Origin of the sequence: Hymenobacter convexus (assembly GCF_030580955.1) — a bacterium.
Taxonomy (GTDB): domain Bacteria; phylum Bacteroidota; class Bacteroidia; order Cytophagales; family Hymenobacteraceae; genus Hymenobacter.
The window spans coordinates 230,686-288,356 of record NZ_JAUQON010000004.1 but is presented as its reverse complement, the minus strand read 5'-3'; the positions used below and the strand labels follow the sequence as shown (position 1 = coordinate 288,356).

Genomic DNA, 57,671 nt, shown 5'->3' with positions numbered 1-57,671 from the left:
TACACCGGCGTAAGTGCGGACAGGGTGAGCAGCCCGTAGGCGCCCGCCAGGTGGGCGGACCCGCGCCTGAAGACGCGCCTGCCCTGGAAGAATTGCTCGCCAAAATAGGCCCCCAGCGCCCACACAATCCAGAGGTTGAGCACGGAAAGCCAAAGCGTGGGGGAACGGGTTTGCCCGCCAATTTCCAGCGCCATGGCCAGCCCCGCGAGAGCCGCCACGGCCAGCGTGGCCTTGCCTACGCCCCCCAGCCAGCGGCGCAGCAGCAAAAACACCGGATACAGCACGTACAGCTGCGCTTCAAGCGCCAACGACCAGAACGAGGGATTGATGGTGAAAAAGGTGCGCTCGAACAGGTTGTGGGTGAGCGTGAGGTGGGTGAGCAGGCTCCACTGCCCGCCCGTGCCGAGGGTGAGGCCAAACACGGCCACCGCCACCAGGTAAGGCGGGTAGATGCGCCAGAAGCGCTTGCTGAAAAACTCGCCGGGACGGAAAGTGGCCCCGCTTTTCAGGAAGCCCCAGTGAATGAGGAAGCCCGAAATAACCAGAAACAGCGTCACGCCCTGCGCGCCCAGGCCCGGAGGCGTCAGGCCCAGCACAATTCGCCCGGGGGCATACCGCGCAAAATCAATCCAAAGGCCGGAGGGGCTGAAATCATAGATTTCGTACTGCCCAAAGACGACAAGCAGGGAATGGTAGCCAAACACGAGCATGATGGCTGCACCGCGCAGCACGTTGACTTTTTCGAGATGCTGAGGCATGAGCAGCGGAACCGGAGGTGGCAAAAAGGACAGGTAATTAGCTAAGGCGCAGGCGCGCAGCTGCCAGCAGCAGGGTGAGCCATTGGCCCTGCCGCCGGCTCAGGGGGCGCTCTACCAGCGCGTGGGCGGCCCAGGCCAGCAGCAGCACCAGCACGCCGCCCGCTGTATGCTGTAGGTGAAATGCAAGAGCACCACGGCCAGACTGGCCAGAAAGCGCAGCAAATCCAATTCCGCATAGCGGCCGGCGGGCACCGGGGAAAGTGGTTCCATCAGGCGACAAGGGTTACGTCGTGAGCAGGCTGGCCTGGTAGCGGGCCAGCGCTTCGAGGCAAAAGCCGGTGGTCATTTCCTCTGAGCCCCAGCCCATGCGCTTTTTGGGGCCGCCGTAGTACAGCAGCCAGCGCGGCCAGTTGCCGGCGGCTTCTTGCTTTTTAAGCAGATAATTGATGGCGGCGGTCAACTCCGGTGGGTAGCTGCCGAGGTTGAGCAGGCTACACGCGGCCCAGGCGGTGTCGGCCAGGGTATCGCCCAGCCGGCCGTCGGGCCGGGCACGGGCCAGAATGCGGTCGATGATGGGCTGGCGCAGGGGCTCCAGCGCCGGCACGCCGCTGTGGTAGGCCCGGGTAAAAAAGTAGTACACGAAATGCGCGTCGCGGTACCAGAGGTCGCAGTCGGCTTCCCGCTTTTCGGCGATGATGCGCAGCAGGAAGTCTACGATGGGCTGGGTTTCGGGGCCGGGGCCGAGGTAGTACAGCGCGTTGGCATTCACCACGCCGTCCACGTCGTTGCGGCTGGCTTCCACGTTGAACCAGAACAGCAGGCTTTGCACGGGCCGCAGCAGCTCCGGTAGCGTCACGCGCCAGTAGGTGCGGTTGCGGTTCCAGCGCAGGCGCAGCAGAAACCAGGAGTAGAACAGCCCCTGCTTGTTGCGGTTGGCGAGCAGCAGCGGCACGTTGCTGGGGCGGGGGCAGGCCACCCCCCGGGCCCGCAGAATGGCCGACACGCAGGCGGTGTCGTCCACATCGAGCGGGCAGGTGTGGCGCCAGCGGTGGAGCGTCGTGAAGTGGTTCCACAAGCCGCCGTGGTTCATCTGGTGCTCAAAAAAGGTGGTGGCGCGCGTCAGGATGCCATCCACCTGCGGCGTGAGGGGCAGCCACAGCAGGCAGCCCGCCACCAGCGCCGCCGGAAACACGGCACTATCGGGCAGGCACCACCCTTGGATGGCGTCATCGGGCGCGAAGTAGCTGCAAAACTCGCCGTTGGGGTACTGGTGCTGCTCCAGGTAAGTCACGCCCCGGGCCAGGGCCTGCGCAATGGCAGTGGGGTGGGGCGGGGCAACGGCGGACGGGGTTAGTGGTTCCATTCTACTTCCAAAGTGGTGAGTTGTTGGAGCATGCGGTGGGCATTGGCCTGCAGGCTGGCCTCCGGGGTTTCGACCCGCAGCCGGGTGGGGGCGTCTTCCCAGCCCCGCATGGCCAGGGGCTGCAGGGTTGTCAGCTCGGCCACGATGGATTTTACCAGGTATTCGCCGGCCGTGAGCGGCAGGCGCGGCAGGCGGCAGGCGAGCTGATGCCGCCCGGCCGCCAGCCGCGCCGATTGGGAGTACGCCCCGGTGATGCACGTGCTGCCATCGGGCGTGTAGAAAAAGAATCCCCAGCAGGTGTTTTCCTGCGGCTGCAGGGCCTGGTACGTCAGGGCCACGGTCACCGCCTCGCCGGCCAGGACCACCGCCCCGGCGCCTGTGATGACCAACTCCTCAATGACCACGGGGCGCGCCGGGCTCAACGTCGGCACGGGCTGCGCCTGCGCCGCGCGGTCGGCGTCGGCCAGCTGCCGGAAAAAATAATAGTCCAGCGCCTCGGTGGCCGTCCCTTCAAACGCCAGCCGGCCCTTCTCCAGCACGAGGCCGCGCCGGCACACCGCCTGAATGTGGTGGGGCTGGTGCGACACCAGAATGAGCGAGCCTCCCGATGCCAAGTAGCTCATCATGTGGTGAATGCACTTGCGCTGAAAGTCGAAGTCGCCCACGGCCAGCACTTCGTCCACCAGCAGCACGTCGGGGTGCAGGTGGGCGGCCACGGCGTAGGCCAGGCGCGCCACCATGCCCGAGCTGTAGAACTGCACGGGCATCTCAATGGCCTCGCCCAGGCCCGTAAACTCGATGATGGCCGGCAGCAGCGGCAGCGCCTGCGCGCGGCCCACGCCCAGCAGCGCCGCCCGCAGAAAGATGTTCTCGCGGCCGGTCAGCACCGGGTCGAGGCCCGCGCCCAGCTCGATGAGGGCGCCCACCCGGCCCCGCAGGCGGATGCTGCCGGCATCGGGCTTGATGAGGCCGTTGAGCAGCTTGAGCAGCGTGCTTTTGCCGGCCCCGTTGGCCCCAATGATGGCCAGCGCCTCGCCCCGGCGCAGCTCAAACGACAACTCGTGCAGGCTCCAGAACTCGTCGCGGCGCAGCTGGGCCGGCGGCCGGGCGCCCGGCCAGGCCTCGGCCGCGATATCGCGCAGCCCGTACCAGAGCGAGGTGCGCAGCTGGCGGCAGTATTTTTTGGACAGGTTACGCACCGTAACCACGGCGTCCGGCGGGGTAGTGGGGGCGGCCATCAGGTGGTGGGCTGTAAGGTGAGGGGCAGGGTGGCTAGGGCCCGGAAATGCTGGGTCGGAAAGTACTCGGGCGGGGCCGAGGCGTTGGTCAGGCGCAGGGCGGGGCCGTGGGCCAGCAGCCACTCCACCACCACCCGCGCCTCCAGCCGGGCCAGGTGCGCCCCCAGGCAGGCATGCACGCCGCCGCCGAAGGAAAGGTGCCGCGCGGGGCGGCGGTGCAGGTCCAGCTCATCGGGGCGGGTGTAGCGGGCCGGGTCGCGGTTGGCCGCCACGATGCTGCACACCACGGAGGCACCGGCCGGAATTTCCTGGCCACCTAGGGTCACGGGCCGGATGACGGTGCGCCACAAAGCCCCGAGCGGCGGCTCCAGGCGCAGAATTTCCTCGATAAACGCATCGATGAGTTCGGGCTGGACACGCAGCTGGTCGGCCACCACGGGGTGGGTGAGCAGGTAGTGCACCGCGTTGCTTATCAGCATGCTGGTGGTGGTGATGCTGGCCATCCACATGGTTTGGGCCAGGCTGACGGCCACTGCCACAGTTGTCTGGTCGTCGCGGATAAGCAGTAGCAGGCGGTTCAGGAGCAGGGGCTCCTCTGTCGGCTGCTTCTGCCCGAAGTAATTGACCAGGTAATTGTTCAGCTCCGCCACGTAGCCCAGCGCGTAGGTGGGGCCGGGCAGGCTGGCTTGCAGCTGCTGGCGCTCGGCGGTGCTGAGGCCCAGCAGCCGCGCACTCACCGCCTGGGTCAGCGGAATCACCAGTTCCGTCACAAAATCGAAGGAAGGCCGGCCCTGCGCTGCCCCCGCCAGCTCAGTCACCATGCCCTCGGTGAAACCGCGCAGCGCGGCCAGCTCTTTGGGCGCGAAGAAGGACTGCAGCAGCTGCCGGTTGAGGGTGTGCAGGGGCGGGTCGGCCCCGATGAGCTCGGTATCGAAATCCGAGTTGATAGTGCTGGAAAATACCGTCGGCTCGCGCAGTACCGCATTCACCAGCTCCACGCTCAGCACCAGCCAGCCGCCTTCGCTCGGCGCAAAATGCAAGCTGCCCAACCGGTGCAGATGCGCAAAAGCGGGGTAAGGGTCGGCCGCGGAGGCCAGCGCGCGGAGCGAAAACTGACCCACGAAATCGGTGGGGCTGAGCGCCGGCCGGGCCAGCGCATTAGAGGTTAACACTTTGTAATCAGTAAGTTGCTGCCGGCAGGCGGCCAGTGTGCTCCGTTCCGGCTCATCCGGCCGCAACGCCGGTAGTACCTGAACCGCCCGGAGGACGGCGCGTTGCGCGGGCTCCGTCAGGAAAGGAAAAGGGGCGGCCCCGATGGGCAAAAACAGCGAATAGCCATCGGCCAGCGTTGCCTCTAATGCGGCGTGAGCATTCACCGGGTATTGAATAAGCGCCAGCCAATACTCAATGCCCAGCACCGTGCCAACGGGGACCCGGCCGCCCGCCCTGGCCAGGTAGCAGGGCAAGGCCAGGGGTTGGGGCTGCAAGCCGTGCAGGGGCCCGCGCAGCGCATCGAGGTGCCAAGCCAGGTGCGGCGAATGGTAGGGCCAGATGGGCCGGGTGGGCGGGGCGGTACTGGCCATGGCGTGGGCCGCCAGGTACTGCCGGGCCACTTCCACCGCTGGCTGGGGACAAAAAGCTAGGCAGCTGCCGGCGTTCAGCACCAAAACCACAAATAACTCGGTAGGGCACTCCGCCGCCAGCCGGCCCACCGTCGCCGCGTCGCCCTGCACCACCAGCAGCGCGTAGTTGCGCGTAGTTGCCTGGCTTACGGCGCAGTAGCAGAGGCACACGCGCATGGCATCCGTCAGGCTTAGCCCGCCGGCGGCATATACGGCCGCCGCTTCGCCCAAGCTAATGCCTAGGATGGCGGAGGGCTGCACCCCTTGGGCCAGCCACAGGTCCACAAGGGCCAGCTGCATCACCGCACTCGTCACCATGAGGCGGGCCTCATCGGCGAAAAAATCCGGTTCGGGCAGCCCGGTGAAGTTACCGATGATGGACGGCCCCCCCAGCACCTGCGTGCTGATGCGCTCGCATTCCTGAATGGTGGCCCGGAAAACCGGCTCGTGCGCGTACAGCTCGCGGCCCGTGCCGGGGGCGTACTCGGTGCGCCCGGCAAAGGCGAACACCAGGCGCGGGGCCGGGCCACGCGCCCGCAGCCCCTGCACCCGCCGCCAGGTGCGGCGCAGCAGCTTTTTGAAAACGGGCGGCGCGTAGCGGGCCACTAGGGCCCGGGGCAAGGAGCGGAGCATTAAAAACGGGCAATAAGGTGCGGCGTGGCAAAACGGTAGGCCAGCCAGTTGGCAAACAACGCCAGCCCCGCCAGCCCCGCCACCAGCCAGAACCCGGGCGCAGGAGCCGCCGCGCCCGCCAGCAGCCAGTTGCGAGTAGTGAGAAGCAGGGGCGTCACGGGGTTCAGGTTGAGCCACCTGGCAAAGTTGGCGGGCGGCGAGTACACCACGGGCGTCACCAGAAACCACAGGTTTAGCACCACGGGCAGGGCCTGGGCCACGTCGGCGTAAAGCAAGCCCAGCAACGCCAGCAGCCAGCCCAGGGCCAGCCCCAGCACCAGCAGCGCGCCCAGCCCCAGCGGCACCAAGGCCAGCTTGCTGGTGAAGGGCACCCCAAACCACAGCATCAGGCCTAGCAGCACCAGCAGCCGCAATAGGCTGTTGAACACCACTACGGCCATTCCGGCCGCCACAAAGGCCTCGTGCGGCACGCGCACCTTGGCCAGGGTGGCCTTGGCGTTGGAAAGCTGCTGCAAGGGGCAGTTGAGCGCCTCCACGAAGCCCTGCCACAGAAACACGCCCGCCAGCACAAACGCCGGGTAGGGCACGTTGCCCGACGCCACGTTCAGCACCCGGCTGCGTCCCAGAAAAACCCAGACCAGCCCGGTCACCAACGACGGCAATAGCAGCCAGGCGTAACCCAGCAGGCTCTGGCGCACCTGCACCTTGAGGTTGCGCACAAACAGCTGCCAGCCGATGCGGTACACCACGCCCAAATCGGCCCGCACGTCGCGCAAAAAGACGCGCGGCGCCAGCAAGGGCGACTGTGAAGTGTAAATTGTTTCCTTCATTTGGGGTAACGTTGCAACCGCGGGGCTTCAGCTCGCGCCGCTATAAGGATGATGGATAATAGGACGCCGCCCGCATCAGGGGCTGCTTATGCGTTGCTGCGGATGGCCCGCGCCAGCGAGTGGTGGGCATTCAAGTTCGCCCCGATTCTCGCCACGGCCTACGCCACCGCCGCCTTTGCGCAAGTGTCCTTGTGGCCTTTGCTGCCGCGCCTGCTGCTGTTGCTGCTGGCCCTCACGGTGGGCGCCACCTACGTGAGCGTGCTCAACGACTGGACCGACCGGGCCGACGACCACGCCGCCGACAAGCCCAACCGCCTGGCCGGGCAGTCGCCCCGCGTAGTGGTGGCCCTGCTGGCCGGCTGTGCAGCGGCGGGCCTTTTGATAGGCATTTATTTCTGGCAAGTCAGCCCGATGGCCGCCGGCCTCTACCTGGGGGCCTGGGTGGCCTACTCGCTGTACTCGCTGCCGCCGGTGCGCCTCAAGGTGCGCGGCGGCTGGGGCCTGCTGGCCGATATGGCCGGCGCCCACCTTTTTCCGCAGCTGCTCACCGCCGCGCTGGTCAGCCAGTGGGCGGGTACGCCACCCTCGGGCCTGTGGCTGGCGGCGGTGGGCGCCTGGGCCGTGGGCTGCGGGCTGCGCAACATCCTGTGGCACCAGCTGGGCGATGCCGCCAACGACACGCGGGCGGGCGTCGGCACCTTCGTGGTGCGGCGGGGCGAGCCGGCGGGCCGCCGGCTCGCCCTGGCCGCCCTGGGGCTGGAGGCCGCCGGCCTGGGGCTGCTGCTCTACCTTGGCCGCCAGCCGCTGGCCGGAGTGGCCCTGGCCCTCTACGGCGGCATCACCTACCTGCGGGCCCGCGTGTGGCAGCAGCCGGTGGTCATCGCGCAGCCCAAGGCCGGCCAGCACCTGCTGCTCAACGACTACTACGAAGTGTACTACCCCCTGGCCCTGCTGCTGGGGCAGGCCTTGCGCCACCCCGCCGACGCCGGGGTGCTGGCCCTGCACATCGGGCTGTTTGGCTTGCACAGCTGGCAGCGGCTGCGCCTGTGGGGGGCGGCCCTGGCCGTGCTCGGTGGCAAAATGCAGCGGCTGCTTCATGCCGAATGAGCGTATCGGTTGGAATAATGGGTCTTTACATAAGTGGCCACCTCCCGCACAATGCAGCAGCCGGTGGCCAAGGGCGCCAGCCGAAAGGCCGCCAGCATGTGGCGAAGCATGGCGTTTTTTTCCGAATGCTTGTAGCTGGTGTAGGCGTAATTGACGTAATGCTCGGCCTGCTGCTGCTGAAAAATGGCGATTTCCGACCGGCTCAGCTGGTCCTGGTGGCGCCGCAGGAGCAGGGGTTCGTCGTGGGCGCTTAGCTCCTGGGCCAGGGCCGTGTGGCTGCGTCCGTCGTAAATGTTGTCGCCCTGCACGCGTTTCAGCCAGTGCGGCGCCATGGTGAAGGCCGCCGCCGTGGGCCGGTGCAGCACAATGTCCAGCAACAGGCACCAGTCGTCGGCAATGCGCATCTGCTCGTTCCAGCCCCCGGGCATGGCCGAGCGCCGAATTATCAGGGCCGAGGAAGGCGCCGGGCAGATTTCCAGCACCATGCGGCGCGTTTGGGCCGCATCGAGGTGCCACCAGCTGCCGAGGGCCCGCGTGAGGTAGCGCCGCCGCACCGCCGCCCGCCGAAAAAACGATTCCAGCCCTTTGTTGCCGTTGCTGGTGCGCCAGTTCATAAACACAATGCTGCGCTCCGGCGGCAGCTGGTCGATGCCGGCGGTCAGAAAAGTCGGGTCCCAGATGTCGTCCGAGTCGAGCGAGGCCACGTACTCGCCCCGGCTGTGGCGCAGGCCGGCGTTGCGGGCCGCCGCCTGCCCCTGGTTCGCCTGGTAATGGTACTCCACCCCCGCAAAGCCTGCCACAATTCGGCGCGTCTCATCCGTCGAGCCGTCATCGACTACAATGATTTGTTTGGGGGCGTAGTCCTGGGCCAAAACGCTGCGAATGGCGTCGCCCACCAGGTGGCCCCGGTTGTAGGTCGGGATGATGACGGAAACTAAGCCGGGCTGCATGGAGGGGTAGAAGTTTGGGTATAGAAAGAACAATTATGCGGTGGCTTATAACTTCTTAGGCGGTGGCAGCTTGGTGCAAAAGGAGCTGGCTGAGCAGCCGGCCGGGCTCGGCCGGTACCTGGGCCCGGGCGTGGGCGGCGGCGCGCTGGCCCAGGGCCGGCCATTCGGCCTGGCGCGCCCAGGCCCGCTCCAGGGCTTCGTCGAGGGCAGCCACCGTGGCGGCGCCGGCTAGAAACCCCGTTTCGTTGTCGATGAGCAGTTCGGCGGTGCCGCCCGCCGCCGTGGCAACGGCGGGCCGGCCGCACAGCATGGCTTCAATCAAGGCCAGGGGCAGGCCCTCGAAGCGCGACGACAGCACCAGGGCGTGGTGGCTGGCCCACACGGCCGCAATGTCGGGCACCTGCCCGGCCCAGGTCACCCGCCCGGCCAGGCCAAGCAGCGCGGCCATGTCCTGCAGGGCGGGCCCGTCCACGCCACTGCCAAAAAAAGAAACGTGCAAGGGGCGCTGCCGCCACTTGGGCAGCGCCAGCACCTGCAGCAGCACGTCCTGTCCTTTGTCCAGCACCTCCAGCCGGGCCACGCACGCCAGCCGCACCACGGCCCCCGGCGCCGGCCAGGGCAGCTCCCCGGCGTGCGGCACGTTGAACGGGTTGGGCACCACACTGGCACGGTCCAGCGCCAGGCCCAGTTGGTACTGGGTCAGCGCCAGGTTGTGCCTCGACACGAAGTAGCAGTGCCGGGCCGCCGGGTAAGCCAGCCGGGCCGCCGCCCGCTGCTGCACCGGCGGGAAAAAAATTTCGGCCGCTTTTTGGGCAATGAGCACGAACGGGTGGTTGCCGCGTCGGCAGGCATCGGCAAACAGGATGCCGTCGAAGTTCGAGCCCTGCGCCACCACCACCAAATCGGGTTGGGCCTGCCGCAGGTGCTGCCCCACCTCCGCCACCTGGCTGTCGAGCAGCGTCCACTGCCAGCGGGCCGGCAGGGCTCTGTTGGCTACCCGCCTAGCGAATCCCGAATGTTGGTTTAAGCCCTCCACCGCGCACCCCGCGGCCCGCAACTGTCGCACCCGGGGGTGTTGCGCCTCAAAAACTGTTTTCAGAACCGAAACCTGGTGGCCGGCCTGTTGCAGGCACAGGGCTGCTTCTGCCCAAAGCTCTTCGCTGCCGCCCCAGGGATGCATGCAGGAACTGATAATAACGAAGCGCATGGGCAGCAAAAATGGAACCGCTCGTTGAGAGCTGCCGCAAAGGTCGTGTCAATTGTCCTGCCGCGCCATGACATGAACATGTCATATTTTGTAATAGAATAAACTAGCGGGGGGCTATTGTTGCGCGAAAGAGCCCAACAACTGACTATGCTTTACTATAATGAAGAACACCCAAAGTTTAAGCAGGTAAAGCTATTTGTACAACTGGTTGTCAACCAGTCCGTTTACGTAAAATTGCACGCAGGCGCGCAATTCGTTGCCGTACTTCTGCACCAAGGCGGGGTTGGGGTTGGCAACCGGCTTGGTGGGCATGAAATGAGTTTGATAGGGGTAAAGCCGAACGTCGTTTTTGTTGGTCAGTTCGGTCACAAAATCCGAATGCACCAAATAATACGAGTCGCCGTCGCGGAACAGGGCGCGGCCCGGGCTGCCCGCGTCAAACACCGAGGAGCCGAAGGGAAGCAGCTGCTTTTGCTCCTGGGGCAGCCCCAGCACGTCGAGCACCGTGGCCGGCACGTCGGCCTGCTGGGTGATGCGGTGCGGGTTTGCGGCCGGCAGCGGCTGGCCGGGCCGATAGAAAAGCAACGGCGTCTTGTGGTTGCCCAGCGGGCTTTGGTAGCCGGGCTGGTCGGTCTGTGACGTGTGGTCGGCCGTCAGCACGAACAGCGTATTCGCAAACCACGGCTCCCGGCTGGCCGCCTGGAAAAAGCGCCGCAACGCCAAATCCGTGTAGGCAATAGTGGGGTGAATGGGCAGTGTGCCCGCCGGGAACTGCCCCTTGTACTGCGCCGGGATGGTGAAGGGGTCGTGGGCGCTCAGGGTGAAGAGCGTGGCAAAAAACGGCTGTTTGGTAGCCGTCAGCTGCCGGTTGAAATACTGCAGGTAGGGCTCATCAAAAATGCCCCAGTGGCCGTCGTAGTCAAGGCTTTTGGCGCCGCCGGGGTATTCGTTGAGGCCGTAGTAGCGCTGCATGCCCGCCATGCCGCTGAACATATCGAAGCCCATGGTGCCGTTGGTGCCGGCGTGGTACATGGCCGTGGCGTAGCCGTGGCGGCGCAGGATTTCGCCCAGCCCGTGCACCTCGGCCGTCTGGAAGCTGGAGGTGATAAAGGGCTCGTCCATCAGCGAGGGCAGGCCCGAGAGCACGGCCGGCAGCGCCTCAATGGAGCGGCGGCCATTGGCGTAGTTGTCGCGCATGAGCAGTGCGCCCGGCGCCGTGGCCAGGGAGTCAAAAAACGGCGTGTAGCCGCCGCGTCCGCCGTTTTCCACGCCCGTGTATTCCGAACCAAAGCTTTCGATGAGCAGCAGCACCACGTTGTTGGCTACCGGCCCGGAGGCCCGGGTGGGCACCGGCGCGGCCGCCAGGGCCGGCCGCAGCGCGGCCGTATTGGCGAAATAGTGCACGCGCTCCACCGGCGTTTCGTCGAAGGATTTCAGCACCGTGAAGGTGCTGTTCAGGGCCAGGTGGCCCAGCACGGCGGGCTGCTGCTCGAAGGCGGTGCCCGTGCGCAGGGGCTTTAGCTGCCAGCCACCGCGCAGGCCCAGCACCACCAGGCCCACCACCACGGCAAATTCCAGCGCCCGGCCCAGCCACTGCCGGCCGTGGGGCGGCGGCACCGCTAGCTCGGCCCGGGTGGGCATGGGGCACAGGCGCCACAGCAGGTACCCCAGCCCCAGCAGCGGAATGGCCAGGTACCAGTAGTGCAGCCCAATCTGGCCGGCCTGCCGGGCCAGGTCGTCGCCGATGGTGTGCCATTCGTTGCTCAGCCGCCGCCCGATGAACTTGAAATACTGCCAGTCGATGACGTTCAGCAAAAAGCCCAGCAGATTCACCAGCACAAACAGCCCCCGCAGCCACTGCTGCCCCGCCCGGCTGCGCACCGGCACCAGCAGCGAAAACAGCACCAGCGGCAAATTCAGCCACAGCAAAGCCGCCACATCAAAGCGCAGCCCGTGCACAAATGCCAGCAGTACCGAGCCTGTATCGATGTCCCGAAACGTGGCAAAGTTGAACGCGTAAAAGCCCAGCCGCAGCAGCGTGTACACGCCCATCAGCAAAGCAAGGCGGCGCAGCAGCAGGCGAATGGCAGGGAAAGGAATCAACGTCAATTAAAAATTAAGAATTAAGAATTAAAAATTAGCGGAGAGAAAACATCAAAATGCCTCCCCGACAACAAAGCGGGAAGGCATTTTTAATTTTTAATTCTCAATTTTTAATTTAAACCGTCGCGCCTTCCAGCACCGACTCGACGCTGGCCAGGGGCAAGCCCCAGGCTTCGGCCACGCCTTTGTACACTACCTCGCCGTGCACCACGTTCAGGCCGAGGCGCAGGGCCTCGTCGCGGCGGCAGGCTTCCTGCCAGCCCTGGTTGGCCAGTTTCACGGCGTAGGGCAGGGTGGCGTTGGTCAGGGCCAGGGTGCTGGTGTAGGGCACCGCGCCGGGCATGTTGGCCACGCAGTAGTGCACCACGTCGTCGATGATGAAGGTGGGGTTTTCGTGCGTAGTGGGGTGGCAGGTTTCGATGCAGCCGCCTTGGTCCACGGCCACGTCCACCACCACGGTGCCGGGACGCATGGTCTTGAGCATGTCGCGGGTGATGAGGTGCGGGGCCTTGGCACCGGGAATCAGCACGGCGCCCACAATCAGGTCGGCGGTCTTGATGGCTTCGCGGATGTTGTACTCGTTCGAGTACTGCGTCACCACGTTTTTGGGCATGAAGTCGTCCAGCTCGCGCAGGCGGTTCAGGTTGATGTCCATCACCGTCACCTGCGCGCCGAGGCCGGCGGCTACCTTGGCGGCCTGCGTGCCCACGATGCCGGCGCCCAGCACCAGCACGTGCGCGGGCTTCACGCCGGGCACGCCGCCGAGCAGAATGCCGCGGCCTTTGAGGGGTTTCTCCAGGTACTTGGCGCCTTCCTGCGGGGCCATGCGGCCGGCCACTTCGCTCATCGGGATGAGCAGGGGCAGGGCGCGGTTGCTGAGTTCTACCGTCTCGTAGGCGAGGCAGATGGCCTTGCGCTCAATCATGGCGTGGGTCAGCTCCTCGCCGCTGGCGAAGTGGAAGTAGGTGAACAGCAACTGGTTCTCCTTAATAAGCGGATATTCTTCCGCAATCGGCTCCTTCACTTTGATAATCATCTCGGCCTGCTCGTACACATCGGCGATGGTGGCGAGCAGCGTGGCGCCGGCCGTCTGGTACTCCTCGTCCGAGAAGCCCGAGCCTTCGCCGGCGCTGCTTTGCACCAGCAGGGTGTGGCCGTGCTTGCGCAGTTCGGCTACGCCAGCGGGGGTGAGGCCGACGCGGTTTTCGTTGTTTTTAATTTCCTTAGGAACGCCGATTATCATGAGCGAAGTGGTGGGAGGTGAAGGTTAAACCGAGAGGTGAAAAATTCGAGACGCAAAGATAGGGCGGCGCGTTCCCTTCGGCCGCGCAGGATTTCGGCCTTATTGCGGCGCTTCGGCCAGCAGCGCGTTCAAATCAAGGGCGCGGGTGTACATCTGGATTTCGCCCGAAGCCGTCCGCGGCCACTCTTCGCGGGGCCGGTCCCAGTACAGCTCCACGCCGTTGCCGTCGGGGTCGTCGAGGTAAATGGCTTCCGACACGCCGTGGTCGGCCGAGCCGGTGATGGGGTACTTCGCCAGGGCCAGCTGCCGCAGCGCGCCCGCCAGCTCCGCCCGGGTGGCATACAGAATGGCCGTGTGGTAAAGTCCGGCGCCGTGCTTGCGGGCCGGCGGGCCACCCAGGCTATTCCAAGTATTCAGGCCAATGTGGTGGTGGTAGCCACCCGCCGAAACAAACGCCACCTGATTGCCAAACCGCTGCACCACCTGAAAACCCAGTATGTCGCGATAAAAGCCCAAGGCTTTGTCGATGTCGCTGACCTGCAAATGAATGTGGCCAATGCGCGTCTGCGCCGGCACAACGTAGGCACCGCCGTTAGCCTGAGTGCCGCTAGGGATTGAATTTTCCATACAACAAAGATACGTACATTTAATGTATGTACATGTATTGAATGTATATGGTTCAAAAAATAAAGCCCCGCCATAACGGCAGGGCTTTCAAGTCATCAGCAAGCGGCATACAAAAGGGCGCCTTTCGAATCTGCGTAATCCGTCAAATCCGTTAAAATCTGCGGTTCAGACTACTTAAACGGGACGGCCGTGCCGCTTTCCTTCACCATGCTGTTGCCGCTGAGGTCGCGCACGATGTTGGCCTTGAGGGTGATTTTGGCGTCGCCGCTCACGTCGTTCGAGGCAATGGTCACCACATCGCTCACCTGGCCAAGCTGGCGCTGGCTATAAATCAGGTCCACTACGGCGCTCTGGCCGGGGGCAATTGGCTTGGGCGTGGATTTGTAGCCCACGCAGTAGCAGCCGGAACTGAGGGCGCCGAGTACCAACTCGGTCTTGCCGGTGTTTTTAATCGTGAAGCGGGCCGTGGGCTGCTGGCCGGCCTCGAACTTGCCAAAATCGTGGCTGGTCTGGTCCACTACCAAGTGGGGCGAAGCGGCCAGCTGGGCCGGCGTGAGCGTGGGCTTCATTTGCTCCTTAGTAAGCACGGAGCCTTTGATGCTGAGAACCTTGCTGGGTTCGGTGGCATTGCTGGTCACGGTCACCGTTTTGTTGAACACGCCGGGGCGGCCGGCGCTGCTGTACATGGCCTTGATGATGCCGACTTTGCCGGGCATGACCGGCGTTTTGGTCCAGTCGGGGGTGGTGCAGCCGCAGCTGGCCTGCACGTTGGCGATAACCACGGGCTGGTTGCCGGTGTTCTTGAACTTGAACTCGTAAGTTGCCATCGTGCCTTCGGGCACGTTGCCGAAGTCGTGGTTGTCGGTTTCAAACTTCATCACGCCCTGGGCGTGGGCCGAGAGGCCGAGGGCCAGCAGGCAGAGGGTAAGTAGACGTTTCATAAGTGAAATTGAAAGTCAGTGAAAATCGAAAAAAAGCACGTCATGTCGAGCTCATCGAGACATCTCGCGTGCTGAACTAATGCAATCAAAAGAAAGGCCTTGTGCACATGAGATGTCTCGGCAAGCTCGACCCAACGTTCCTACCCCAAATATACGGCCAAAGCCACCGCACCACCTAGCCGGCCCCGATTCCGTATTTTTGCGTCCCGGCTCCGGCCGGCCGCTCTCCTCCAACTCAGAATTCCCACTTTCCCGTTCCCCGTTATTATATGTCTGCTGCCGAAACTGCCCAGCCCGCGCTAAGCGCGCCCCTCACCAAGGCCGATTTTCTGACTGATTACCGCCTGGCCTGGGAAAGTCGGCACGCCTCGCTGGCGGGCCGCAAGGAAGTATTCATGGGCAAGGCCAAATTTGGCATCTTCGGCGATGGCAAGGAAGTGCCGCAGCTGGCCATGGCCCGCGCCTTCCAGAACGGCGACTACCGCGCCGGCTACTACCGCGACCAGACCTTTATGGTGGCCATCGGCCAGCTCACCTGGGAGCAGTACTTCGCCCAGCTCTACGCCAACCCCGACGTGGAGGCCGAGCCCGCCACCGCTGGCCGCGCCATGAACGGCCACTTCGCCACCCGCATGCTGGACGACGACGGCAACCTAACGGCCCTGGCGCACAGCAAAAACTCCTCGGCTGACATCTCGCCCACCGCCGGCCAGATGCCGCGCCTGCTGGGGCTGGCCTACGCCTCCAAGCTGTTCCGCCAAAACCCTGAGCTTCATCACTTCACCGACCTTTCCACCAACGGCAACGAGGTGGCCTTTGGCACCATCGGCAACGCCAGCACCTCGGAAGGCATGTTTTTCGAGGCGTTGAATGCGGCCGGTGTGCTGCAGGTGCCCATGCTGGTGAGCGTTTGGGACGACCATTACGGCATCTCGGTGCCTGCCGAGTACCAGACCACCAAGCAGAGCATTTCGGACATCATGATGGGCCTGCAGCGTGAGGGCGAAGGCCAGTCGGGCTTCGAAATCTTCGTGGTGCGCGGCTGGGACTATGCGGGTTTGGTGGATACCTACCAGCGCGCCGCCGCGGTGTGCCGCGAGCAGCACGTGCCCGTTCTCATTCACGTCACGGAGCTCACGCAGCCGCAGGGCCACAGCACCAGCGGCTCGCACGAGCGCTACAAGAGCAAGGACCGCCTGACCTGGGAGGAAGACCACGACTGCCTGCACAAGCTGCGCGAGTGGCTGCTGGCCGAAGGCCACGCCACCGAGCTGGAGCTCGACGAAATCGAAAAAACTGCCGCTGCTGTCATCAAAACGGCCCGCACGGCCGCCTGGGCCGCTTTCTTCGACCCCATTAAGGCCGAGCGGGATGAGGCCGTGGGTATGCTCGAAAAGTTGGTGACCGATACCGGCACCGAAAACACGCTGCACGAAATGGTGGAGCAATTGAAAACAAATCCGACGCCCATCCGGGCCGACATTGTGCGGACCATGCGCCGGGTGTTGCGCGCCGTGCGCAACGAGAAGCGCAGCTTTGGCCGCCGCGTGGTGCAGCGCCACCTGGAGCAGCTGCTGGCCGAAAACGCCGACCGCTACAACTCCAATCTGTTCAGCCAAAGTGAGTACGCGGTGGGCAACATTGAGGAAGTGGCTGCCACCTTCGCGCCCAATGCGACGCAGGTAGATGGCCGCGAGGTGCTGCAGGCCTGCTTCGAGGCCAACTTCCAGCGCGACCCCAGCATCTTCGCCATCGGCGAAGACGTGGGCAAGATTGGTGATGTGAACCAGGCCTTTGCCGGTTTGCAGGACAAGTTTGGCGAGCTGCGCGTGACCGATACCGGCATCCGCGAGTGCACCATTATCGGGCAGGGCATTGGCGCGGCGCTGCGCGGACTGCGGCCCATCACCGAAATTCAGTACCTGGACTACCTGCTCTACGCCATCCAGATTTTGAGCGACGACCTCGCCTGCCTGCAGTACCGCACCAAAGGCGGCCAGAAGGCGCCGCTCATCATCCGCACCCGCGGGCACCGGCTGGAAGGCATCTGGCACTCCGGCTCGCCCATGCAGATGATTCTGGGCAGCATCCGGGGCATTCATGTGTGCGTGCCGCGCAACATGACGCAGGCCGCCGGTTTCTACAACACGCTGCTGCGCAGCGACGAGCCCGCGCTCGTAATTGAGTGCCTGAACGGTTATCGTCTGAAAGAAACCATCCCGGCCAACGTGGGCGAATTTACGCTACCGCTGGGCCGCCCCGAAGTGTTGCAAAAAGGCACCGACGTAACGGTGGTGACCTACGGCTCGATGTGCCGCATCGTGATGGAGGCCGCAAAGCAACTGGCAGAAGTGGGCATTTCGGTGGAAGTAATCGATGTGCAGACGCTCTTGCCTTTCGACACCGACCATCTCATTGCCGACAGCCTGCAGAAAACCAACCGCGTGGTGTTTGCCGATGAGGACGTGCCCGGCGGCGCCACGGCCTTCATGATGCAGCACGTGCTGGACGAGCAGGGCGCCTACCGCTTTCTGGACGCGCAGCCGCGCTGCCTGGCCGCTCAGCCCCACCGCCCGGCCTACAGCTCCGATGGCGACTACTTCAGCAAACCCAACGCCGAAGACGTGTTCGACACCGTGTACGAGCTGATGAGCGAGGCCGAGCCGGCGCGTTTCCCCGAAATTTATTAAGCCAAAAAAAACGCTGGCCTTAGCGGGCCAGCGTTACATCGGTAGTCGTGACGGTGTTGCTCTTGTTCAACGCCCGGTCCATGATGGTGATTTCGAACCGAAACGTGTCGCCGGGGAAGAACGGGGCGCCGTCGACGCTGATGGGCAGCTTGTAGCGGAGGGTGCCTTTGAGCGGCGCGGGGCGCGAACCTTCCTTTTCGAGGTGAAGAAAACGGCCGTCGTATTCGCCGGCTACGCCGCCGACGTTGATAAACTTGGTGTAGGTATTCCCAACCTTTTTATAGGGTTGAATAGAGTAGTTGTACTGAAGGGAACGGTTGTTGAAGCCCCCAGTGGTTGAATTGTAGGGCGCTACTTTAATATCGTCATCGGACAAGCCCAGGTCGCCGTCGCCGTCGCGGAAATCAACCGAAAACGTGAGCGTATCGATTTCGGTTAGCGTCCCGGTTTTCACGCGCGTCATTTCCACCGACTTGAAATCAATGGCCGGCACCACTGGGTAATCGGGGGCACTGAGGCAGCCGCTGAGGCTCAGGCCACCCAGGCAAATCGAGGAGGCCGCAAGGGTACGAAACAGATTCATAGGTAGCAGAAAATGACGAGACAGCAATATAACGACGAACGTAGCGCCAAAGTACGTTTTTCTCAACGAATGGCGCCGCCGGTTGGTTCGGTTTGCGTTGCTAACCATAAGCATTGGTCATGAGTTTCCGAGATGATTTTTTACGCCGCCTACCGGCGTTAAATGAGGACGATTTTGAGGCGGCAGCGCTGGCGCTGTTCCGGTATCAGGCCGCGCACTGCCCGCCCTATGCTCAATACCTGGCGCAACTGGGCCGAAACCCCGCCGAAGTGACCCGGCTGACGGACATTCCATTTCTGCCCATCGAGTTTTTCAAAACCCACGAAGTCCGCACTGAGCGTGGGGCGTGGGAGTCGCAGGAGTTGTTTCTGAGCAGCGGAACCACGCTGCAACAGCGCAGCCGCCACCTCGTGCGCGACCCGGCACTGTACCGCGAAAACGCCGCCCGCATCTTCGAGCAGTATTACGGGCCGCTCACGAGCTGGACGTTTCTGGCGCTGCTGCCGTCGTATCTGGAGCAGGGCAATTCCTCGCTGGTGGCTATGGTGGACTATTTCGCCCAGCAATCCGGCCAGACGCAACCGGCCTTTTTCCTACACGACCACGCCGCCCTGCGCGCCGCCTTGGCCGAGGCCGAGCAAGCGCCCGGCCGCCAGGTCATGCTCATTGGCGTGAGCTATGCCCTGCTGGATTTCGCCGCCGAAGCCGGCCCCGCACCGGAGCTGCAAGGCCTCACCGTGCTCGAAACCGGCGGCATGAAAGGCCGCCGCCGCGAAATGATTCGCGAAGAGCTGCACGCCGAACTGCAACAGGCGTTTGGCCCGGCCGGCATTCATTCCGAGTACGGTATGACCGAATTGCTCAGCCAAGCCTATTCGCTGGGCAACGGCCGTTTCCACTGCCCCGCGCCGCTGCGGGTGCTGCTGCGCGACCCGTCGGACCCGTTCTCCATTGGCGGTAGGAGGGACGGGGCCATCAATGTGATTGACTTGGCCAACATTGATTCGTGCGCCTTCATCGAAACCAAGGATTTGGCGCGGATGCACGAGGACGGCGGCTTTGAGGTGCTGGGCCGGATGGATAACTCGGATGTGCGGGGATGCAATCAGCTAGTGTAGCTTTAGGTGCTTACACTATAATTGAAATGTATTCACAGCGAACCTGGTTTGGCTCTCACGACTGGTGTAGCACACCGTAGAGTAAATTGAAGCATTGTTTCTACAGATTCGCAAGCCTCAAAATTCGAAAATGACAAAACTTTGCTGGCTTTTACTTATTGCTTTAATATTTACTTCCTGCTCGGCAAATACATCTGCTGACGACAACTCCGGTGACACGGTTAAACGGACAGATAATAAGCAGCGGAAAAAAGTATTGGCCAACGCCCTGACTGACACGTTAAAAGTGAAGCAGTGGCTAATTAATGTTATTGAAACCTACGCGAACGGCAATGACAGCGGCGAACACATGCGCGCCGCTTATAAAGGCTTACGACGCGCACTTACAGATAATTATTATACATACAAGCTGGACGCAATGTATTTAGACTCCGACAGAGAGCCGCCTATGAGTAAAGAAGAGTTTAAAAAGAAATGGGAAGGCAAATACAACACGAAATACGCCGGCTTTGGCGGCTTTATTATTTCTACCCAAGACAATGGCAAAATCAAAGTAACTAGTTGTAACGTGCTAAGTGGCACAGAGCAAAATGCCTCTGTTTATAGGGTAGTCATTGAGGACTTGGACTATAAAACCAAGTTCACCAGGGATATTAAAGTCATAGCTCAAAATGGCAGTCTGTTTATCGACGACATCATGGAGTATAATTAGTATGAGTTGTGAGTAGAAATAAAAAAGCAGCGCCCGAATCAATTGATTCGAGCGCTGCTTTTTTAGCTGCAATCGGGCCGTTTACTTACCCGCAAATGCTTTCGCGTCATCTGCCGAAATCGTGTCGTCGCTCATAATGACCAACCGTTCTACCACGTTGCGCAACTCGCGGATGTTGCCGCGCCAGTCGAGGCCTTTCAAGTACTCCAAAGCCGAGGCGTCTATTTTCTTAGGCTTATTGCCGTAGTCGGCGGCGATGTCGTTGAGGAACTTCTGAATCAGCTCGGGGATGTCTTCGCGGCGGTCGTTGAGGGCGGGGACCTGGATGAGGATGACCGAGAGGCGGTGGTAAAGGTCTTCGCGAAAGTTGCGGTCGGCGATTTCCTGAAGTAGGTTTTTGTTGGTGGCGGCGAGAACGCGCACGTTCACCGAAATTTCCTTTTCGCCGCCTACGCGGGTGATTTTATTTTCCTGCAGGGCGCGCAGCACCTTGGCCTGGGCCGAGAGGCTCATGTCGCCAATTTCGTCGAGGAAGAGCGTGCCGCCGTCGGCCTGCTCAAACTTGCCGATGCGCTGCTTCACGGCCGAGGTGAAGGAGCCTTTTTCGTGGCCAAACAGCTCGCTTTCGATGAGCTCCGACGGGATGGCGGCGCAGTTTACTTCCACCAGCGGGCCCTGGGCGCGGCTGCTGAGCTCGTGCAGCTGGCGGGCCACCATCTCTTTGCCGGCGCCGTTGGGGCCAGTGATGAGCACGCGGGCGTCGGTGGGCGCGACCTTTTCGATGGCTTTGCGCACGGCGCCGAGGGCGGCCGAGGAGCCCACCATTTCCGAGCCTTTCGTGACGGAAAGCTTCTTTTTCAGCGTCTTGGTTTCGCTCACCAGCTTGGTGCGGTCGAGGGCGTTGCGGACGGTGACGAGCAGGCGGTTGAGGTCGGGCGGCTTGGGCAGGAAGTCGTAGGCGCCTTTTTTGGTGGCTTCCACGGCCGTGTCGATGCTGCCGTGGGCCGATACCATGATGAAGGCGGCGTCGGTGCCCATGGCCTGGGCGCGGGTGAGGACTTCGAGGCCATCCATCTTGGGCATGCGGATGTCGCAGAGCACCACGTCGTACTTCTGCTGAATCAGCAAATCGAGGCCGGCGGGCCCGTCTTCGGCCTGGTCGACGGTGTAGTTTTCAAATTCCAGAATCTCCTTCAGCGTGTTGCGGATGGCTTTTTCGTCGTCGATAATAAGAATGCGGGGCATGGGGACGTGAACAGGATTTGGTGCAAATGGAGCGGCGCGAAGGTAACGAAAAGCGGCGTTGGGAGTTTAAGGCAGGAAACCCGGCGCTTCGTTCCGGCGGTCGCCTCACCCCCTGACCCCCTCTCCTTAGGGAGAGGGGAACCAGTCTTGCGCCTAACGTCCTGTTCGGAACTGGCTATCCTCTCTTTTGGAGAGGGGCCGGGGGTGAGGTTTCCCGCGTCAGGCTTTCTTTACACTTCATACAGCTAATCCACCGCATGAAAAACCACCTCACTCGTCCGCTGCTACTCGCGGCGGCCGTAGCCAGCAGCTTCGGCCTCTACTCCCTCACCAGCCGGCCCACCGTGGCCCCCGACGCCGACAACGCTGGCCTGAAGCTGCCGGCTGGCTTCGGCGCGCTGGTGGTGGCCGAAACCGGGGCCCGCGCCCGGCACATTGCCGTCACGCCCCAGGGCACCATCTACGTGAAGCTGAACCGGGCCAAAGACGGCAAAGGCATTCTGGAGCTCAAGCCCACGGCCGGCGGCAAAGCCACCGTGGCGGGCGGCTTCGGCAGCTACGGCGGAACGGGCATTTATGCCAAGGGCGGCTACTTGTATGCTTCTTCGGACGAGGACGTGTACCGCTACAAGCTCGACGCGAAAGGGGAGGTGACCAACCCCGCGCAGCCCGAAAAAATCGTGAGCGGCCTGCTGAACCGGGGCGAGCACGAAAGCAAATCCATCGTGCTCGACAACGCTGGCAACCTTTACGTGAACGTGGGTGCCTACTCCAACTCCTGCCAGGAGAAGGACCGGGAGAAAGGCTCGATGGGCCGACCGGGCTGCCCGATTCTGGATTCGGCGGGCGGTATCTGGCAATTTCGGGCTGATAAGCTGGGGCAGACCTACGGCACGGGCACGCGCTTCGCCACGGGCCTGCGCAACGTGGTGGGCCTGGATTGGAACGCGCAGAACAACCAGCTCTTCGTGATGCAGCACGGGCGCGACCAGCTGCACGACATTTTCCCGGCCATGTACGACACCAAACAATCAGCCGAACTGCCCGCCGAATGCCTCTACGCCCTCACCAAGGGCGCCAACGCTGGCTGGCCCTACCTGTACTACGACCCGGTGAAGAAGCAGAAAATCCTGGCCCCGGAGTACGGCGGCGACGGCAAGAAGCTGGCCGATGCAAAATACCTGGACCCCGCCGCCGCCTACCCCGCCCACACGGCCCCCGACGGCCTGCTGTTCTACACTGGCACTATGTTTCCGGCTAAGTACCGCAACGGCGCCTTCATCGCCTTCCACGGCTCCTGGAACCGCGCGCCTGAGCCCCAGAAAGGTTATTACGTGGTGTTTCAGCCCTTCCAGAATGGTAAGCCCAGCGGCCCGTGGGAAGTATTTGCCGATAATTTCGCCGGCTCCGCGGAGAAGGTAGCCTCGGGCCGCGCCGACCACAAGCCCTGCGGCCTGGCCCAAGGCCCCGATGGTTCGCTCTACGTGAGCGACGACAAGGCCGGCACCATCTACCGCATTGTTTACAATCAGAAATAACCTCGTTCGTGAAGAAGCTTCCTGTCATCTTGTCCCTGTTGCTGCTGAGTAGCGGGGCCGCTTTTGCCCAGAAAAAGCCGGCTGCCAAGGCCCCGGCCAAAAAGCCCACGGCCGGCGTTTCGCCCGCCCTGCTGGCTGCTGGCAAGGCTGTTTACACCCAAAACTGCCTTAGTTGCCACCAGGCCGACGGTGGCGGCGTGGACGGCATGAACCCGCCCCTGACCAAAACCGACTACGTGCTGGGCGACAAACCCCGTCTAATAGGCGTGCTGCTCAACGGCCTGAAAGGCTTGGAAATCAACGGCGAGGAATACCGTAGCGTAATGCCTGCCCAAACCCACCTGACCGAGCAGCAAATGGCCGACGTGCTCACCTACGTGCGCAACAGCTTTGGCAACAAGGCCAGCGCCGTGACCGTGGGCGAGGTGAAGGCCGCGCGGGCGGCGAAGAAGTAGGAATGGAATAGACCGTCGTGTCGAGCGCAGCCGAGACATGACGGTTCTGGTTCTTCGATTATTCATCAATCAAAAAGGCCACTCCCGCGCGGGAGTGGCCTTTTTTGATGTGAGGTGATGGGTCTGTAAGCCGGGTTTTGTCCGTGGCCGAAGCCACTGCCCCACCATTTATCTAGGCCAGTCCTCGCGGAAAGGCTCCATCAACCTACCCGCTGGCGCCGGACGAGCCGCCCGGTGCCGAAGCGGCCGAAGCCGCGCCGGCGTACCAGCTTATTTGGTCTTTCAACCCCTGAGGTTTACCCAGCCGGGACGGTTGCCCGCCCGCTGGTGCGCTCTTACCGCACCTTTTCACCCTTACCGGCACCGGCCGAAGCTGGTACGTAGGCGGTATTTTCTGTGGCACTGGCTGTCCTGGTTTGCATTATACGCGCCAGTCCTTCCCGTTAGGAAGCAGGGTGCTCTGCGTTGCCCGGACTTTCCTCGTCGCCCGTCTTGCGTTGGGCGCCGCGGTGGGGCGACCCATCACTGCGTGCAAAGGTACAACGGCGGGGATGGCGGGCCGTCCGGGCGTAAAAAAAAACCAGCCGGCCCGGCCGACTGGTTTTTGTTGGGCGCAGCGGCTTGGCCGCTGCGCTTAGAAGCCCACGTTGCTGAACGTGCCAGTGGTGATGGTGCGCGTCCCGCTTGCGCCGCCGCTCCGGGGCTGAGCCACGGCGCTGAACGTGCCCGAAGCCCGCCGCGGGTTCGTGCTTACCGACGTGATGGTGACGGTGCCCGTGCCCCCCGAGACTGTGGTGTTCCATTCGGCCAGGCCGGCGCCCGCGGCCTCTACCACGCTGATTTCCGAGGTGCTGCCTGCCCCGCCAAACGTGTAGGTGCGGGGACTGGTCGGCACTTGGTCCAGGCTGAGCGTCACGCCCCGGCTGCCCACGCTGCTGCTGCTCTGAATAAGCAAAGAACCGAACAGCACGTTGCCCGTGACCAAGTTGGCCGTAATGGCAGTGCCGTTGATGGTATAAGCAAAAGCGCCGCTGCCGCTGCCTGTGCTGGTCGTCGTCACTGTCACGGCCGAGGCCGTGGCCGTGCCGCCCGCCGTCACGGTGACGGTTTGCGTGGCCGGTGTCGCGTAGCCCGTGGCCGGCGTGAAGCTCAGCGTGTAAGTACCAGCGGCCAGGTTGGAAAAGGTGTAGGCCCCGCTGGCGTTGGGGGTGGCCGTGGCGGTGGTGGCCGGGGTGGCAGAGCTGGTGGCCGTCACGGTCGTTACGGCGTTGGCGGGAGTAATCTGCCCGTTCACCGTGCCGGTGGTGGGGGTGGGGTCTGTCTTCTTGTCATCGCCGCACGAGGACAGCACAAGGGTAGTGGCGGCGAAGAAAGCCAAAAAGAGAAATTGGAAAAGGTGTTTCATGAAGGGGTTTGAGGTGGTAAAAAAATGTGATGTTGAAAAAAACAAATGAAAGTAAGCCGGAAATGCCGCTGAGTTGTGGACGCGCAGAAGCTGCTCCATTTAAATGAAAGCCATCGGCCGAAATGCCCGCGCACGCCGGCCGGCACTCAAGTAGTTCGGGAAGGATGCCCCGGAATGCTGGCGCGCCCGCGTTGGCCTGGCCTGCTTCGCTTGCTATGGACGGCAGACTACTTCCCCTCCCACACATTGTCCTTCGGGAAGCTGTCGGGCACGAGGGTGCTGCCCAGCGTCACGCGCTTCAGGAACTGCTTGGTGGCGAGGGGGATGCTCACAGACGGCGCGCCCGATTCCCAGACGGCGATGCTGCGGTGGATTTTCTGGGTCGTGTTGTCGGCGAAGGTGAGGGTGAGGTCCACGGGGACGGGCTTGCGGCCGTGGGCGGCCACCGTGAGGTCGTAGCCGGTGGCGGTTTTGGTCACGGCCGAGAGGGCAAGGTCCGGGTAGCCGCCGTCAAAGAACCAGCGCTGCCAGAACCAGTTGAGGTTGCGGCCGGAGCCGGTGTTCATCGAGTTGAAGAAGTCGTAGGGCAGGGGGTGCTTGCCGTTCCAGGTGCGGATGTAGGTGTGCAGGGCCTTCGTGAACAGCTCATCACCGAGCAAATCCTTCACGTAGAGGTAGCCCAGGGCGGGCTTGGGATAGGAATTTAGGAAGAAGGCTCCGCCGTTTTGCTGGGTGCTGGGCGTGATGATGGGCAGGTCGCCCTCCGCGCCGGCATTGGTGGCGTAGGGCTTGATGCCGTAGTCGTCGTCGAGCTTGGGGTCAATCATGGGCGAAATCAGCCACTCGCCGATGGTGGCCCAGCCCTCGTCCATCCAGCCGTACTTCGTTTCGTTGATGCCCATGTAGAAGGGGAACATCGTGTGGAAGATTTCGTGGTCGGTGAGGGTGATGGCGTCCTCGCGGGTGGCGGTGGGGTTGTCGTTCACCATCATGGGGTACTCCATCTGGTCGAGGCCGTCGAACACCGTTTCGTGGGCGTAGGGGAAGGGCCACTTCGGGAACTGGTAGCTCATGGACTCCACCGTGCGGCGGCTGAAATCGATGACTTCCTCGTAGTCCTTGTGCTTGGGATTGTACACGGCGTCGACGCGGGTGCGGCGCTTGGTGGCGGGGTCCACCACCAGGCTAGTGCTTTGCCACACGTAATGGTCGGCGGTGGCAAACACGAAATCCGTCACGTTCTTCGCCTCAAAGCGCCAGGTGTTCTGGTCGGCCTGTGGGGTGATGTCCTTGCGGGCCAAGTCTTCGGCGCTGATGATGGTGCTGATGGCGTCCTTCTGCTCGGCCTCGCGCAGGCGCTGGGCGTACTTGGGGCTGAGCACCTGGGCGGCGTTGGTGAGGTCGCCGGTGGCCCACACCACGAAGTTGCGGGGCACGGTGATGGCCGCCCGGAAATTGCCGAAGTCGTTGTAGAACTCCTGGTCGCCGGTGTAGGGCACCTTGTTCCAGCCGTCGAGGTCGTCGTACACGGCGATGCGCGGGAAGAAGTAGGCCACGAAATCAGCCCCCGGCTCAATCTCGCCGGTGCGCTGGTGCGAGCCCTTGTTCAGAATGTAGGAGTAGGTGGCGCGCACCGTGGCCACCTGGTGCGGCCCCAGCGCCCGGCGCAGCGCCACGGGCATATTGGTAGCGTTAATAGCCAGCTTGTTGACGTCGAAGTTTTCCCCGTTAATGGTCAGGTTGAGTATTTTGACGCCGTCGCCAATGTCCTCGGGCGCGAAGGCCTTGCTGCGCGGCGCGCCTTTCTGGTAAATGTTGGGGTAGAGCTTGAACCAGAGCTGCCGGAGCGAGTCGGGGCTGTTGTTGAGGTACTGGATGGCCACGGTGCCGGCCATGCGGCGGCTCACCGGGTCGAAGCTCACGGCCAGGTCGTAGTCGGCCGAGTTTTGCCAGTACCGGGGGCCGGGCAGGCCGGTGGTGGCGCGGGTGCCTTTGGCATACAGGGGTTCGAAGTTGCGGGGCAGGGGCAGCGGGGACTGCCCCAGGGCGGGCACGGCCAGCAACAGGGCAAACGGAAGGAAACGCATGGGCAGGGGTAGCAAAAGGAGCGGCAGTAGGGCCGCCAAAGCCCAAAGGAACGGCAGAAGGAGCAAACGGCGGACGCGGGGCAGCCCGCACGTAGCGCGGACTTTGGAGTCCGCGTTTCGCACCGGCCAACCCGCATCACTGTTAGTGCTGCGTAACCGGCGTGAAGGCCCGGACCACAAAGGCCGCGCTACTGAGCACCCGCCACGCGCACCAGCCCGGCGGGCGTGAGCACCTGCTCGCCGTGCCAGCGGTAGCCTACCAGCTCGCCGCCCCGGGCCACGCTGTAGTCGAGGCATACGGAGTGGGGCGTGAGCAGCCGGGGCTCGCCGCGCAGCCAGTAGTGGCCGAAGAACACGGGCGTTTCGTCTTGGTAGTAGCTGGCGTTGGGCAAGGCGGCTACATCGACGGACTGGTCGGCCAGCGCTTCGATGGGCTCCAGGAAGTAGTTGTGGTAGGTGGAAGCGGCCGGGTCGCGCCACCACGCGGTGCGCACTTTGGTGCGGCGGTGGCCGTCTTTGTCGAAGAAGTGGTGGTCGCCGGGCAGGTCGGTTTCGTGGCCTTTGAGCGTGACTTCGATGGCCTTGAATTCCGCTGACCCCACGCGGCTGGCCCGCAGCAGGAACTCGGGCGTCAGGCGGTCGTCGGGTAGCCACGCGCGCAACTGGGCAATGTAGCGGGCGTCCCAGCAGGCGTGCACGACGCGCAGGCCGGGCAGCTCCAGAAACAGCGGCAGCCGCATGAACCACGCCAGATAATCCTGCCATTCGGCAAACAGCTCCTTGCTGCTGAACGCCCGAATGGTTTCGAAATGCTGCATAATGTGGTTGGGCCAGTGGGGGCGCAGGTGCCCGCCCGTGGGGTCGAAGGCCCAAAAGGCGAGGGCGTTGTACTCGTGGTTGCCCATCACGGCCAGGGCCGCGCCGCCGTCCACCATACCGCGCACAATTTGCAGCGTTTCCCGAATGGCCGGCCCGCGGTCAACAAAATCACCCACGAAGATGACCTGCCGGCCGCCGGCGTGGCGGTACACGCCCCGGGCGTCAGGAGCATAATCGAGCTGCTTCAGCAGCAGCTGCAACTCGGCGGCGTGGCCGTGGATATCGCCGATGAGGTCGTACATGAGGAGAGGGGAAAAGTAGAGACAGGGAAGAAAGAGGAAAAACAAAAGAACGTCATGCCGCGCGCAGTCGAAACATCTCGCGTGCAGCATCCAATCCTGAAGATTGAGTTACCCTCGCAAGCGAGATGCTTCGCTGCGCTCTGCATGACGTTCTTTTCCCGACATGCGCCACCTCAGTCTGCCTACGCCGGCAGGCAAGCCACCACGCCAAAGCCCGTGGCCTCGGCCACAAAGTGCAGGGCGCCACCCACGGCCTCGGCGCGCTGGCGCATGTTGGCCAGGCCGTGGCCGCCGGCGCGTGCGGTAGGGGCCGGACCGGGGGCGTCATCGCGCACCGAAAGACAGAGCTGGCTGCCTTCCTGGCTGAGCCGCACCGTAACCCGGGTGGCCGTGTGCGCGTGCTTCACCACGTTGTGCAGCGCCTCCTTGTAAATCAGGTACAGGCTTTGGCACACGGCCACGCCGGGCTGCAGGGTGGCGGCGGCGGGGCTCACGGCGAAGTCCACGGTCAGGTGGGTGTTGGCCAGCACTTCGTGGGCGTGGTCGCGCATGTGGGCCAGCACCTCGGGCAGCTGTTCCGACGAGGTGTGCAGGCCCCACACCACGTCGGCCATCTGGCGGGCGGCGCGGCGGCTGGTGTCGCTCAGGCGGTTGAGGCGGGCCAGGGTGATTTCGGGGGCAGCGGGGGCTTCGCGCAGCAGGTCGCTTTGCAGGCTGATTTGGGTGAGGAGCGCGCCCACGTCGTCGTGCAGGTCGGCGGCCAGGCGCTGGCGCAGGGCCGCGTCGCGGCTGGCCAAGCGCTGCTGCTGCCGGCGGCGGTAGCGCCAAAATAACCCGCCTGCCAGCAGCACCACCCCCAGCACCAGCGCCCCGATGCCCACCAGCTGGCGCTGGGTGCGCAGGTGCTCCAGCTCCTGCCGCTGGCGGAGCAGGCGCTCGCGCTGGCGCACCACGTTCAGCTCCATCTGGGTGCGCGAGCGCGCGGCCCGGGCCAGCACGGCCGCCAACCGGCGGCCGTTGTCTTCGCCGCCGATGCTGTCGGCGTAGGCTCCGGCCAGGGCCTGATACCGGTAGGCGGCGTGGCCCTGCCCGAGGCGGTCGGTGGCCCGGGCCAGTAGCTGGGCCGCATCGCGGGCCTGCACGCGCAGGTGGTGCGGGCGAGCCGTGGCCAAGGCCTGTTCCGCGTAGTGGCGGGCGCTGTCGGGGTGGGTGGGCAGCCAGGCGCGGGCCAGCAGCAGAGCGGCCTGGGCCACCTGCTCGGGCCGGGCGGCGGCTCTGGACTGGCGCAACCCGGCCCGGCCGGCGCGGCGGGCGGCCGAGTAGTTGCCGAGCCGCTCGTCCATCTCACCAATTCGAAGCTGCATTTCGACCAGACCCGGCTTGTTCAGCACCACGGCGTAGCTGGCCAGCGCCTGGCTGTAGTGGGCACGGGCGGCGCGCCACTGGCCCTGCTGGCGGCTGAGGTCGCCGGCTACCTGAGAGAGGTAGGCGGTGGAAAGCAGGTCGTGCGCCGGTCCGGCCAGGGGGCGGGCCTCGTTCATGTAGGCCCGGGCGCTGGCGTACTCGCCCAGGGCCAGCTCGATGCGCGCTGCCATCACCAGCTGGAACAGCAGCACCCGGGCATTGCCCATGGCCCGGGCCAGGGCCAGCCCGTCGAGGCTGGGGCCCAGGGCGGCGGCGTAGTTGCCCTGTTCCTGGTAAATGCGGGCCAGGTTGTAGTACACCCGCGTCTGGGTGTAGCGGTTGCCGGTGCGGGCGGCCAGGGGCAGCGCCAGCCGGGCGTAGTAAACGGCCGAGTCGTACTGGCTGTGCGCGCGCTGGTAGTAGCTCAGGTTGAAGAGGGCTTCGAGCAGTCCGTGCTCAAAGCGCAGCTGCTGGGCCAGTCGCAGCGCCTGCCGCGTGAGCCGCCGCGATTCCTCGGCTTCGTTCATGCGCAGGGCAAAGGCGAGGGTATTGAGGCGGCTCACGCGCTGGGTATCGGGGCGCTGGTCGCGGGCCAGCAGGCGGGTCAGGCTGTCGCGCACCACGGCCAGGCGGGCCAGCGGCAGGGGCGGGCCCTGCGCCCGTACCATGCCAGGGCCCGCCAGCAAACCCAGCAGCAACAGGCCTCGCAGCAACAGGCGCCCCGGGGCGCGGTGAAAAAAAGTGCGCGCCGGATTTTTGGGTAGAGAAAATAGCATGGGTATCGGACAAGGGCAGCCGCAGCAGGGCATGGTCGTTTTCTGCGGGCCTGCGCGCAAAATTAGGGGCGCGGGCTACTGGCAGGCGAATAAGCTGGTCCGCGCGCTACGGTTAAGCTAACTAACCTTGCCTAACGGGCAACCGGCCCGTGCAGATGCCGGATGGGCGGGCGATGGAAGCAAAAGCTGGGCGAATGACCCGTTTCGGCCGGCCAATGGTTCGGCCGGCCCGGCCCAGGCGGGGGCCCGTGGAAGCGGTTGTCGTAGTGGAACAAGTGCGTGGCGGTGACGTCCCGATGGAGCGGGAGCAATACCGGGCCAACACGTTACAGCCGTTTTTGCGGCCGGTATGGGACGGAAGCCCGCCCTTCAGCGCCCCTTTAATCAAGGAGGCCTCGGTAGCCATGCTCTCAGGGGCCTGGCGGCTACCATGCCGCCGCGCTCGAAGCCAGGCCGCTTGGGCTGCGCTCCACCGCAAAAGTCCGGCTATGCTTTTCCGAGGCCGTGGTCCAGGCCAGGCCCCTGGCTGCCGGCCCAGCCAGCGCGGCCGCCAAAACGGCCCACCCCACGCGGCGGTATTGCACAAGCAAGCGGAATGCGCGCCCAGCCTAGCCGCGCTGGCGCTTCAGTTGCCGGGCCATCAGCTCGGCTTTGGAGTTGACCTGGAGCTTGCGGTACACGTTGCGAATGTGGCTGCGCACGGTATCGAGGCTGATGAAGTGGCGGTCGGCGATGAGCTGGTAGCTCAGGCCGTCCTCAATGCCGCGCACCACCTCCAGCTCACGGGCCGTGAGGGGCTCCGGCAGCAGGGTTTCAAGCGGAAAAGCCGCCGGGGCCACCGGCTGGTGCCGAAACGCCTGCACCACGAAGCGGGCCACACCCGGGCTCATGGGCGAGCCGCCGGCCGCCACCTGCAACAGGTTTTCCTTGAGCTGGGCCAGGGGGGTGTTCTTGAGCAGGTAGCCCACCGCCCCGGCCCGCAAGGCCTCAAATACCCGCTCGGCATCGGCATACACGCTCAGGATGAGTACCTGAGCGCCGGGAAGCTGCGCCTGAATCAGGGGAATGCCCTCGATGCCGGTGAGGCCGGGCAGGCCAATGTCGGAGAGAATGAGCTGGGGCGGCACGGCGGCCGTGGGCAGGTCCCGCAAGAACGCCTCCACCGATTCCGCCATCAGCACGCAACGAAACTCGGGTTGGGCGCACAAGTACTCGTGCAGCGTGTCGCGGATGGCGGCCTGGTCTTCGATGATGGCCAGGGCAAGGGGGGAAATCATGGCACAAAGGTCCGGCCCAAACCCATGCGGCGGTATGACATGAATATGTTGTTTTTCGGCGCGGAGCGGGGGGCTGAACACAAAAACGTCCGTCATCCCGAGCACAGCGAAGGATGACGGACGTTTTTGTGAACTTTCGGCCGGCCCAGGCCGCTATTTCAGCCGCACCAGCGTGGCCCCGAAGCCGAACTTCTCCTTGCGGGCGTCCTCGAAGAACTTGATGTCCTTGTTGCGGCTCAGCTGGCGGTGAATTTCCTTGCGCAGCACCCCGTTGCCCATGCCGTGAATGAACACGATTTCGTGCATGTTGGTGGCCAGGGCGCGGCTCAGCGCATCCTCAAACGCATCCAATTGCAGGCGCAAAATGGCCGTGTTGCTGAGTTCCTCCTTGCTGTCGGGCCGTAGCGCTTCGAGGTGCAAATCGACCTCGTGCGGCGGGGCCACCACGGGCGCGGCCGGAGCCGGCGCGGCAGCCGCCACCACGGCCGCCGGCTTGGCCGGCGCATCGCCCGACAACTGAGCTTTGAGGGCGGCGGCATCCACGCCCGCCGGTTTGGCCGGGGCGGTGGGAGCAGGGGCCGAAGCTTCCTGGGCCAGTACTTCGGGGGCAATGGCGGCGGCGGCTTTCTCATCCAGCTGAAAAAGGTAGGCATCCTTGCCAATCACCGGCGCGGGCTTCTGGCTACCGTAGAAGGTGCTGGCCTTGAACGCCTGGCGCTTGGTGAGCAGCTCGTAGGCCGCGTCGCCATTCAGCCGGGTAGGCAGCAGCTGAAACACTACGGCCGGCCAAGTTTCAAAATCCTTCAGATGCAGGAAGGAGAGCGGCTTGGTGCTGGCCTTGGGGCCTAGCTTGTCGGCGGCCAGGGCGCGGTAGGGGCGGGCGCTGGTTTCTTCGCCGTAGGTGAACAGCACATCAGCCTCGGTATTGTTGATGAGCGTGACGCCCAGTAACTCAGGCGACTGGTGCACCAGGGCCAGAAACAGGCCCTTGGCCGCGGCGGGCTGTTTGGCGCCCCCGGTGGCCGCGCCGGGCACGATGCCGGCCGGCTTGGCCATACCGGCGCCGCTGGAAGCAGCCGCGGCCAGCGCTTCCTGCAGCGACGGTTGGGCGGGACGAGGCGGGCCGGCGGGCGACTGGCCCGGGCGCTTGGTTTTGTCTTTCTTGCTGGCGTTGGCGTTGCGGCCAGGCGCTTGGCCGGGGCCCAAATCGGGGGCGGCGCGGTCGAAGTTCTTGCCTTCTTCGTGGGCTACCACCACCACCTCGCGCCGGAGCACGGGAATGGTGAAATCGTTGTCGATGGCCACTTCCACCAGCTCGCTGTCGAGCAGGCGGGTGACAATGCCTTCTTCGGTGCCGGTCAATAGCCGGACTCTGTCTCCTACGTTCATAATGCTACAGGTTTGCGCCGGGCGGCGCGGTTCTCAGGGAAATACGAAACTGCGGCCCTGCCCGGACGGATTCGTCAAAAGTAAGCCCATCAGGCGGCCCGTAGCGCGACCTATTCGTTTGCGCTACATATAGAGCCCGTGGAAGCCAAAACCGTTGCGCGGGTTGTACTCCAGGGCCGGGGCGGGCAGGTGGAAGATGCTGAGCGTGTAAAACACCTTTTTCAGCACCGAACTGCGGGTCGGGATGCGGCGCAGGTCGATGTCGACCGACAGGTAGAACTGGCGGTAGGGGCGCAGGCCGGCCGCCGCGTTGGTGCCGTCGTCGTTGTACACCATGTCTTGGCCGCCGTAGCCGAGGGCCGGCTGCAGCCAGCGCGGCCAGCGGTTGCCGGCTTTCAGAAACGCGCCCACGTCGGTGCAGAGCCAGTAGGTTTGGCCGTTGTAGTCCTTCAGCCAGCGCTCCACCACGGTTTTGCCCAGCACGTTGGGCCGCTGCGGGGCGTAGCTGGTGAGGTGAAACGACCATTTGGGCATGATGCGGATGTCGTGCCAGGCCAGCTGCTGGGCCAGCAGCGCCGACGACCCCAGGAAGTTGGCCGCCAAATCGGTGGCCGAGGCGCCGTAGGCCGGGTCGAAGCCGTCGAGAAGCTCGATGGGGCTTTGCACTACAAACCCCACGAAGGAGCCGTACCAGATGGCTTTTTTCTCGCTCAGGCCGGCCCAGCGCAGCATGTCGACAGCGCCGCGGCTTTCCTGGAAGGCACCCCAGAAGTGCCCGCACTTGTCGAGCTGCTGCCACTCGGGCAGGTCGTTGAACCAGTGCAGCGGCACCCGCTCACCGGTGTACCAGGCGGTGGTGAGGCCCGTGTAGAGCACGCCGTAGCTCAGGGCCGAGCCGCCCACCACCAGCCGCAGGCGGCGCCGGCGCCGGGCTGCCGAATCGAGCGGGTAGGCTGAAAGTGAAGCTGTGGGAGCCACCTGCGAAACACTGTCGGGCCGCTGGGCCACCTGAGCTTCGGCCCCGGCCCCGGCGGCGACGAAAAGGCCGGCCAGAAAAACGGCTGGGCACCAGCGCCGCAAGGGAACAAAAAAGCGGCCAACAAACTTCATAGCGACACTTATAGTCCGCAAAGGTAGGCCGGCCGCCGCGCTCACTCCGCGGCCGGTGCGTATCTTGCGCTATCGTTTGCGCAAGCAGGCGTCGGTCCTTCATCCATCCCACCAAAAATTCCCAATGCAAACATTTACCCGAATTACCACCCTGCTGCTGAGCCTGCTGGCCTGGACGGTGCAGGCCCAGGTGGTTACCACCTCGCCGGTCTTCTTCACCGACACCACCCCGGTCACCATCACCTTCGACGCCTCCCAGGGCAACGGCGCGCTCAACAACTTTACCGGCAACGTCTACATCTGGACTGGCACCGTCACCAACCTGAGCTCCAGCAACACCAACTGGCGCAACGTGCACAGCCCCAGCTTCGGCGCGGCCGACCCCACGGCCCTGATGACGCGCGACGCCACCAACCCCAACCTCTACCGCATCACCATCACGCCCCGGACGTATTATCCCATCCCGGCGGCCGAAACGCTGCTGCGTCTGGGCATGATATTCAAGAATGCCGACGGCTCCCTCGTGGGCCGCGCCACCGGCGGCGGCGACATTTTCGTCGATGCCGCTCAGGCGGCGCTTTCGGCGCGCATCACCAGCCCGTCGCCCGGGGCCAATGGCAACCCGTTGTTTGTGAGCCTCAATACGCAGGTGAGCGTGACCGGCGCGGCCTCGGCGTCGGCCAGCCTGGCCTTTAGCCTCAACGGCACGCAGGTCGCCACGCAGGCCAGCGCCACTACGCTGACCAGCAACATCACCATCGGCCAGACGGGCCGCAACGTGGTGCGCTTCACGGCCACCAGCGGCACCTCGACGGCGGTCGACTCCATCATTTTCGTGGTGCGCCCGACGGTGACGGTGGCGGCGCTGCCGGCCGGTGCCAAGGATGGCATCACCTATCTGAACGGCGGGACTTCGGTAATTCTGAACCTGACGGCGCCCAACAAGCAGTTCGTGTACGCCATCGGCGAGTTCAATAACTGGCAGACGCTCAACTCGGCCTTCATGAACCAGACGCCCGACGGCAACCGCTGGTGGGTGCAAATCAACGGCCTGACGCCGGGCCGCGAATACGCCTACCAGTACCTGGTGGACGGCACGTTGCGCGTGGCCGACCCGTACTGCGAGAAAATCCTCGACCCGAACGACGACCGGTTCATTCCGGCTTTGACTTACCCCGGCCTGAAAGCGTACCCCACGGGCTCGACCACGGGCATCGTGTCGGTGCTGCAAACCAACCAGACGCCCTACGTGTGGGGCACGCCCACCTTCCAGCGCCCCAGCCGCGCCGATTTGGTGATTTACGAGCTGCACCTGCGCGACTTCCTCTCGACCAGCCACGACTTCCAGCGCCTGCGCGACACGCTGACCTACATCTCGCGTCTCGGCGTCAACGCCATTGAGCTGATGCCCATCAACGAGTTCGACGGCAACGACAACTGGGGCTACAGCCCCGATTTCTACTTCGCGCCCGACAAATACTACGGCACCAAAACCGCGCTCAAGCAGCTCATCGACGAGTGCCACCGTCGCGGCATTGCCGTGATTCTGGACGTGGTGCTGAACCACTCCACCGGCCAAAGCCCGATGGTGCAGCTCTATGCCGATGCCAACGGCAACCCGTCGGCCAGCAACCCCTGGTTCAACCAGTCGGCCCCGCACCCCTACAGCGTGTACAACGACCTGAACCACGAAAGCGCCTTCACCAAGTACTTCTCAAAGCAGGTGATGACGTTCTGGCTGCAGGAATACAAGGTGGACGGCTACCGCTTCGACCTAGCCGGCGGCTTTACGCAGCGCGTCAGCACCACCAGCACCTACGGTAACTACGACCAGTCGCGCATCAATATCTGGCTCGATTACTACCAGCACATGATTGGCGTTGACGCCACGATGTATCCCATCCTGGAGCACTTCCCCGAAAACAGCGAAGCCCTAGCCCTGGCCAACAGCGGCTTCATGATTTGGGGCAATGCCGTGAACAACTACAACGAGGCCACCATGGGCTACCTGTCGGGCTCCAACTTCAGCTACGGTTACTATGGCAGCACCGCCCAGGGTGGCCGCGGCTGGAACAGCCCCAATCTGGTGACTTACATGGAAAGCCACGACGAGGAGCGCCTGATGTACAAAAACCTCACCTTTGGCAACTCTTCGGGCTCCTACAGCACCCGCGACCTCAATACCGCCCTGGCCCGTATCGAGCTGGCATCGGCCTTCTTCTTCACCGTGCCCGGCCCCAAAATGGTGTGGCAGTTCGGTGAGCTGGGCTACGACAAGTCCATCTTCATGTGCTCCAACGGCACCGTGCCCACGCCCTACCCCAACGACCAGTGCAAACTGAGCGCCAAGCCCGACGTGTGGCCCTACTACCAGAACGCCAACCGCCGCCAGCTCTTCGAGGTGCAGCGCGCCCTCATCAACCTCAAGAAGAAGGAGCCTGTGTTTGAGAACCCCACCAGCTACACGCAGTCGCTGGCCGGGGCCGGCAAAACCATCCACCTGAGCGACGCCAACACCAAGGTGACCATCGTGGGCAACTTCGACGTGGTTTCGACCACCGTGGACCCCGCCTTCCAGAGCACCGGCAAGTGGTACAACTACCTCACCGGCGACAGCATCACCGTCAGCAATGTGAACGCGTTGCTTACCCTGCAGCCCGGTGCCTACGCCGTGTACACCTCGCGCCGCATCCGCCGGGCCACGCTGCTGGCCACCCGCGCCCAGGCCACCACGGCCCTGCAACTCAGTGCCGCGCCCAACCCCGCCACCAGCACCACGCTGGTGAACTACGAGCTGCCCACGCCCGCCGCCGTCACCCTCACCGTGCAAAACGTGCTGGGCGCCACCGTGCGCACCCTAGCCACGGGCGTGCCGCAGTCGGCCGGCCCGCACAGCCTGAGCCTGCCCATCAATGGTCTGGCCGCGGGCGTGTACCTCGTACGCCTGCAAACCGGCCAGTTCACCCAAACCATCCGGTTGGTGGTGCAGCACTAACTAAATTCAAGTCAAATAAAAAGGCCGCTTCTGCAAAGAAGCGGCCTTTTTATTTGGGGTAACAAGCAAAGCTGGACTACCGGTTTTCCTCGTGGTAGCTCACCAAATCATCAATGGGGGAGCGGATGATTTTGCCCACTTCCATGCCGTGGCTTTTGGCAACCTGCGTCAGCACGTCGCGGAAGTTGTAGCCCACCGAGCCGATGCAGTTGAAGGTGTACTCCTGGTAGCGCGGGTAATGCAGCACCAGATTCTGGAAGAACGCCTCGAAGCCTTCGTGCACGATTTCGCGGCAGTAGGGCACGTTGTTGTGGTCGTAGGCAAACTTGGCGAAGCTGGCCAGGAAGCGGTTGGGCAGCGGCTGGTTGTAGAGCCGGTCGAGAATCTCGTTGCGCGTGCCGAGGTGGTATTCCTCCTTCAGCGCCTCCTGCAGGCCGTCGGGCAGCAGGCCGCGCAGGTAGTCGCGCAGCAGCCGCTTGCCGAAGAACGAGCCCGAGCCCTCATCGCCCAGGAAATAGCCCAGCGAATCGACGTTGTAGGTGATTTTATCGCCATCGTACAGACACGAGTTAGTGCCCGTGCCCAGAATGGCGGCAAAGCCCGGCTTGCGGCCCAGCAGGGCGCGGGCAGCGGCCAGCAGGTCCTCCGTCACGTGCGCTTTGGCGTTGGGAAACAGCTGGCGCAACGCCCCAGCAATCACCTCCGCCTTCTGGGCCGACGATACCCCCGCGCCGTAGAAATAAACGTCGCTCACCTGTTCGCGCGGCAGCGTGTCGGGCAGGTTCTTCTCCAGCGAAGCTACGATGCCGGCCGTATCAATAAAATCGGGGTTATACCCTTCGGTGTTAAAGTAAACGCGGTTATTGGCGTCGTCGAGCTGGCACCAGCTGCACTTGGTGGAGCCGCCATCGGCAATTAGAATCATAAAAAAACGGAATGTGTTGGGAGGGACAACGAAAGTAGTAAGGAGTTCGGTAACGCCGGGGTGGAATGGCCGGTCAGAACATATAAAAAAGGGGCCGCTAGCAACCTAGCGGCCCCTTTTCACCAGTGCTGAAACGGCTTGCCGTTCCGGCCCGGTGCAAAACAAATGGATTAGGGCGTAACCGTCACCGTGCCGCCGGTAACGCCGGTGCCCACGCCATTTACGCCATTCACCGTCAGCTTCACGGTGTACGTGCCCGCGGTGGCAATGGTGAGATTGGCACCATTGAGCGACAGGGGCACCCCCTGGGTTAAGTTACCGGCCCCGCCAAGGTTAACAGACCAAGCCTTGTCCAGACGGAACTTAAAGTCGCCCGCGTTAAGGTTTGTGCGTGCCGTGTAGGCTTGCAGGGCACAGTTCCAAGTCATCGGAATGCCGTCTTCGGTGGCGCCCCCGCTGGGCCAGCCCAGGCCGGCGGGGCCCACCAGGGCCCAGGTGTCTTTGTTGGGGGCCACGCAGGCCGGATAAGCTGTGGCCGTAAGGGCTACCGGAGCCGAAGCAAACGTGTGGGTATCGGTGCCCACCACGGCTACCACCCGCGCGTACACCACTACGGGCGTCTGGGTAGCAATGCCAATGGCGTTGAGGCCGTTGTTCAGGTCGTACACCGTGATGGTTTTCGTCATGTTGGCGCCGGCATCGAACACCGCCGGGTAGCCAAAACCGTCGGCGGATTTAGCAATCTGTACCTGATAGGTAACGGCCGGGGCCTTAGTGTACTCGGTGCCGCTCAGCGAGAAGTTCACCGCGTTCCAGTTGTAGGTAATGGCGTTGTTGGCGTCGTTGAGCTGCGTCAGCACCACCGTATTGGTCGAGGCCGTCAGCGACAGGGTGCCCGAGGGAGCCACGGTCACCTTGTTCTCGTCTTTGGTGCACGAAGCCAGGCTCGTCAGGGCAAAGGCGACGGCCAGGGCTTGAGTAAGCAAATTTTTCATGTGAACAATATCATATTAGAATGAAAGCGAAAACTGGCTGCCTAACAGGGACGGGCCAGCAAAAGTGTCGGCGGCGGGAAATAATTCTCGGCCGCTCAAACCTGGCTTAACCAGGGCGATACGTTGCGTACCGCCCTGGATATTGCTTTAGTAGCCGGGGTTCTGCCGCAGGTTGGGATTAGCCGTCAGGTCCGACGCCGGCAGCGGAAACAGGCGGTACTTGGGGTCTACGCCCTGGCCGGCAGCCACGCCGCCTTTCCAGGGCCACACATAAGTAGCATCCGTAAACTTGCCGTAGCGGATAAGGTCCGTGCGGCGGGTGCCTTCCCAGTGCAACTCGCGTGCGCGCTCATCCAGGATGAAGTCGGTGGTCATCTGGGTATCGGTGATGTCGGCCACGGCGCTGGGCGTGGCAATGGGCAACCCGAAAGCACGGCGACGAATCTGGTTCACATAGTTCAACGCGATGGTGCGGTCGCCGCTGCCACGGGTGGCGGCTTCGGCATACACCAGCATCATGTCGGCGAGGCGCAGCATGGGGAAGTCCACGCTGGCGAAGTTCAGCGAAGCGCCCTGGGCGGCCCCGGCCGAGTTGACGTTGCGGTACTTAAGCACGCCCAGGCCTTGCTTGAACTGGCTCAGGTCGTTGATGGCCAGGGTCTGGCCGCGGGTATAGAAACGGCCCCGGCGGTCCTTGGCGGTGTCGCCTCCAGCCAGGAAGAATTTATCGAAAAGGGCGCTGGTGGTGCGAATGCCGCCCCAGCCGGTGGTCTGGCCCACCAGGCGCTGCCACACGGCATCGGCGCCATCGGTAGCCCCGTTCACGAGGAACGTGGTGCCGCCGTAGCTCTGCACGTTGTTTACATCAAAAATGACGGGCCACACAATCTCGTTTTTAGCAGGGGTCACGTTGTTGTCGGCCAAAAACAGCCGGCCGTAAGCCGACGCTACCGGCAAGGCTGCGGTGGTGCTCAGCGTGTAGCCGGCATCCACTACGGCTTTGGCCTCCGTGGCGGCTTTGGCGTACTGCGGGGTGCCGGTGTACACAGCGGCGTTGAGGTAGAGACGGGCCAGGAAGCCGTGGGCGGCAGCCTGGTCGACGCGGCCGTACTCGTTGCTACGGGCCGGCGCCAGGTCGGTGGTCAGGGCCGTCAGCTCGCTTTCCACAAAGCTGTAGAGCTGCTGGCGGGTGTTGTACACCGGCAGCGGGCCGCCTACGGGGTCACGCTCCGTCACGAACGGTCCGTTGCCAAACAGGTCGATGACGTGGTAGTAAGCCACGGCGCGCAGGAAGCGGGCTTCGGCGCGGAAAAGCTTGGCCTGTTCCACTTCGCCGCTGGTCAGGCGGCTGTTGAGCTTGTCGTCGGTGGCTTCGCGCAGGAACTCGTTGCAGATGGCAATTTCGTAGTACAGGCGGCTGTAGAAGCCCCGGGTCAGCGGGTCGCTGGCATCCCAGTTCAGGCGGTGCCATTCCTGCACGCCCGGGTCGTTCCAGGCAATCACGGCCTCGTCGGTGGTCAGTTCCTGGGCGCTCCACCACTGGCGGATGTAGTCCGAAGTACCGGCGTCGATGCCCGAAATGTCGCCCGAGCCGGGGCCCGAAGGACCGGTGAGCGCGAAGCCGCCGTAGAGCTTGGCGAGCACCTGCTTGTAGCCGGCCAGGCCCACATACACCTTGTCGGGCGTGAGCTCGAACTTCGGCGTCTGGTCCAGGTCCTTGGTGCACGAGGTGCTGAGGCTAACCAGGGCCGTGCTCAGCGTGAGGGCCGTCAGCCCCCGGAATAATACTTGTTTCATGAGTGGTGGGAATTAGATGCCGAGCGCGAGGCCGAGGGTGAAGGTGCGGGCACGCGGGTAAAAATTGGTGTCGATACCACCGAATACTTCCGGGTCAACCCCTTTGTATTTGGTCACAAGGAAGGCGTTCTGCACGTTGGCCGTGATGCGGAGCGACGAAGCGCCGAGCACTTTGCCCACGTTGTAGCCCAGCGAGATGTTCTCGCAGCGCAGGAACGAAGCGTTCTGCACGTAGTAGTCCGAGAACAGCTGCTGGCGGTTGAAGCCCGTGTTCAGCACGTCGGGGCTCAGGTTACTTACGAAAAGAGTCGAGCCTTGGGCGTTGGCGTAGGTGCCAAAGTTTGCGGCATTGGCGTTATACACGTAGTTGCCTAGGTTGCTGCGCATTGTGAACGCGAAAACCAACTTTTTGTAGGTTAAGTTCGAGCTGAAACCCAGGGTTACGAGCGGCGCGGGCTGCTTGTAGAAGTTGTAGTCGGCATCGTTGATAACGCCGTTGCCGTCCTTGTCCACGTACACGCCTTCTACCGGGCGGCCATCGGCGCCGTACACCTGCTGGGCGGTGAAGAACGAGTTGATGGGCTGGCCCACGGCCTGAATCTGGATGGTGTTGCCGGTACCGCCGCCAATGCCACCCACTTTGTAGCCTTTAAAGCCTTCCTGCTGCTGGCCCAGGTCCGTGATTTTGTTCACGTTGTACGCGCCGTTCAGGTTCACGTCCCAGGTCAGGCCTTCGTTGCGCAGGATGCCGTAGTTGATGCCCACTTCAATGCCGCGGTTGCGCATCGAGCCAATGTTGGCGTTGAGCTGGTTGGTTAGGTTAGAACCGGCCGAGAAGTTTACCAGGGCCAGCAGGTTGCTGGCGCGGCGCTCATACACGTCTACCGTTGCGGTGAGGCGGTTGTCCATAAAGCCCAGGTCCAAACCGGCGTTGTAGGTGTTGGTGGTTTCCCAGGTCAGAATGGCGTTGTAGCCTTGCGGGCTGTAAGTGGGCACCACCGTGCTCACGCCGCCCAACGGATAAGTAGTAGTCGAGCCGCTCACCACGTAGCGCGGCTGCGTGTCGTAGGCACCGCCGATGTCCTGCTGGCCCGTGCGGCCGTAGCCGGCGCGCAGCTTCAGCTCCGAGAACAGGTTGTTGTCTTTCAGGAAATCTTCGTTTTTGATGCGCCAGGCCAAGCCCAAGGCCGGGAACCAGCCGCTGCGGTAGCCCGGGCGGAAGCGCGAAGTCTGGTCATTGCGCAGGGTCGCGGTGAGCAGGTACTTGTCTTTTACGTTGGCGGTAGCACGGCCAAAGTAGGAGATGAGCACATTGCGGTTGTAGTAGCCCGGTACGGTCAGCACATCCTTCCGGTTCACCAGCGTATCGAGGTTGAGGCGGTAGGTCAGGAACAGGGGGCCCTGGTTGGTGAACGACTGGTAGGCGTGGCCCACCTGCACGTCGAACTTGGTGCCGCCCACCTGCTTGCCGTAAGCCAGGTAGGCTTCGAGCAGCTTCATGTCCTTGTCCTGCGAGTACTGGCTGTACGAACCGTTGCGGCCCGGGTCGGCCGACAGGCTGTTGTAGGTGCCGAAATCGGTTGCGGCAATGGTGTTGCTGCCGCGTCCGCGCGACACGTCCAGGCCCAAGTTCAAGTTGGCGCGCAGGCCTTCAATGCCGTGCACTTTGTAGTCGAACTGCACGTTGCCAATCAGGCGCTTCACGCGGCTGGTGTTGTTCGAGTTGTTCAGGGCGGCTACCGGGTTGCCGGGGGCGTTGCCCAGCGGCTGGCCCACCGAGTTGGTGAACTGGTAGTAGCCACCGTAGCGCGCCAGGCGCGACTCGGTAGAGAACACCGGCTGCGTGGGGTCGTACAGGGCCGCGTTGGCCACCGTGCCGTAATCCACGAAGCGGTTATCCACCATCGTACCCTTCGCGTTGATGTCGATGCGCAGGTGGTTGTCGAGCAGGGTAGGCGTCAGGCTCACCGAACCCGAGTTACGCTTCAGGTTGTTGGTGATGACAATACCTTCCTGATACAGGTTGCCATACGACACGCGGAAAGGCACCTTGGCCACGCTGCCGATGATGCTCACCGTGTTGTCGTAGGTGCCGGCCGTGCGGAAAATCTCGTTCTGCCAGTTGGTGCTGGCCTGGCCCAGGGTGGCGGCCTGCGAGCGCGAGCCGTTGGCCTGAATCAGGCTGCGGAACTGGTCGGTGCTCAGCGTCTCGTAGCGGCGCGCCACGGTCGAAACGCCCACCTGCGAGTTCAACTCCACGCGCAGCTTTTCGCCTTGCAGGCCCCGCTTGGTGGTGATGAGGATAACGCCCCCCGAAGCGCGGTTGCCATAAATGGCCGTAGCAGAGGCATCCTTCAGTACCGTAAACGTCTCAATGTCATTGGGGTTGATTAGCGAGAGCGGGTTGGAAGCACCGCTGATACCGTCTTTGTCTACCGGCACACCGTCAATCACATACAACGGGTCGCTATTGGCGTTGAGCGACGAGTTGCCGCGAATGCGAATGGTGGTACCCGTGCCCGGCGCACCGCCGGCCGTGGTGATGGCCACACCTGCCACTTTGCCCTGGATGAGCTGCTCGGGGTTCGTCACCTGGCCCTGCACAAACTGCTTGGAGTCGACCGTTGCCACGGCCCCGGTCACGTCCTGGCGGCGCTGCGTGCCATAACCAACCACCACAGCTTCGGACAGTTGCGTGGCGTTTTCGGTGAGGCCGGCGGATGCTTCCGTATTTTGCCCACTGGTCACTGTGATGGGGCGGCGCACCGAGTTGTAGCCCACAAACGAGATAACCAGGGTGTGCGGACCAGCTGGCACATTCTGGATGCTGTAAGTACCGTCGATGTTGGACGAGCCCCCAAGCGTAGTGCCATCGATGAGGACCGTGGCACCGGGGATGCCTTCGTTTTTGCTATCGGTGACCCGGCCGCTGACGGAGCCGGTTTGGGCTTGGGCTCCTGAGGGGAATCCGAAGGCGGCGAACAGTAGCAAAAACAGTAGTTTCGCTAGATAGGGGTGTTTCATGGGAAACGATTGTTGGTGGGAAAAAATGTGTGGTGGGAGTGTAGGGTTTGGGTAGAGGTAAGCGCGTGTTGGAGAAAGGGGCGGCAAGTTACCCACAAAAGGGCATTAACGCCTATGTATGACAGCTTTCGGGCCCAAATGTTACCGTAAAAGTGTTATGCACGACTACAATTTATTTCAGCCAGAAAAATGGGCTTTTTACTTATTATTTAATTGATAAACAAATAGATGTACTGTAAATGCGCCGAAATGGTCGTTTGGCCAAATTTTTCGCTAAAATAGTCAGCTGCAAACGTTTGCGCAATGGTTTGAAAAAAGAAATTGTCGGCGTGATTTTTCGTGTCCCTGTTTGCTGTCGGTGGTGGGTTTCCTGCTTGCGTATCCGGCACCGCCATTTTGCTGCTAACGCTCTTTGCCGGTGCGCTATGCGATGACGCCGGCCACCGGAAATTGGTTCAGCGCGCAAACCTCCCCGGTGCAAGCTGCATTTTTGATGAAGTAACCGCCGCCTTCCGCGATTGCGGGCGCCGCGCTAACTTGGCCGTCCGGCTACCGCTGGTGCCGGCGCGGGCTGGGCTGCAGATGGTACTTCCGTGAGGCAGGCCTTTCGCCCAGCGCGTTGCAGAACGAATTGCTGGTCCTTACTTTTGGCTTTTCCGTAGAAAATGAAAAAGCACCTACTGCTCGTTGTCTTGCTCGCGGCAACTGCTGCTTTGGACGCGGCCGCCCAATCCCGCCCGGGCACCCGCAAGCCCGTGCCCAAGGGCAAAAGCAAGCAGGCCCCCGGCTCCAAAGGCGCCCCGAAGCCGCCGCCCGTGTACTCGGCCATTCAGTCGGGCCGCGCCGATGAGGACGCGCCGCCGCCCATGGTAGTCAGCAAGGTCAAAATCAAAAAGCCCGTGCTGGTGTACTACGAAGAGCCCGCGCCCGGCAAATCGGTGCAGCAGCTCATCATGTCCGAAGAAAACCTGGGCCTGCTCAAAACCCTCGACCTGGAACATCTCATGAGCCGCCGCGAGGTGTTTGTGGACGGCCTAGGCAACCTGGCCGCGCCCGGTGCCGACGTGAACAAGTACCGCCTGCTGGGCACCAGCGCCGTGGCCGAAGACACCCGCCGCCCCGCCGGCGACGGCCGCTGCTTCTATTCGCGCCTGAAAGTGCCGTCGTCGGGCTTCCTGTACGTGGTGCGCGAGTCGGCCGAAGAATACCGCCACTTCATCAAAGGTCCGCAGAAAAAGGGCTCGCTCCTCGACTTCCAGGCCAATGGCCTGCCGGGCGTCGACTCCGTTCGCGCCGTTTACACGTTGCGCAAAATGGATGCCTCCGAGCGCGGCGCCGGCTCCGGCGAAACCATCCGCTAACCCATGAGCCCCCACTTACTGCTGAAACGCGCGGCGCTGTTCGTCGGCACCATTGGCGTGGCGTGCAGCACCGCCTGCGCCCAGACCACGCTCCGGCTAACCCGGGTGCCGGCCGCTACCCCTGCCACGGATACCCTGTTCGTGGCGGGCTCATTCAATAACTGGAACGCCCACAGCGCCCGCTATGCCTTGCAGAAGCAAGCCGACGGTACTTACCAAATCAGCCTGCCCTCGAACTTGGGCAGCATCGAATACAAGTTCACGCGGGGCAGCTGGCCGACGGTGGAAGTGGACGACAAGAACCAGCAAATCGCCAACCGCAAAGCCGACCTGACGGCGACCCGCGAAATCGCCAACCGGGTGCTGGCCTGGGACGACCAGAGCGGCACCCCCGCCGTTCCGAAAAAGCACACCGCCACGCCGCAGGTCCGCCTGTTGTCGGCTTCGTTTGCCATGCCGCAGCTGGGGCGGCAGCGGCGCATCTGGCTATACCTGCCCGCCGACTACGCGGCCAACCCAACCCGGCGCTACCCCGTGCTCTACCTGCACGATGGCCAGAATGTGTTCGACGACGCCACCAGCTTCGACGGCGAATGGGGCGTAGACGAAACGCTTGACCACCTACGCAAGGCCGGGCAGGATGCCACCGGCAGCATTGTGGTGGCTATTGACAATGGCGACCAGTTCCGCTCCGACGAGTACATCCCATGGGTTAGCACCGAGGCCGAGCTGAAGGACCAGCCCCACCGGGGCGGCCAGGGCCGTCAGTACGTCGATTTTTTGGCCCTCACCCTCAAGCCCTACGTGGATGCGCACTACCGCACCCGGCCCGATGCGGCTCATACCGGTATCGCTGGGTCCAGCCTGGGCGGGCTGATTTCGGTGTATGCCGCCCTGAAATACCCGCGCGTGTTTGGGCAGGTGGGAGCTTTCTCGCCAGCCTTCTGGGTGTGTAATGATTCTCTGCTGGTCTTTGCCAAAACCCACCCGGCGTCCCGCTCGGCCCGTTTTTATTTCGTGAGCGGCACCAAAGAATCGAAGACCATGCTGCCGCTGATGACGGCCTGGCGCGACGAGTTGCGGAAGGAAGGCGTGCCCGCCGCGAATATTTCCTTTCACGCCCCGGCCGATGGGCAGCACCGCGAGTGGTTTTGGCGGCGCGAGTTTCCGGCGGCGTACCGGTTTCTGTTCGGGCTCAAAGAGTTGCCGAAGGCATCTGCCGCTCCTCCCAAATAAGCGGGACAGTCGGATGAGCGGTGCCGTACTTGTAAAATAGCCAGTCTTCGAACCAAAAACGTGTTATTGTCGTATCAGGAATCGAAATAACTTGCTGTTATTTCAACAAAGCTCTTTTATCTTTGCAACGCGTTTAAGAAAAGCGCATCCTTTCTCATGAATTTTCAGCGTACTTCTCAGGCTTGGTGGTGGCAGTTCCGAAACTTCGGACCGGCCTGTCTGTGCGCTTAGTGAAATCCTTCGATTTCGCCTTTAACCACGAAAGCCCGGCCACTCGCCGGGCTTTTTGCTTTTGTTTCCAATCGAGCCGCTGCTTTGGCTCAGCCTTTTACTACCTGCATCCGTGCCTTACCAACTCATCACCCGCCACCGCCGCCTGCTGGCCGACACCGTGACCCCGGTGGGCCTGTACCTGCGCCTGCGCGACCAATATTCCAACTGCCTGCTGCTGGAAAGCGCCGACTACCACGGCCAGCAAAACGCCTTCAGCTACCTGGTGTGTGAGCCGCTGGGTACGTTTGAGCTGCGGCGCGGGGGCGAGCTGCGGCGGGCGCTGCCGGGCCAGCCGCTCAGCAGCATGGCTATGCAGGAGCCCCGCCAGGCCCTAACCGAGCTGCGGCGCTTCGCCGCCGCTTTCGAACCCGATGCGGCGGGGGCCAAAATGCCTTTTATCAGCACCGGGCTGTTTGGCTACATGGGCTACGAGGCGGTGCAGAGCTTTGAGGACGTGACGTTTAACACAACCAAGTTGCCGGCCGGCGACGTGCCGCTGATTCGCTACGGCGTATACCGCTACGTCATCGCCTTCAACCACTTCCGGCAGGAGTTGTTTCTATTTGAGCACCGTGTGGCGGGCGAAGAATACGCGGAAGCCGATGGCCTCGACCGCCTCGAAAACCTGGTGCGCAACCCCAGCGTGCCGGCCTTCGACTTTGCCACGGTGGGAGAGGAGCAGAGCAACCAGACCGATGCGGAGTTTCTGGCGCGCCTCACGCAGGGCCAGCAGCACTGCCTACGCGGCGACGTGTTTCAGATAGTGCTGTCGCGCCGGTTCCAGCAGGGTTTTTCGGGCGATGAGTTCAGCGTGTACCGGGCGCTGCGGTCTATCAATCCCTCGCCCTACCTGTTTTACTTCGATTACGGCGACTACAAAATCTTCGGCTCCTCGCCCGAGGCGCAGGTGCTGGTGCAGGGCCGCGAGGCCAGCCTGTACCCCATTGCGGGCACCTACCGCCGCACTGGCGACGACGCCGCCGATGCCGCCGCCGCCCAGCGCCTGGCCGCCGACCCCAAGGAAAACGCCGAGCACGTGATGCTGGTGGACCTGGCCCGCAACGACCTGGCCCGCCACGGCACCCAGGTGCAGGTGCGCACGCTGCGCGAAATCCAATTCTATTCGCACGTCATTCACCTCGTCAGCCACGTCACGGCTCAGCTCGACGAGGGCACCGACACGCTGCAAGTAGTGGCCGACACCTTCCCGGCCGGCACCCTATCAGGTGCGCCCAAACACCGCGCTCTGCAACTGATTGATGGGCTGGAGCCCACAGCGCGGGGGTACTACGGCGGCTGCATTGGCCACCTCGGCTTCGACGGCAATTTCAACCACGCCATCATGATTCGCTCTTTTTTGAGCACCGGTAACCAACTGTATTTCCAGGCCGGGGCCGGCGTAGTGGCGGCATCCAGTGTGCAGTCGGAGCTGGAAGAGGTGCACCACAAGCTGGGGGCCTTGCGCGCGGCGCTGCGGGCAGCAGGTGAAGTTCGATAAAAATGAAAAGCATGAAAATCCTCGTTCTCGATAACTACGACTCCTTCACCTACAACTTGGTGCATCTGCTGCGCGACCTCGGTCACGGCTCCAACCTGACCGTAACGCGCAACGACCAGCTGACGCTGGAATCGGTGGCGCCCTTCGATGCCATCATGCTGTCGCCCGGGCCTGGCGTGCCGGCCGATGCGGGTTTGATGCCCGACATTATTAAAACCTACGCGCCCACTAAACGCATTCTGGGGGTGTGTCTGGGCCACCAGGGGCTGGCCGAGAGCTTTGGCGCATCGCTCTACAACATGCCCGCCGTGCTGCACGGCGTGGCCAACGAAGCCGAGGTAACTGTACCCGACGAGCGGCTGTTTGCCGGCCTGCCGCCGCGCTTCCAGGTGGGGCGCTACCACTCCTGGGCCGTGCGCCCCGAAACCATGCCCGCCGAGCTGGAAACCACCGCCCGCGACGCCCGCGGTGAAGTACTGGCCTTTCGGCACCGCCAGTTCGACGTGCGCGGCGTGCAGTTCCACCCTGAAAGCATCCTGACCGAACACGGCGCCAAAATGTTGGAAAACTGGCTGAGCTAAGTGGCCACTGTAGAATTAAAAGGTTGTCATGCTGAGCGCAGTCGAAGCATCTCTACCGTGTAAGTAATCAATGCTTTTGCAGCGAAGCGGTAGAGATGCTTCGACTGCGCTCAGCATGACGTTCAAAGGCGCTTCGCCAAAATCAAGTTTTGAAACAGATTCTCAACAAGCTTTTCGACCACCAGCCCCTGACCCATGCCGAGGCCCATGCCGCCATGCGCCAGCTGGGCGAAGGCGGCGCCAACCCGGCTGAAACTGCCGCCTTCCTAGCCGTGTACCGCATGCGGCCCATTACGGTGGCCGAACTGGCCGGTTTCCGACAGGCCCTGCTCGATTTGAGCCGCGACCCCGAGCTGGGCACCCGCGAAGTGCTCGACATTGTGGGCACGGGCGGCGACGGCAAAAACACCATCAACATCTCCACGCTGGCGTGCTTTGTGGTGGCCGGCACGGGCGTGCGGGTGGCCAAGCACGGCAACTTCGGCGTGTCGTCGGTGTCGGGGGCTTCCAATGTACTGGCGCATTTCGGCTACGATTTTGAGGCCAGCTCCGACCAGTTGCGGCGGCAGCTGGAGCGCGCCAACATCTGCTTTCTGCATGCGCCGGCTTTCCATCCGGCCATGCGGCACGCGGGGCCCGTGCGGCGCGAGCTGGGGCTGCGCACCTTTTTCAACATCCTGGGGCCGCTGGTGAATCCGGCCCGGCCCGCGGCCCAGCTGCTCGGTGTGTTCAGCCTCGAATTGCAGCGCGTGTACCACTACCTGATGCAGGCTACTGGCACCCGCTACGCCGTAGTGCACGCCCTCGATGGCTACGACGAGCTGGCCCTGACCGGGCCGGCCAAGGTGGTTTCCTCGTTTGAGGGCGAGCGCCTGCTCACGGCCGAAGACCTGGCCCTGGCCACCTGCACGGCCGAAGAACTGGCCGGCGGCGCCACGGTAGCCGCCGCCGCCGAGCTGTTCAAGCAAGTGCTGGACGGCGCCGGCACCGCCGCCCAGCGCAACGTGGTGACGGCCAACGCCGGCCTGGCCCTGCGTTGCGTCCGCCCCGGCCTGAGCTGGGACGATGCCCTGGCGCTAAGCCGCGAATCGTTGGATTCGGGCGCCGCAAAAAGGGCTTTCGAAACTATGCTGGCCACTCAATAAATTTCTACATGGCGCGACGCAAATCCCGCGCGCCGCTGTTTTACAAGTTATGTCCCAAGCCACCATTCTTGACACCATCGTTGCGCACAAGCGCAAGGAAGTAGCCAGCCGCCGCGAGCTGGTGCCCGTGAAGCTGCTCGAAAGCAGTCTGTATTTCCACTCGCAGCCGCTGTCGCTGCGCCAGTACCTGCTGCGCGAAAACGGCAGCGGCCTCATCGCCGAGTTCAAGCGCAAGTCGCCCTCCAAGGGCTGGATAAACCAATACGCGCCCGTGGAGCGCACCACGCTGGGCTACATGCAGGCCGGCGCGGCGGCGCTGTCCATCCTCACCGACGCCGAGTTTTTTGGCGGTAAGAACGAGGACCTGACCACGGCCCGCCGCTTCAATTTCTGCCCCATTCTGCGCAAGGATTTCGTAGTCGACGAGTACCAGATTCTCGAAGCCAAAAGCATCGGCGCCGATGCCGTGCTGCTGATTGCGGCCGTGCTCACGCCCGCCGAAATTGCCTCGCTGGGCCGCCTGGCCCGCTCGCTGGGCCTCGAAGTGCTGCTCGAAGTGCACGACGCCGACGAGCTGGCCCGCTCAGCCAACGCCGATGCCGTGAACCTGATTGGCGTGAACAACCGCAACCTGCACGACTTCAGCCTGAGCCTTGATACTTCGCTGGAACTGGCCGCCGCCATTCCCAATGAGTTTGTGAAAGTATCGGAAAGCGGCATCTCCAGCGCCGCCGCCATCGGGCGGCTGCGCGAAGCCGGCTACCGCGGCTTTCTGCTCGGGGAGGCTTTCATGCGCCACGCCCGGCCCGAGCGGGCCTGTGCAGCCCTGGTCCAGGAAATCGCAGCCCTGCCCAAAGCCGAATCCGCCATTGCCTAGCTGCCGGAAATGAAAACGCCCCGCCCCAACCTGTCTGCTTTGGCACTCGCCACCGGCGTGCCCGGCGCGGTAGTGCCGCCAGTGGCCGCCGCCGCGCCGCCGCGGTTGCTGGTGAAAGTGTGCGGCATGCGCGATGCCGCGGCGCTGCCCGACGTGGCCAAGCTGGGACCGGATTTTCTGGGTTTCATTTTCGCCCCGAAGTCACCTCGCTTTGTGGGGGAGGCGCTCGCCCCTGAACTGGTGCGCGCCCTGCCGCCAGCTATTTGGAAAGTGGGCGTGTTCGTGAACGAGTCCACCGAAAACATCCTCGCCACGGCCCACCGCTTCGGCCTCGCTGCCGTGCAGCTGCACGGCCAGGAACCCCCCGCGCAGTGCGAGGAATTGAACGAGGCCGGCCTGCTGGTGATGAAGGCGTTTGCAGTGGGGGAGAAGGTCGATTTCGATGCCCTTCTGCCTTACGTGCCGTATTGCGACTATTTTCTCTTCGATACCAAAGGCGCGGCGCCCGGTGGCAACGGGGCCACTTTCAACTGGAATTTGTTGTCGACTTACAACCTGCCCGTGCCTTACTTTTTGGCCGGTGGGCTGGGTTTGGAACATGCCGCCGAACTGGGGGCCCTAAACCTGCCCGGGCTGGCCGGCGTGGACTTGAACAGTGGTTTTGAAACCGCGCCCGGCGTGAAAGACGCGCGCCGCCTGGCGCAAATGCTCACTCAACTGCGCCCCGGCGCACTATTTATATGACTCCCACAACCACTTCCTATCAGCAACCCAGTGCCCGGGGCTACTACGGCGAGTTCGGCGGCGCTTTCATTCCCGAAATGCTCTACCCCAACGTGGAGGAGCTGCGCACCCGCTACCTCGACATCCTGGCCGACCCCGGTTTCCAGGCCGAACTGCAGTTGCTGCTGCGCGACTACGTGGGCCGGCCCACGCCGCTGTTTGAGGCCAAGCGCCTCTCCGCTCGCTACGGCACCCGCATTTTCCTGAAGCGCGAAGACCTGTGCCACACCGGCGCCCACAAAATCAACAACACCGTGGGGCAGATTCTGCTGGCCCAGCGGCTGGGCAAGAAGCGCATCATTGCCGAAACCGGCGCGGGGCAGCACGGCGTGGCCACGGCCACGGTGTGCGCCCTCATGGGCCTGCCCTGCGTGGTGTATATGGGCGCCGTGGACATGGAGCGGCAGGCGCCCAACGTGGCCCGCATGCGCCTGCTCGGGGCCGAGGTGCGGCGCGCCGAAAGCGGTAGCCAAACCCTGAAAGACGCGACCAACGAAGCCATACGCGACTGGATTGCTAACCCCGTCGACACCCACTACATCATCGGCTCCGTGGTGGGCCCGCACCCGTACCCCGATTTGGTGGCCCGCCTGCAGGCCGTCATCAGCGAAGAAATGCGGGCCCAGCTGCTGGAAAAAACCGGCACCGAACTGCCCGATTACGTGGTGGCCTGCGTGGGTGGCGGCTCCAACGCCGCCGGCGCGTTCTACCATTTTCTGGACGAGCCGTCGGTGCGCCTCATTGCCGTGGAAGCGGCCGGGCACGGCGTCGATTCCGGGCACTCGGCGGCCACGTCGGTGCTGGGCACACCGGGCATCATCCACGGCAGCCGCACGTTGCTGATGCAGGACGAGCACGGCCAGATTACCGAGCCCTACTCGCTGAGCGCGGGGCTGGATTACCCCGGCATCGGGCCGCTGCACGCGCATCTGGGTGCCTCGGGCCGGGCCGAATTCATTGCCATTACCGATGACGAAGCCCTGGCCGCCGTGTCGGAGCTGAGCCGCCTCGAAGGCATCATTCCGGCCCTGGAAACGGCGCACGCCCTGGCCGCCCTGGGCCAGCTCGGCGCTGGCCCCGACGACGTAGTGGTAGTAAACCTCTCCGGCCGCGGCGATAAGGACCTGGAAACCTACCTCAAGAACATGGACAAGCTCCTGTAGCCTCCGCCCGCCTAGTGATTATGAACAACCGCCTTCACCAAGCTTTCGCGAGCAAGCAAAACCTGCTCAACATGTACTTCACCGCCGGCTATCCCAGCCTGCACGATACCTTGCCGCTCGCCAAATCCCTGGTCGAGGCTGGCGCCGACATCCTCGAAATCGGCATGCCGTTTTCCGACCCGCTGGCCGATGGACCCGTCATTCAGCACAGCAGCGCCGTGGCGCTGGCCAACGGCATGAACCTGCCGGTGCTGTTTGAACAGCTCCGGGAGCTGCGCGCCGCCGTGCCCGAAACGCCGGTGCTGCTCATGGGCTACCTCAACCCGGTGCTGCAGTTTGGGATGGAAAAATTCCTGCAAAAAGCCGCCGAAGTAGGCGTCGATGGCCTGATTCTGCCGGACTTGCCGCTCGATGAGTATGATGAGCAATACCACGCCCTGTTTCAGCAATACGGCCTGAAAGCGGTATTTCTCATCACGCCCCAAACCTCGGAAGAGCGAATCCGCCGCCTCGATGCCTTGTCGGATGCCTTTCTCTACCTCGTATCCGGCCCCGGCACCACCGGCGGCACCACGCTGCCCGACCTCCAGGCGCAGGAACAGTACTTTGGGCGCATTGCCGGCATGAACCTCAAAACCCCGCGCCTCATCGGCTTCGGCATCGCCGATAAGGCCGGGTTCGACCGCGCCTGCAGCCACGCCGAGGGCGCCATCATCGGCTCCGCTCTCATCCGCGCCCTGGAGGATGCCGAGGATGCGCCGGCCACGGCCGGGCGCTTTGTGCGGGGCATTAAATCTTAATTATTAACAAGTAAGCAGAACGTCATGCTGAGCGCAGCCGAAGCATCTCTACCGCTTCGTTGCATCGATTGATTTGCTATTGCAGTAGAGATGCTTCGACTGCGGCTGCGCCTCCGCTCAGCATGGCGTTCAATTTTCCTGACCTTAATCCGTGATAATCCAACTCGAAAAAACCGCTTCCGTGCCCGCCATTGCCGAGCACCTGAAGCAGCAGGGCTATAAAACCACCGAAGTCACGACCCAGCACGCGAGCTACCTGGTGGCCATTGGCAAAAAAGATATCGACATCCGCACCATCGGCCAGCTGCCCGGCGTGCGCGACGTGCACCGCGTGAGCGACGACTACAAGCTGGTGAGCCGCAAGTGGCGCGTGAGGCCCACCGTGCTCGACCTCGGCGACGGCGTGACCATTGGCGAGGGCACCCTGGCCCTGTGCGCCGGCCCGTGCAGCATCGAGAGCGAAGCGCAGATGGAAAAGGTGATGGCGCACCTCGTTGAGAACGGCGTGCAGCTCATGCGTGGCGGCGTGTTCAAGCCCCGCTCGTCGCCCTACGCCTTCCGCGGGCTGGGCATGGACGGCCTGAAGGACTTCCACCGCATGGCCCGGGCACACGGCATTAAAATCGTGACCGAGGTGATGCAGGTATCGCAGGTAGAGGAGATGCACGATTACGTGGACGTGTTCCAGGTGGGCGCTCGCAACACCCAGAATTTCAACCTGCTCGATGCCCTGGGCGGCGTCGATAAGCCGGTGATGATTAAGCGCGGCATCTCGGGCACGATTGAAGAGTTGTTGTCGTCGGCCGAGTATGTGTTTTCGGGCGGCAATGAGAAACTGATTTTGTGCGAGCGCGGCATTCGGACCTTCGAAACGGCCAGCCGTAATACGTTGGATTTGAACGCGGTGCCCATTCTGAAAGCCAAAAGCCACCTGCCTGTCATTGTGGACCCCTCGCACGGCATTGGCATTCGCGAATACGTGCCCACCATGGCGCTGGCCGGCGTGATGGCCGGCGCCGACGGCATCGTGTACGAAACCCACGAAACGCCCGAAACCGCCGCCTCGGACGGCGCCCAGACGCTGGATTTCGACGAATCGGCCCGGCTCATTCGCAACCTACGGCGCGTATATAAGCTGCGCGGTGAGCTGGAGTAATGAAAAATTAATAAGTTCGAATGCTTGCTTTTTGAAAAGTCGTTCTTAAATTCGTTTCAATCATGCGCCACCAACACGTCAATATTAGCTTTCTAATGACTTGCCCCAAACAGGGCCAGCTCGGGCTACTATTGGCAGAATGGAAGAATAAGGCGTAATGCTCCTCCTTCACTAGAAACCAGTAAAAGCCCGAATCCGTCAGGATATCGGGCTTTTTTTTTGCTGCCTCGCTATGTTCACCAACCGCCCCCTCGCCACCGCCACCAGCCAGGACCAACTGATTTGGAAAATTCTGTTTGACCGCCAGACGGCGCTGCTGCACAAGCGCGCGGCGCCCGCGTTCAACCGAGGGATGGCCCAACTGGGCATGCGCCGGGAGGCCATACCGGACATTGCCGAGCTCAGCGCTACCGTGCGGGCGCACACGGGCTGGCAGCTGGCCCCGGTGGGCCGGCCTTTCGAGCCGGCGGCTTTTTTTGAGCTGCTGGCCGAGCGCCAGTTTCCGATTGTGACGCGCATCCGGCCCATGCACGCCTTCGATTTCAGCCCGCAGCCGGACCTTTTTCACGACTTGTTCGGGCACGTGCCCATGCTGCTAGACGAAGGCCTGGCCGATTTCCTGCACGTGCTGGGGCAGGCTTACCGCCGCCAGCCGGTGGGCTCGCCGGCCCGCGAGCAGCTGTGGGCGCTTTATTTTTTCACGGCCGAGTTTGGCCTGGTGCAGCACGAGGGCCAGCCGTTGCTCTACGGGGCGGGCCTGCTGTCGTCGGCCGGCGAAATCCACCACTGCGTGAACGAAAACACGCCCCGGCCGGTGTTCGACCTCGCCACCGTGCTGCGCACGCCCGTGACCGGCGCCCGCTACCAGAACCAGTACTTCGTGCTGCCGTCCTGGGAGCAGCTGAGCGAGTGCGTGGGCGAACTGGCGGGCATGTTGGCCACGGCGTAGCTGGTTGGAGTGCTTCAGCGCAAGGCAGTTGGCGGCAGTGCGTAGCTTCGCGCTGTGTTCTTCCAGTTCAATGCGCACAGCGCGCTGCTTTTGCCGTTTGTGGTGCCGGGCGCGGTGCTGGCCGTCCACTTGCTGGGCCGAGCCGTGCGCCACGGCACCCTCACCGACGGCCTGCTGGCCGCCCTGCTGCTGCTGAATGTGTTGCCCGTGACGCAGTGGATGCTGGGCTTCGCGGGCTGGTACGACAGCCACGACGGGCACTCTACGCTGATGTTTTATGTGCCCTGGCAGTTGTGGCTGGCCTGGGGCCCGGTGTTCTACCTCTATTTCCGCAGCCTCACCAACCAGGAATTTGAGTTGCGCAAGCACTGGCTGCACCTGGCGCCGGGGGGGCTGTACGCGGGAGCAGCGCTCTACGATTTGGTTTGGAGCCGCGCGCTGCACGGCCGGGCGCTGCCGTTCCACTTCGGTACCAAGGGCGTGGCCGCCAACTGGCTGGACTGGCTGAGCGCGCCCGCTGGCTGGCTCGGCTATGCGCTGATGCTGGGCTACGGCCTGGCCACACTGCGGCTTTTCCGCCGCTACCGCCGCTACCTCGACGACAACTTTTCCGATACGGCGCGGCTGCGGTTTCGGGGGCTGCGCGATTTGCTGGTGGCCGCGCTGCTGGGCTTGGCATTGTGGCTGAGCTTTGAGGTAATTAACCGGGCATTTGGTCCGCTGGGCTACGGCGACTATTGGTACGCCTACTTCGCCAACGGCGCCCTGATTTATTACCTGAGCATTGTGGGCCTGCAAGCCAATTTCGCCGCCGTCACGCCACTGCGCTTCGAACCGGAAGCAGCTGGAATAGCGCCGCTCCCGTCAGTGTCGGAAGCCGGTGTGGCGGCAATGCCCGAAGCCATAGCCGCAGCTACCGAGGCACCTGCCGTAGCGGAAGCCCCACGGCCAAGTGTGGCGCCGCCCATCAGGGAGCCAGCCGCTGCCCTGGCGCCCGAATTGCATCCGTGGCGGGAGAAGCTCCTGGCCCTGATGGTCAACGAGCAACCTTGGCTGGAGTCCGAATTAACCCTGGCCGAGCTGGCCCACCGGCTGCACACCAATACTTCACTGCTCTCGCACGTCATCAACACCGGCTGCGGTCAGAACTTCAACGACTTCGTGAACAGCTACCGCGTGGCCGAGGCCGAACGTAAGCTGCAAGACCCTCGTATGGCGCATTACTCGCTGGTAGGCATTGCGTTAGAGTCGGGCTTTAATTCAAAATCCACCTTTAATCGGGTCTTCAAAAAGCTCACGGGCCGGACGCCGGGAGAAGTAAGTCGGCCCAAATCATAAGCCGGGATGGCCCAAGCCATAAATTGAAGCGCGGGCCCTCGTCAGAAGGAGGAATTTTGGGGCATCATTTCAACCAATAACCCCCAAGCTCCATGAAAAACCTGTTTCAATTGCCAAAGGGCCAACGCATCCGGCTGGTGGGCCTTGTGCTGTCCGTGTCGTTGCCGCTGCTCAGCCTGGCAGGCACCATTCATTCGCACCTGCTCATTGAGGCGGGCAAGCAGTTCATTCTGGGCGGTGGGCAGCCGGGGGCTTTCCGGGTGGTGGCGCACAATGTGGGGCCGGTGCCTGTCGAGATTCGGGAGCGGCCCCGGGGCGGCGGTATTTTTGGCAAAACCACACTGGCACCGGGGCAGCGCGGCGTGCTTCGGTTTGCCGAAGGCTCCACGGCCGTGCTGCTCAACCCCAGCCCCAAACAAGCGGAACTCGACCTCACCGTGTCCGGCGATACCAAGCAACTGGCCATGACCTACGAGCCGGTGTCGGCTTCCGGCGCGGCGGTGAAGTAGCAGCCGTCGGCGGGCACTATCAGCCCGATTGTTTAGCGCGGCTAATAGCCCCAACCCAGCCGGCGGTACACAAAGTGCAGCAGCCACAGCGGCCCAATCAGCAAAAACTGCAGGTCTTTCAGGAAGCTGGGCTTTTTGCCTTCCACCTTGTGCCCCCAGAACTGCCCCACCCAGGCCATTGCGAAAACGATGAGGCAGACGGCCCACAAGGGCAAGGCTGAGTAATCAACCACCAAGCTCAATACCACTGCCATAGCGGCCCACACGAACACCATGCCCAGCGCCAGCCGCGGGCTCAGGCGCACGTAGTACACCAGCGCCAGCAGCATCACCAAGTTGCCCCAGTTGAATAGATAGCTGATGCCCCGCACGGGTATGGGCACCGGAATTGACCACAGCAGGCCAATCAGCGAAAACATAATCAGCGGCACGCACACCCAATGGACCAGCTTGTTGGTGGGGTTCTGGTGGCTTTCGCCATATTCAGCGAGCAAGGCAGAAAGGGTAGCCATGGCAATGGTGGGAATTGGAGTGGGAGAGAAGTTAGGACCAACAAATTAGCAACGAAAAAAGCCTTCCCGGACGGGGAAGGCTTTTTAAAAACGCAACGGAAACAGGACCTAGGCTTTCACTTTAAACCGGCCGCGCAGGTAAGCTAGCGCGTGGGCATGGGCCTTGGCAGCGTCGTCCTTCTTGTATTTGGGGTTGGACGGGTTGGCAAAGGCGTGGTCGGC

47 protein-coding genes and 1 other RNA gene (2 of these 48 only partly in view) are annotated in these 57,671 nt (G+C 63.2%); 20 read left to right on the top strand and 28 right to left on the bottom strand.

Annotated features, from left to right (window positions below; genetic code table 11):
- The 6 genes from Q4S41_RS10440 to Q4S41_RS10415 all read right to left on the bottom strand — a co-directional run.
- Positions 1-758, bottom strand: the 5' portion of a protein-coding gene (locus tag Q4S41_RS10440; protein WP_305031052.1) for an acyltransferase family protein. It extends 370 nt beyond the left edge of the window; 758 of the gene's 1,128 nt are visible here — the first part of the coding sequence; it begins with the start codon at positions 756-758; its stop codon lies off the left edge, out of view.
- Positions 759-869: 111 nt separating this feature from the next.
- Entirely contained in the window at positions 870-1,028 is a 159-nt protein-coding gene (locus tag Q4S41_RS10435) for a hypothetical protein (RefSeq protein WP_305031051.1), read from the bottom strand.
- A gap of 13 nt (positions 1,029-1,041) precedes the next feature.
- The gene (locus Q4S41_RS10430; RefSeq protein ID WP_305031050.1) at positions 1,042-2,121 is read right to left on the bottom strand and encodes a hypothetical protein; all 1,080 of its coding nucleotides are present in this window, start codon (positions 2,119-2,121) and stop codon (positions 1,042-1,044) included.
- A complete protein-coding gene (locus Q4S41_RS10425; protein ID WP_305031049.1) occupies positions 2,109-3,359 on the bottom strand; it encodes an ABC transporter ATP-binding protein in 1,251 nt (416 codons plus the stop codon). Before Q4S41_RS10425 ends, Q4S41_RS10430 begins: the two co-directional genes overlap by 13 nt.
- Positions 3,359-5,614: a cytochrome P450 gene (locus Q4S41_RS10420; protein WP_305031048.1), complete on the bottom strand. Its 2,256-nt coding sequence runs from the start codon at positions 5,612-5,614 to the stop codon at positions 3,359-3,361. Before Q4S41_RS10420 ends, Q4S41_RS10425 begins: the two co-directional genes overlap by 1 nt.
- Positions 5,614-6,444: an ABC transporter permease gene (locus Q4S41_RS10415; protein WP_305031047.1), complete on the bottom strand. Its 831-nt coding sequence runs from the start codon at positions 6,442-6,444 to the stop codon at positions 5,614-5,616. The genes Q4S41_RS10420 and Q4S41_RS10415 overlap by 1 nt, the downstream gene beginning before the upstream one ends.
- A gap of 48 nt (positions 6,445-6,492) precedes the next feature.
- On the opposite strand from Q4S41_RS10415, the gene Q4S41_RS10410 reads away from it, so the two are divergent.
- On the top strand, positions 6,493-7,551 hold the full coding sequence (locus tag Q4S41_RS10410; protein WP_305031046.1) for a UbiA family prenyltransferase: 1,059 nt from the start codon (positions 6,493-6,495) through the stop codon (positions 7,549-7,551).
- On the opposite strand, the gene Q4S41_RS10405 is transcribed toward Q4S41_RS10410, so the two are convergent.
- The 6 genes from Q4S41_RS10405 to Q4S41_RS10380 all read right to left on the bottom strand — a co-directional run bounded on the left by Q4S41_RS10405 (position 7,539) and on the right by Q4S41_RS10380 (position 14,622).
- Positions 7,539-8,501 carry a glycosyltransferase family 2 protein gene (locus tag Q4S41_RS10405; protein WP_305031045.1) on the bottom strand — a complete coding sequence of 321 codons (963 nt, stop codon included), beginning with the start codon at positions 8,499-8,501 and terminating at the stop codon, positions 7,539-7,541. The genes Q4S41_RS10410 and Q4S41_RS10405 overlap by 13 nt on opposite strands.
- Before the next feature lie 55 nt (positions 8,502-8,556).
- On the bottom strand, positions 8,557-9,708 hold the full coding sequence (locus Q4S41_RS10400; protein ID WP_305031044.1) for a glycosyltransferase family 4 protein: 1,152 nt from the start codon (positions 9,706-9,708) through the stop codon (positions 8,557-8,559).
- Between the two features lie 192 nt (positions 9,709-9,900).
- Complete coding sequence (locus tag Q4S41_RS10395) at positions 9,901-11,811, bottom strand: LTA synthase family protein (protein ID WP_305031043.1); 1,911 nt, start codon at positions 11,809-11,811, stop codon at positions 9,901-9,903.
- Positions 11,812-11,926: 115 nt separating this feature from the next.
- Positions 11,927-13,054 (bottom strand): alanine dehydrogenase, encoded by a 1,128-nt coding sequence (ald, locus tag Q4S41_RS10390; protein ID WP_305031042.1) that lies wholly within the window; start codon positions 13,052-13,054, stop codon positions 11,927-11,929.
- 99 nt (positions 13,055-13,153) lie between these two features.
- Positions 13,154-13,681: a VOC family protein gene (locus Q4S41_RS10385; RefSeq protein ID WP_305031041.1), complete on the bottom strand. Its 528-nt coding sequence runs from the start codon at positions 13,679-13,681 to the stop codon at positions 13,154-13,156.
- A gap of 170 nt (positions 13,682-13,851) precedes the next feature.
- Entirely contained in the window at positions 13,852-14,622 is a 771-nt protein-coding gene (locus Q4S41_RS10380; protein WP_305031040.1) for a DUF1573 domain-containing protein, read from the bottom strand.
- Between the two features lie 269 nt (positions 14,623-14,891).
- Here Q4S41_RS10380 and Q4S41_RS10375 point away from each other — a divergent pair, with 269 nt between their 5' ends.
- Complete coding sequence (locus Q4S41_RS10375; RefSeq protein ID WP_305031039.1) at positions 14,892-17,312, top strand: alpha-ketoacid dehydrogenase subunit alpha/beta; 2,421 nt, start codon at positions 14,892-14,894, stop codon at positions 17,310-17,312.
- 19 nt (positions 17,313-17,331) lie between these two features.
- On the opposite strand, the gene Q4S41_RS10370 is transcribed toward Q4S41_RS10375, so the two are convergent.
- Positions 17,332-17,895, bottom strand: a complete 564-nt coding sequence (locus Q4S41_RS10370; protein WP_305031038.1) for a hypothetical protein — start codon at positions 17,893-17,895, stop codon at positions 17,332-17,334.
- Between the two features lie 119 nt (positions 17,896-18,014).
- Between Q4S41_RS10370 and Q4S41_RS10365 the strand changes: the two genes are divergently transcribed.
- Together Q4S41_RS10365 and Q4S41_RS10360 are read left to right on the top strand one after the other, a co-directional pair.
- Positions 18,015-19,013, top strand: a complete 999-nt coding sequence (locus tag Q4S41_RS10365) for an acyl transferase (protein WP_305031037.1) — start codon at positions 18,015-18,017, stop codon at positions 19,011-19,013.
- A gap of 130 nt (positions 19,014-19,143) precedes the next feature.
- A complete protein-coding gene (locus Q4S41_RS10360; protein WP_305031036.1) occupies positions 19,144-19,725 on the top strand; it encodes a hypothetical protein in 582 nt (193 codons plus the stop codon).
- Positions 19,726-19,806: 81 nt separating this feature from the next.
- On the opposite strand, the gene Q4S41_RS10355 is transcribed toward Q4S41_RS10360, so the two are convergent.
- Complete coding sequence (locus Q4S41_RS10355) at positions 19,807-20,970, bottom strand: sigma-54-dependent transcriptional regulator (protein WP_305031035.1); 1,164 nt, start codon at positions 20,968-20,970, stop codon at positions 19,807-19,809.
- Positions 20,971-21,227: 257 nt separating this feature from the next.
- On the opposite strand from Q4S41_RS10355, the gene Q4S41_RS10350 reads away from it, so the two are divergent.
- Positions 21,228-22,508 carry a PQQ-dependent sugar dehydrogenase gene (locus Q4S41_RS10350; protein WP_305031034.1) on the top strand — a complete coding sequence of 427 codons (1,281 nt, stop codon included), beginning with the start codon at positions 21,228-21,230 and terminating at the stop codon, positions 22,506-22,508.
- An 8-nt stretch (positions 22,509-22,516) separates the two neighbouring features.
- Positions 22,517-22,963 carry a c-type cytochrome gene (locus Q4S41_RS10345; protein ID WP_305031033.1) on the top strand — a complete coding sequence of 149 codons (447 nt, stop codon included), beginning with the start codon at positions 22,517-22,519 and terminating at the stop codon, positions 22,961-22,963.
- Positions 22,964-23,073: 110 nt separating this feature from the next.
- Here Q4S41_RS10345 and rnpB read toward each other — a convergent pair.
- The 8 genes from rnpB to Q4S41_RS10305 form a co-directional block, all read right to left on the bottom strand.
- Positions 23,074-23,489: RNase P RNA component class A (gene rnpB / locus Q4S41_RS10340), an RNA gene on the bottom strand.
- Between the two features lie 108 nt (positions 23,490-23,597).
- Positions 23,598-24,368, bottom strand: a complete 771-nt coding sequence (locus Q4S41_RS10335; RefSeq protein WP_305031032.1) for a carboxypeptidase-like regulatory domain-containing protein — start codon at positions 24,366-24,368, stop codon at positions 23,598-23,600.
- A 227-nt stretch (positions 24,369-24,595) separates the two neighbouring features.
- Positions 24,596-26,455 carry a M1 family metallopeptidase gene (locus tag Q4S41_RS10330; protein ID WP_305031031.1) on the bottom strand — a complete coding sequence of 620 codons (1,860 nt, stop codon included), beginning with the start codon at positions 26,453-26,455 and terminating at the stop codon, positions 24,596-24,598.
- A 188-nt stretch (positions 26,456-26,643) separates the two neighbouring features.
- Positions 26,644-27,576 (bottom strand): metallophosphoesterase, encoded by a 933-nt coding sequence (locus Q4S41_RS10325; protein ID WP_305031030.1) that lies wholly within the window; start codon positions 27,574-27,576, stop codon positions 26,644-26,646.
- 182 nt (positions 27,577-27,758) lie between these two features.
- A complete protein-coding gene (locus Q4S41_RS10320; RefSeq protein WP_305031029.1) occupies positions 27,759-29,756 on the bottom strand; it encodes an ATP-binding protein in 1,998 nt (665 codons plus the stop codon).
- Positions 29,757-30,364: 608 nt separating this feature from the next.
- Entirely contained in the window at positions 30,365-31,033 is a 669-nt protein-coding gene (locus Q4S41_RS10315) for a response regulator transcription factor (RefSeq protein ID WP_305031028.1), read from the bottom strand.
- 153 nt (positions 31,034-31,186) lie between these two features.
- Positions 31,187-32,422 carry a Smr/MutS family protein gene (locus Q4S41_RS10310; RefSeq protein ID WP_305031027.1) on the bottom strand — a complete coding sequence of 412 codons (1,236 nt, stop codon included), beginning with the start codon at positions 32,420-32,422 and terminating at the stop codon, positions 31,187-31,189.
- A 123-nt stretch (positions 32,423-32,545) separates the two neighbouring features.
- Positions 32,546-33,502, bottom strand: a complete 957-nt coding sequence (locus tag Q4S41_RS10305) for a DUF2279 domain-containing protein (RefSeq protein WP_305031026.1) — start codon at positions 33,500-33,502, stop codon at positions 32,546-32,548.
- A 154-nt stretch (positions 33,503-33,656) separates the two neighbouring features.
- On the opposite strand from Q4S41_RS10305, the gene Q4S41_RS10300 reads away from it, so the two are divergent.
- Positions 33,657-36,527 (top strand): DUF4961 domain-containing protein, encoded by a 2,871-nt coding sequence (locus Q4S41_RS10300; protein ID WP_305031025.1) that lies wholly within the window; start codon positions 33,657-33,659, stop codon positions 36,525-36,527.
- 76 nt (positions 36,528-36,603) lie between these two features.
- Here Q4S41_RS10300 and Q4S41_RS10295 read toward each other — a convergent pair whose 3' ends face one another.
- The 4 genes from Q4S41_RS10295 to Q4S41_RS10280 form a co-directional block, all read right to left on the bottom strand.
- Entirely contained in the window at positions 36,604-37,452 is an 849-nt protein-coding gene (locus tag Q4S41_RS10295) for an N-acetylglucosamine kinase (RefSeq protein WP_305031024.1), read from the bottom strand.
- A 170-nt stretch (positions 37,453-37,622) separates the two neighbouring features.
- Positions 37,623-38,447: a SusE domain-containing protein gene (locus tag Q4S41_RS10290; RefSeq protein WP_305031023.1), complete on the bottom strand. Its 825-nt coding sequence runs from the start codon at positions 38,445-38,447 to the stop codon at positions 37,623-37,625.
- A gap of 147 nt (positions 38,448-38,594) precedes the next feature.
- A complete protein-coding gene (locus Q4S41_RS10285; RefSeq protein WP_305031022.1) occupies positions 38,595-40,244 on the bottom strand; it encodes a RagB/SusD family nutrient uptake outer membrane protein in 1,650 nt (549 codons plus the stop codon).
- A 12-nt stretch (positions 40,245-40,256) separates the two neighbouring features.
- Complete coding sequence (locus Q4S41_RS10280; protein WP_305031021.1) at positions 40,257-43,268, bottom strand: SusC/RagA family TonB-linked outer membrane protein; 3,012 nt, start codon at positions 43,266-43,268, stop codon at positions 40,257-40,259.
- 665 nt (positions 43,269-43,933) lie between these two features.
- Between Q4S41_RS10280 and Q4S41_RS10275 the strand changes: the two genes are divergently transcribed.
- The 13 genes from Q4S41_RS10275 to Q4S41_RS10215 all read left to right on the top strand — a co-directional run bounded on the left by Q4S41_RS10275 (position 43,934) and on the right by Q4S41_RS10215 (position 56,937).
- Complete coding sequence (locus Q4S41_RS10275) at positions 43,934-44,629, top strand: hypothetical protein (protein ID WP_305031020.1); 696 nt, start codon at positions 43,934-43,936, stop codon at positions 44,627-44,629.
- A gap of 3 nt (positions 44,630-44,632) precedes the next feature.
- Positions 44,633-45,865, top strand: a complete 1,233-nt coding sequence (locus tag Q4S41_RS10270) for an alpha/beta hydrolase (RefSeq protein ID WP_305031019.1) — start codon at positions 44,633-44,635, stop codon at positions 45,863-45,865.
- A gap of 343 nt (positions 45,866-46,208) precedes the next feature.
- Positions 46,209-47,636, top strand: coding sequence for an anthranilate synthase component I family protein (locus tag Q4S41_RS10265; protein ID WP_305031018.1), 1,428 nt, complete (start codon positions 46,209-46,211; stop codon positions 47,634-47,636).
- 11 nt (positions 47,637-47,647) lie between these two features.
- Positions 47,648-48,217, top strand: coding sequence for an anthranilate synthase component II (locus Q4S41_RS10260; RefSeq protein ID WP_305031017.1), 570 nt, complete (start codon positions 47,648-47,650; stop codon positions 48,215-48,217).
- A gap of 149 nt (positions 48,218-48,366) precedes the next feature.
- Positions 48,367-49,362 (top strand): anthranilate phosphoribosyltransferase, encoded by a 996-nt coding sequence (trpD, locus tag Q4S41_RS10255; protein ID WP_305031016.1) that lies wholly within the window; start codon positions 48,367-48,369, stop codon positions 49,360-49,362.
- Positions 49,363-49,411: 49 nt separating this feature from the next.
- Positions 49,412-50,239: an indole-3-glycerol phosphate synthase TrpC gene (gene trpC, locus Q4S41_RS10250; protein WP_305031015.1), complete on the top strand. Its 828-nt coding sequence runs from the start codon at positions 49,412-49,414 to the stop codon at positions 50,237-50,239.
- Between the two features lie 9 nt (positions 50,240-50,248).
- Positions 50,249-50,983, top strand: coding sequence for a phosphoribosylanthranilate isomerase (locus Q4S41_RS10245; protein WP_305031014.1), 735 nt, complete (start codon positions 50,249-50,251; stop codon positions 50,981-50,983).
- Positions 50,980-52,185, top strand: coding sequence for a tryptophan synthase subunit beta (gene trpB / locus Q4S41_RS10240; protein WP_305031013.1), 1,206 nt, complete (start codon positions 50,980-50,982; stop codon positions 52,183-52,185). The genes Q4S41_RS10245 and trpB overlap by 4 nt, the downstream gene beginning before the upstream one ends.
- Positions 52,186-52,205: 20 nt before the next feature.
- A complete protein-coding gene (trpA, locus tag Q4S41_RS10235) occupies positions 52,206-52,985 on the top strand; it encodes a tryptophan synthase subunit alpha (protein WP_305031012.1) in 780 nt (259 codons plus the stop codon).
- A gap of 151 nt (positions 52,986-53,136) precedes the next feature.
- On the top strand, positions 53,137-54,141 hold the full coding sequence (aroF, locus tag Q4S41_RS10230; protein ID WP_305031011.1) for a 3-deoxy-7-phosphoheptulonate synthase: 1,005 nt from the start codon (positions 53,137-53,139) through the stop codon (positions 54,139-54,141).
- Between the two features lie 232 nt (positions 54,142-54,373).
- Entirely contained in the window at positions 54,374-55,090 is a 717-nt protein-coding gene (locus Q4S41_RS10225; protein ID WP_305031010.1) for a phenylalanine-4-hydroxylase, read from the top strand.
- Between the two features lie 54 nt (positions 55,091-55,144).
- Positions 55,145-56,428: a helix-turn-helix domain-containing protein gene (locus tag Q4S41_RS10220; RefSeq protein ID WP_305031009.1), complete on the top strand. Its 1,284-nt coding sequence runs from the start codon at positions 55,145-55,147 to the stop codon at positions 56,426-56,428.
- 92 nt (positions 56,429-56,520) lie between these two features.
- Positions 56,521-56,937, top strand: a complete 417-nt coding sequence (locus tag Q4S41_RS10215; RefSeq protein WP_305031008.1) for a hypothetical protein — start codon at positions 56,521-56,523, stop codon at positions 56,935-56,937.
- Between the two features lie 41 nt (positions 56,938-56,978).
- On the opposite strand, the gene Q4S41_RS10210 is transcribed toward Q4S41_RS10215, so the two are convergent.
- Together Q4S41_RS10210 and Q4S41_RS10205 are read right to left on the bottom strand one after the other, a co-directional pair.
- Positions 56,979-57,449: an Mpo1 family 2-hydroxy fatty acid dioxygenase gene (locus Q4S41_RS10210; protein ID WP_305031007.1), complete on the bottom strand. Its 471-nt coding sequence runs from the start codon at positions 57,447-57,449 to the stop codon at positions 56,979-56,981.
- Positions 57,450-57,557: 108 nt separating this feature from the next.
- Positions 57,558-57,671, bottom strand: the 3' end of a protein-coding gene (locus Q4S41_RS10205) for a dienelactone hydrolase family protein (RefSeq protein WP_305031006.1). Its footprint extends 759 nt past the window's final position; the window shows 114 of its 873 coding nt (coding positions 760-873); its start codon lies off the right edge, out of view; its stop codon occupies positions 57,558-57,560.

Excerpts from the sequence above, each read along its gene's own strand:
- Q4S41_RS10280 (WP_305031021.1), bottom strand. The coding sequence starts at position 43,268 with ATGAAACACCCCTATCTAGCGAAACTACTGTTTTTGCTACTGTTCGCC.
- Q4S41_RS10355 (WP_305031035.1), bottom strand. The coding sequence starts at position 20,970 with ATGCCCCGCATTCTTATTATCGACGACGAAAAAGCCATCCGCAACACG.
- Q4S41_RS10330 (WP_305031031.1), bottom strand. The coding sequence starts at position 26,455 with ATGCGTTTCCTTCCGTTTGCCCTGTTGCTGGCCGTGCCCGCCCTGGGG.
- trpA (WP_305031012.1), top strand. The coding sequence starts at position 52,206 with ATGAACAACCGCCTTCACCAAGCTTTCGCGAGCAAGCAAAACCTGCTC.
- Q4S41_RS10365 (WP_305031037.1), top strand. The coding sequence starts at position 18,015 with ATGAGTTTCCGAGATGATTTTTTACGCCGCCTACCGGCGTTAAATGAG.
- Q4S41_RS10315 (WP_305031028.1), bottom strand. The coding sequence starts at position 31,033 with ATGATTTCCCCCCTTGCCCTGGCCATCATCGAAGACCAGGCCGCCATC.
- Q4S41_RS10360 (WP_305031036.1), top strand. The coding sequence starts at position 19,144 with ATGACAAAACTTTGCTGGCTTTTACTTATTGCTTTAATATTTACTTCC.
- Q4S41_RS10210 (WP_305031007.1), bottom strand. The coding sequence starts at position 57,449 with ATGGCTACCCTTTCTGCCTTGCTCGCTGAATATGGCGAAAGCCACCAG.
- Q4S41_RS10335 (WP_305031032.1), bottom strand. The coding sequence starts at position 24,368 with ATGAAACACCTTTTCCAATTTCTCTTTTTGGCTTTCTTCGCCGCCACT.
- Q4S41_RS10420 (WP_305031048.1), bottom strand. The coding sequence starts at position 5,614 with ATGCTCCGCTCCTTGCCCCGGGCCCTAGTGGCCCGCTACGCGCCGCCC.
- ald (WP_305031042.1), bottom strand. The coding sequence starts at position 13,054 with ATGATAATCGGCGTTCCTAAGGAAATTAAAAACAACGAAAACCGCGTC.
- Q4S41_RS10310 (WP_305031027.1), bottom strand. The coding sequence starts at position 32,422 with ATGAACGTAGGAGACAGAGTCCGGCTATTGACCGGCACCGAAGAAGGC.
- Q4S41_RS10245 (WP_305031014.1), top strand. The coding sequence starts at position 50,249 with ATGAAAACGCCCCGCCCCAACCTGTCTGCTTTGGCACTCGCCACCGGC.
- Q4S41_RS10295 (WP_305031024.1), bottom strand. The coding sequence starts at position 37,452 with ATGATTCTAATTGCCGATGGCGGCTCCACCAAGTGCAGCTGGTGCCAG.
- Q4S41_RS10225 (WP_305031010.1), top strand. The coding sequence starts at position 54,374 with ATGTTCACCAACCGCCCCCTCGCCACCGCCACCAGCCAGGACCAACTG.
- trpB (WP_305031013.1), top strand. The coding sequence starts at position 50,980 with ATGACTCCCACAACCACTTCCTATCAGCAACCCAGTGCCCGGGGCTAC.
- Q4S41_RS10385 (WP_305031041.1), bottom strand. The coding sequence starts at position 13,681 with ATGGAAAATTCAATCCCTAGCGGCACTCAGGCTAACGGCGGTGCCTAC.
- Q4S41_RS10410 (WP_305031046.1), top strand. The coding sequence starts at position 6,493 with ATGATGGATAATAGGACGCCGCCCGCATCAGGGGCTGCTTATGCGTTG.
- Q4S41_RS10415 (WP_305031047.1), bottom strand. The coding sequence starts at position 6,444 with ATGAAGGAAACAATTTACACTTCACAGTCGCCCTTGCTGGCGCCGCGC.
- Q4S41_RS10320 (WP_305031029.1), bottom strand. The coding sequence starts at position 29,756 with ATGCTATTTTCTCTACCCAAAAATCCGGCGCGCACTTTTTTTCACCGC.
- Q4S41_RS10350 (WP_305031034.1), top strand. The coding sequence starts at position 21,228 with ATGAAAAACCACCTCACTCGTCCGCTGCTACTCGCGGCGGCCGTAGCC.
- Q4S41_RS10400 (WP_305031044.1), bottom strand. The coding sequence starts at position 9,708 with ATGCGCTTCGTTATTATCAGTTCCTGCATGCATCCCTGGGGCGGCAGC.
- Q4S41_RS10375 (WP_305031039.1), top strand. The coding sequence starts at position 14,892 with ATGTCTGCTGCCGAAACTGCCCAGCCCGCGCTAAGCGCGCCCCTCACC.
- Q4S41_RS10405 (WP_305031045.1), bottom strand. The coding sequence starts at position 8,501 with ATGCAGCCCGGCTTAGTTTCCGTCATCATCCCGACCTACAACCGGGGC.
- Q4S41_RS10290 (WP_305031023.1), bottom strand. The coding sequence starts at position 38,447 with ATGAAAAATTTGCTTACTCAAGCCCTGGCCGTCGCCTTTGCCCTGACG.
- trpC (WP_305031015.1), top strand. The coding sequence starts at position 49,412 with ATGTCCCAAGCCACCATTCTTGACACCATCGTTGCGCACAAGCGCAAG.
- Q4S41_RS10380 (WP_305031040.1), bottom strand. The coding sequence starts at position 14,622 with ATGAAACGTCTACTTACCCTCTGCCTGCTGGCCCTCGGCCTCTCGGCC.
- Q4S41_RS10325 (WP_305031030.1), bottom strand. The coding sequence starts at position 27,576 with ATGTACGACCTCATCGGCGATATCCACGGCCACGCCGCCGAGTTGCAG.
- Q4S41_RS10430 (WP_305031050.1), bottom strand. The coding sequence starts at position 2,121 with ATGGAACCACTAACCCCGTCCGCCGTTGCCCCGCCCCACCCCACTGCC.
- Q4S41_RS10275 (WP_305031020.1), top strand. The coding sequence starts at position 43,934 with ATGAAAAAGCACCTACTGCTCGTTGTCTTGCTCGCGGCAACTGCTGCT.
- Q4S41_RS10260 (WP_305031017.1), top strand. The coding sequence starts at position 47,648 with ATGAAAATCCTCGTTCTCGATAACTACGACTCCTTCACCTACAACTTG.
- Q4S41_RS10270 (WP_305031019.1), top strand. The coding sequence starts at position 44,633 with ATGAGCCCCCACTTACTGCTGAAACGCGCGGCGCTGTTCGTCGGCACC.
- Q4S41_RS10435 (WP_305031051.1), bottom strand. The coding sequence starts at position 1,028 with ATGGAACCACTTTCCCCGGTGCCCGCCGGCCGCTATGCGGAATTGGAT.
- Q4S41_RS10285 (WP_305031022.1), bottom strand. The coding sequence starts at position 40,244 with ATGAAACAAGTATTATTCCGGGGGCTGACGGCCCTCACGCTGAGCACG.
- Q4S41_RS10300 (WP_305031025.1), top strand. The coding sequence starts at position 33,657 with ATGCAAACATTTACCCGAATTACCACCCTGCTGCTGAGCCTGCTGGCC.
- Q4S41_RS10215 (WP_305031008.1), top strand. The coding sequence starts at position 56,521 with ATGAAAAACCTGTTTCAATTGCCAAAGGGCCAACGCATCCGGCTGGTG.
- Q4S41_RS10425 (WP_305031049.1), bottom strand. The coding sequence starts at position 3,359 with ATGGCCGCCCCCACTACCCCGCCGGACGCCGTGGTTACGGTGCGTAAC.
- Q4S41_RS10370 (WP_305031038.1), bottom strand. The coding sequence starts at position 17,895 with ATGAATCTGTTTCGTACCCTTGCGGCCTCCTCGATTTGCCTGGGTGGC.